The sequence below is a fragment of the Streptomyces sp. NPDC102274 genome (assembly GCF_044766385.1).
In the GTDB taxonomy this organism is placed as follows: domain Bacteria; phylum Actinomycetota; class Actinomycetes; order Streptomycetales; family Streptomycetaceae; genus Streptomyces.
This window is the reverse complement of sequence record NZ_JBIWLW010000004.1, coordinates 225,946-279,710: the sequence shown is the minus strand read 5'-3', so window position 1 is coordinate 279,710 and position 53,765 is coordinate 225,946. Positions and strand designations below refer to the sequence as shown.

Sequence of the window (53,765 nt, the reverse complement as noted above, 5' to 3'; positions counted from 1 at the left end):
CGGCGCCGCCGCCGAAGCCGACGAGCACGCCCGCCGCGCCCGTACGCATCAGATGCAGGGCCGCCGTGTACGTGGCGCAGCCGCCGACGATGACCGGCACATCCAGCTCGTAGATGAACTGCTTCAGGTTCAGCGGCTCCGCGGCCCCCGAGACATGCTCGGCGGAGACCGTCGTACCCCGGATGACGAAGATGTCGACTCCGGCGTCCACCACGGCCTTGGAGAACTGGGCGGTGCGCTGCGGCGAGAGCGCGGCCGCCGTGACCACGCCCGAGTCCCGCACCTCCCTGATGCGCTGCCCGATCAGCTCTTCCTTGATCGGCTCGGCGTAGATCTCCTGGAGCCTGCGGTTGGCGGTCGCCCCCTCAAGACCGGCGATCTCGTCGAGCAGCGGCTCCGGGTCCTCGTACCGGGTCCACAGACCCTCCAGATTGAGCACCCCCAGACCGCCCATCTCGCCGATCCGGATAGCGGTCCGCGGGGAGACGACGGAGTCCATGGGGGCGGCCAGGAACGGCAGCTCGAACCGGTAGGCGTCGATCTGCCATGCGATCGAGACCTCCTTCGGGTCCCGGGTGCGCCGGCTCGGAACGACGGCGATGTCGTCGAAGGCGTACGCCCTGCGGCCGCGCTTGCCGCGCCCGATCTCGATCTCAGTCACGATGTGTGGCCTTTCCCTCTACGTCTGCCCGTCCAGTATCCCCGACGCACCAGTGAGGGGCGGTCCCGGAATCCCGGGCCCGCCCCTCACGGAAGCACTCGCTCAGTTCGTGGTGTAGTTCGGTGCCTCGACCGTCATCTGGATGTCGTGCGGGTGGCTCTCCTTGAGGCCCGCGGACGTGATCCGTACGAACCGGCCCTTGCGCTCCATCTCGTCGATGGAGGCGGCGCCCACGTACCCCATCGTCTGGCGCAGCCCGCCGACCAGCTGGTGCAGTACGGCGGCGAGAGGACCGCGGAAGGGGACCTGGCCCTCGATGCCCTCGGGCACCAGCTTGTCGTCCGAGGACACCTCGGCCTGGAAGTAGCGGTCCTTGGAGAACGAACGCCCCTGGCCGCGCGACTGCATCGCGCCGAGCGACCCCATGCCCCGGTACGACTTGAACTGCTTGCCGTTGATGAACTGGAGCTCGCCCGGCGACTCCTCGCAGCCCGCGAGCAGGCTGCCCAGCATGACCGTGCTGGCTCCGGCGGCGAGCGCCTTGCCGATGTCGCCGGAGTACTGGAGGCCGCCGTCGCCGATGACCGGGATCCCGGCCGCCTGACAGGCCACCGCCGCCTCGTAGATCGCCGTGACCTGCGGGACCCCGATACCGGCGACCACACGGGTGGTACAGATCGAGCCGGGTCCTACACCGACCTTGACGCCGTCCACGCCCGCGTCGATCAGCGCCTGCGCGCCGTCACGGGTGGCGACATTGCCGCCGATGATGTCCACCGCGACACTCGACTTGATCTTGGACATCCAGCTGAGCGCGTTGCTGTTGTGGCCGTGCGAGGTGTCCACGACCAGGAAATCCACACCCGCCGCGACCAGCGCCTGGGCGCGCTCCATCGCTTCCGGGCTGGCCCCCACGGCGGCGCCGACCAGCAGCCGGCCCTCCGCGTCCTTGGCCGCGTTCGGGTACTTCTCCGCCTTGACGAAGTCCTTGACGGTGATCAGGCCCTTGAGGATGCCCGCGTCGTCGACCAGCGGCAGCTTCTCGATCTTGTGACGGCGCAGCAGTTCCATCGCGTCCACACCGGAGATGCCGACCTTGCCGGTGACCAGCGGCATCGGGGTCATGACCTCGCGCACCTGGCGCGAACGGTCCGCCTCGAAGGCCATGTCACGGTTGGTGACGATACCGAGCAGCTTGCCCGCGCGGTCGGTGACCGGGACGCCGCTGATCCGGAACTTGGCGCAGAGCTGGTCGGCCTCGGCGAGCGTCGCGTCGGGGTGCACCGTGATCGGGTCGGTGACCATGCCGGACTCGGAGCGCTTCACCAGATCGACCTGATTGGCCTGGTCGGTGATGGAGAGATTGCGGTGCAGCACACCGACGCCGCCCTGCCGCGCCATGGCGATCGCCATCCGGGCCTCGGTGACCTTGTCCATCGCCGCGGACAGCAGCGGGATGTTCACCTTGACGTTCCGCGAGACCAGAGAGGCCGTGTCCACCTGGTTCGGCAGCACTTCCGAGGCCCCCGGAAGCAGCAGCACGTCGTCGTATGTCAGCCCGAGCGTCGCGAATTTCTCGGGCACTCCGTCGACGTTTGCAGTCATGACACCTTCCCCAAATGGCCTTGATCGGTGCGGATGTCCATGCTAACGGGCTTCGCGGGCCACTCATTCCACGATCGAGATCACCGATCGGCTTCGTATGTTCATACGTTTGGATGCCTCCAGATGCCGCTCGCGGTGGCCACGGCGCGGCTTTAGGGCACCGACGGGACGCCCACAGCGGCACAGGCCGGACAAAGCGCCGGTACGACCGCCCGTTCGGGAGCCCGGACGACCGTCCCCGGTTCACGGACGACCGTCCCGGCTCACGGACGACCGTCCCGGCTCACTGCTCGGCCAGGGCCCGCAGCCTGCTGAGCGCGCGGTGCTGGGCGACCCGTACGGCGCCCGGCGACATCCCCAGCATCTGCCCGGTCTCCTCGGCGGTCAGCCCGACCGCGACCCGCAGCACCAGCAGCTCGCGCTGGTTCTCCGGCAGATTGGCCAGCAGTTTCTTGGCCCACTCCGCGTCGCTGCTGAGCAGCGCGCGCTCCTCGGGCCCCAGGGAGTCGTCCGGCCGCTCGGGCATCTCGTCGGACGGCACGGCCGTGGACCCCGGGTGCCGCATGGCGGCCCGCTGGAGATCGGCGACCTTGTGCCCGGCGATGGCGAAGACGAACGCCTCGAAGGGCCGGCCGGTGTCGCGGTAGCGCGGCAGCGCCATGAGGACCGCGACACAGACTTCCTGCGCGAGATCCTCCACGAAGTGCCGCGCGTCACCGGGCAGCCGGCTCAGTCGCGTACGGCAGTAACGCAGCGCGAGCGGATGGACCCGGGCCAGCAGATCGTGCGTGGCCTGTTCGTCGCCGTCGACGGCACGGTGAACGAGCGCACCAATCACCGTGGTCTCGTCATCGCGCATCGGTCCATGGTGCCTTGACGGCTGCTGATCGGTGGCACCGCGTCCATAGTTGTGCACCGAAGCGTTATGAGCGGGTGCGGCAGAACTCATTTCCTGCGCTCTCCCCTCGCGCTCGTCCGACTCGTCCCCGAGGAACTCCACATCTCAAGGATGCGGCATCGCGCGGGAAACGGGTGTGTACGGGCGTACGTTGCCCCGCCCGCCGGGTCCTGTCGTAACAGAACCCGGTGGCGGGCAGGGCACTGACACCTGTCAGCGGACGAGGCCCCAGCGGAAGCCGAGCGCCACCGCGTGCGCGCGGTCCGAGGCGCCGAGCTTCTTGAAGAGCCGCCGGGCGTGCGTCTTGACCGTGTCCTCGGAGAGGAACAGCTCACGGCCGATCTCCGCGTTGGACCGGCCGTGGCTCATGCCTTCGAGCACCTGGATCTCGCGCGCGGTGAGCGTGGGCGCGGCGCCCATCTCGGCCGAGCGGAGCCGGCGCGGCGCGAGCCGCCAGGTCGGATCGGCGAGCGCCTGGGTGACGGTCGCGCGCAGTTCGGCACGCGAGGCATCCTTGTGGAGATAGCCGCGGGCACCGGCGGCGACCGCGAGCGCGACTCCGTCCAGGTCCTCGGCGACCGTGAGCATGATGATCCGGGCGCCGGGGTCCGCCGAGAGCAGCCGGCGGACCGTCTCGACACCGCCCAGCCCCGGCATGCGTACATCCATCAGAATCAGGTCGGACCGGTCGGCACCCCAGCGGCGGAGGACTTCCTCGCCGTTGGCCGCGGTCGTCACGCGCTCGACGCCGGGCACGGTCGCGACCGCGCGGCGGAGCGCCTCTCGGGCAAGCGGGGAGTCGTCGCAGACGAGGACGGATGTCATGACCGTCCTCCGCAGCTGATGCGCGTCACCTTGAGCCTCCAGGCTGGGTACATATCGTCACCTGTGCGATTGACGCCCTCGGACATGCGCCCGAGCGCTCATTCTCTCAATCGCCTCGCACATTCAACGACGGTCACTCGAAAGAGTTACGGGTCGGACGACCCTCTTCGACACTCCCTGTGAGGGGTCGCACACAGAGCAGAGCGCCAGGGGTTGACCGGTACCCAATCGGAGGTATGCCCCATTTAGCGGCTTTTCTTCACTTTTACTGGTGTCTGTGGCTAGATTCGCAATGAGTCATATTTACATCTACTTACATAGTAGATGTACGGTCGTGAGCACCGGTGCGTGTACGCGCCGGGCTCGTACCCGGCGTCCAAGCGGCCCGTATCCGCCTCAGCACGGTTTCAAGGGGACATGAGCAATGGCAGATTTCTCCCGCCTTCCCGGACCGAACGCAGACCTGTGGGACTGGCAGCTCCTCGCGGCATGCCGGGGTGTCGACAGTTCACTCTTCTTCCACCCGGAAGGGGAAAGAGGCGCGGCACGAAGCGCGCGTGAGAACTCGGCGAAAGAGGTGTGCATGAGGTGCCCGGTACGCGCGGAGTGCGCGGCGCACGCCCTGGCGGTGCGGGAGCCGTACGGCGTGTGGGGCGGCCTGACGGAGGACGAACGCGAGGAACTGATGGGGCGGGCGCGGACCCGGCTCATCACGGCGTCGACCTCGGGGCACGGCAACGGCACCACCCACAGCCACCACCACGGGGGCCACGAGAACGGCTGAGTGGCCGCCACCGTATAAGCGAAGAAACGTTCCTGCAAGCAACGCCACACCGCATCTCCCGCGTCCCGCCCGTGTGACGCACCTTCCGCGCCCCGCCCGCGTGCCCTGTCAGCGCGCGCCGGCCAGGACCAGCTGATCCAGCGTCGCCGCCACCGCCGGGACCCGCGCCAGATCAGGCAGAGTCAGCGCGACGATCTCCCTGCGGACAGCCGGCTCGACCGCGAGCGTCCGGACCCCCTCCGTACGTACGGACTCCATCGCCAGCTCCGGCAGCACCGCCACCCCCAGCCCCGCCGCGACCAGGCCGATCACGGCCGGGTAGTCATCCGTCGCGAAGTCGATCCGGGGGGTGAATCCCGCTGCCTCGCAGGCGTCGACCAGCTGGGTACGGCAGCGCGGACAGCCCGCGATCCAGGATTCGGCGGCCAGCTCGGCGATCGCGACCGTACCGGCGTCGGCGAGCCGGTGGCCTTCGGGGACCAGACCCACGAGCCGGTCCACGAGCAGCGGACGTACGACGAGGTCGTCCCACTCCGCTCCGGAGCCGCCGTACCGGAACGCCAGCGCCACATCGCACTCACCGTCCCGCAGCATCACCGCCGAACTCGGCGGCTCGGCGTCGACCAGCGAGACCCGCGTGCCCGGATGGGCCGCGCGCAGGGCGGCCAGGGCGGTCGGTACCAGCGTCGAACTGCCGCTGGGGAAGGACACCAGCCTGACCCGGCCCGCCCGCAGCCCGGCGATGGCCGCGATCTCCTCCTCCGCCGCGGTGAGTCCGGCGAGGATGCCCGTCGCGTGCCGTACGAGTGCCTCGCCGGCCTGCGTCAGCCGCATCTCGCGGCCGGTACGGACGATCAGCGGGGTACCGGCGGACGATTCGAGCGCCTTCATCTGCTGGCTGACGGCCGGCTGCGTACAGCCCAGCTCACGCGCCGCCGCGGAGAAGGAGCCCGTGGCGGCCACGGTGCGCAGGACACGGAGATGACGGGCTTCGATCACTCTTGGAGTATAAGCGAGTCTTTGGGGTAATGCTCAATAACGGGTGGAACGTTTGAGAGTGCGAGGAATAGCGTGGCGCGTATGAAGCTTCTGACCGTAAATGTGGGGCGGCCGACGGCCGTGGAGTACACGGACGCCCCGGGCGGGGTCACCGGGATCGACAAGCGTCCGGCCGACGGTCCCGTAAGGGTGGCGGATCCCGGGGCCAAGGGCGAGGGCGGGAGCGGGGTCGCCGGTGACACGGTCTGCGATCTGCGCCATCACGGCGGCAGCGACCAGGCGGTGTACGCGTTCGCCCGGGAGGATCTGGACTTCTGGGAGCGGGAGCTCGGACGGCCGCTGGCCAACGGCGCCTTCGGGGAGAACCTCACCACCTCCGGCCTGGACGTCATGGGTGCCAGGATCGGCGAGCGCTGGCGGATCGGCCCCGAAGTGGTGCTGGAGGCGACGAGCGGGCGGATTCCATGCCGTACGTTCCAGGGCCGGCTCGGCGAGAAGGGCTGGATGCGGCGGTTCACCGGGCAGGCCGTGACCGGGGCGTATCTGCGGGTCATCACCCCCGGAGAGATCCGCGCGGGCGATCCGATCGAGATCGTCCACCGGCCGGATCATGAGGTGACGGTGGCCCTGGCCTTCCGCGCCGTCACCACCGAGCGGGAGCTGCTGCCGCGGCTCCTCGCCGCCGGTGACGCCCTGCACGCCGAGAAGTTGAGGGCGGCGCGGGAGTACGTCGAGAAATACGCCGCGGTGAACGCCGCGAAGTAACCCTTTCCCGGGCATCGCCGGGTCCGTCCGCGCAGGCACTAACGTGCCTGCCTATGACGACTGCTTTGATTACCGGCGCGACGGCGGGGATCGGCGCCGCCTTCGCTCGGCGGCTGGCCGCGGACGGGCACAATCTCGTCCTGGTGGCCCGCGACACCGAGCGTTTGCGGGTCCAGGCCACCGAACTGCACGACCGGCACGGCATCGAGGCCGAGGTGCTGACCGCCGACCTCTCCACCGACGACGGGATCGCCTCGGTGGAGAGACGGCTCTCGGACCGGAAGCAGCCGGTCGATCTGCTCGTCAACAACGCGGGGTTCGGCAACAAGGGACGGTTCCTCGATGTCTCGATGGCCGACGAACTGACCATGCTGAAGGTGCACTGCGAGGCGGTGCTGCGGCTGACCTCGGCGGCGGTCCCCGGGATGAAGGCGCGCGGCCGGGGCGGGGTCGTCAATGTGGCGTCGGTGGCGGCGTTCGTACCGCGCGGGACGTACGGCGCCTCGAAGGCCTGGGTCGTGCAGTTCACCCAGGGCGTGGCGCGGGATCTGGCCGGGACGGGGGTACGGCTGATGGCGCTGTGCCCCGGTTTCGTGCGGACCGAGTTCCATGAGCGGGCCGGGATGGGCACGGACAACATCCCGGGCTGGATGTGGCTGGACGCGGACAAACTGGTGGCCGTCGCGCTGGCGGACCTGGCGCGCGGGAAGGCCGTGTCCGTACCGGATCCGCGCTACAAGGCGCTGATGGGAGCGGTGAAGCTGGCTCCGCGCGGGCTGCTCGGCGGGATCACCTCGAAGACGGGCCGCAAGTACGGCCCGCGGTAGGCGCCGTCGGCCGACTCCGTCGAAGGCGCGGAACGCACCGAGGCCCGGCACCCCGCGGAGGGGTACCGGGCCTCGGTGCGTTCGTCCGGCGGACGCTCTACACCTCAGTGGCTGTGGCCGTGGCCGCCGTGACCCGCCTCGGCCTCTTCCTCGGCCGGCTTCTCGACGACCAGGGTCTCGGTCGTGAGCAGCAGCGACGCGATGGACGCGGCGTTCTCCAGGGCGGAGCGCGTGACCTTGACCGGGTCGATGACGCCGGCCTTCACCAGGTCGACGTACTCGCCGGTCGCGGCGTTGAAGCCGTGGCCCTTGTCCAGCTCCGACACCTTGGAGGTGATGACGTAGCCCTCAAGTCCGGCGTTCTCGGCGATCCAGCGCAGCGGCTCGACCACGGCGCGGCGGACGACCGCGACACCGGTGGCCTCGTCGCCCTCCTTGCCGAGGTTGCCGTCGAGCACCTTGGCGGCGTGCACCAGAGCGGAGCCACCACCGGAGACGATGCCCTCCTCGACCGCGGCGCGGGTCGCGGAGATGGCGTCCTCCAGACGGTGCTTCTTCTCCTTCAGCTCCACCTCGGTGGCGGCGCCGACCTTGATCACGCACACGCCGCCGGCCAGCTTCGCGAGGCGCTCCTGGAGCTTCTCGCGGTCCCAGTCGGAGTCCGTGGACTCGATCTCGGCCTTGATCTGGTTGATGCGCCCGGCGACATCGGCGGAGTTGCCGCCACCGTCGACGATGGTCGTGTCGTCCTTGGAGATGGTGACGCGGCGGGCGGAGCCCAGCACGTCCAGACCGGCCTGGTCGAGCTTGAGGCCGACCTCCTCGGCGATGACGGTCGCACCGGTGAGGGTGGCGATGTCGCCGAGCATGGCCTTGCGGCGGTCACCGAAGCCGGGGGCCTTCACCGCGACGGCGTTGAACGTGCCGCGGATCTTGTTGACGACGAGGGTGGAGAGCGCCTCGCCCTCGACATCCTCGGCGATGATCAGCAGCGGCTTGGAGCCACCCGCCTGGATGACCTTCTCCAGCAGCGGCAGCAGGTCCTGGATGCTGGCGATCTTGCCCTGGTGGACCAGGATGTACGGGTCGTCGAGGACGGCCTCCATACGCTCCTGGTCGGTCACCATGTACGGGGACAGGTAGCCCTTGTCGAAGGCCATGCCCTCGGTGAAGTCCAGCTCCAGACCGAAGGTGTTGGACTCCTCGACGGTGATGACACCGTCCTTGCCGACCTTGTCCATCGCCTCGGCGATCAGTTCGCCGACCTGCTCGTCCTGGGCGGAGAGCGCGGCGACGGCGGCGATGTCGGACTTGTCGTCGATCGGGCGGGCGGTCGCGAGGAGCTCCTCGGACACGGCCTTGACCGCGGCGTCGATGCCCTTCTTCAGGGCGGCCGGGGAAGCGCCCGCGGCGACGTTGCGCAGGCCCTCGCGGACCAGCGCCTGGGCCAGCACGGTGGCGGTGGTGGTGCCGTCACCCGCGATGTCGTTGGTCTTGGTCGCCACCTCCTTCACCAGCTGGGCGCCGAGGTTCTCGTACGGGTCGTCGATCTCGACCTCGCGGGCGATCGTGACACCGTCGTTGGTGATGGTGGGGGCGCCGAACTTCTTGTCGATGACGACATTGCGGCCCTTGGGGCCGATCGTCACCTTCACCGTGTCGGCAAGCTTGTTGACGCCGCGCTCAAGGGCGCGACGGGCGTCCTCGTCGAACTTCAGGATCTTCGCCATGGGAGCTTCTCTGTCCTCTCAATGAACTGCGCCCCTGTCCGCCCGGCAATCGCAGGGGGGCCAGGGGCGCAGTCCAAAAGCAATTAGGTGAATTACTTCTCGATGATCGCGAGTACGTCGCGAGCCGAGAGGACGAGGTATTCCTCGCCGCTGTACTTCACTTCGGTGCCGCCGTACTTGCTGTACAGAACGACGTCGCCGACGGAGACGTCGAGCGGAAGCCGCTCGCCGTTCTCGAATCGGCCCGGGCCCACGGCCAGGACGACGCCCTCCTGGGGCTTCTCCTTGGCGGTGTCCGGGATAACCAGGCCAGAGGCCGTGGTCTGCTCGGCGTCGAGCGGCTGGACCACAATGCGGTCCTCGAGCGGCTTGATGGCAACCTTGGTGCTGGCGGTCGTCACGATCCGACCTCCCCCTTCGGAGATCTCACGGGGTTAACTGTCTGAGGGTGGCGACCAGATAGATCCGTCGTCGCGGGTGCCGGACCTGTCAGTCGCGCTTTGGCACTCTCCAGTGGGGAGTGCCAGACCCGAGACTATGACCGCGATTAGCACTCGGTCAAGCGGAGTGCCAGTGAGCGCGTTCGTGGCGGATCTTTCATCACTACGGAAACGCAGCTCCGGGGGCCGGGGTTCCGTACGAGCCGGGCAGCACCGAGGGGCAGTGCCGGAGCGGTGGCGACGGCGGCGAGGGCGCGGACAGCAGCGGGGACGGCGGCGCGGACAGCGGCGGGGACGCGGACGGGGGCGCGGGCGACATCTCGTGCAGCCCGCAGACGGGGCGGTGGGGAACGCCCGGCGCGGACGGGTCCACGGACCCGTCCACCGATCCCGGTCCGGGCCCCGGCAGCGGCACGGGCACCCGGGGCGGGACCGAGGTGTGCGGGCCCACCCGCTGCGCCGCCTTGCGGCCGAGCCGTTCGATCGGATCCATCGGGTCCATCACGTCGGCCGACTGCGCGCAGCCGGCCGCGAGGAGCGCACCGGCTGCCAGCACCCCGGCCAGCAGCCGGTGCGCGGGTTTCATACGTAGTCCTCCAGCTTGCCGACGGCGTACCCCTTGTCCGTGACGACCTTCATGACATGGCGGATCATGTCGGGCATGGAGCCCTTCCACTCGTCCCGTCCGCGGAAGTGGGTCAGGATGATGTCGCCGGGGTGCATGTCCCGGTCCCACTCACGCCACTCCATGTGGTCCGGGAACGCCTCGGACGCCCAGATCGGCGCGGCCTTGATCCCGCACTCCTTCGCGGCGCGCAGCGTGTCGGCGTTGTAGTTGCCGTACGGCGGCCGGAAGAGCGTGGGCCGCTTCCCGTAGTTCTTCGCCAGCAGATCCTGCTGTCCGCAGATCTCCCGCTTCTGCTCCTCGTACGACAGGCCGGGCATGTACGGGTGGTTGAGGGTGTGGTTCTGGATGGCGACCCCGCGGTCCCGCATCTGCCTGAAGTAGCCGTAGTTGTCGTTGATGACGTAATCGCTGAGGAAGGCGGTGTAGGGGATCTTCAGTTCGCTCATCATCCGCAGCAGCTCGGGGTCCTTCTCCGAGCCGTCGTCCATCGTCAGGAAGACCACCTTCTTGCCGTCGACCGGCACGGTGGTGAACAGCGGCGGCAGGTCGTCGCCGCCCTCGACCTCGAAGCCCTCGCGGGTGGTGATCTCCGGCTTGACGGCGGGCGGCCGGGGCTCGGGCAGAGGGGTGCTCGCGAGCCCCCACTTCTTCGCGGCGACGGCGCGCGCGGCCTGGGCGCGGCGTACGTTCTCGGGCGAATAGAGCGCGTCCAGTTCGGCCGCCTTCTGTTCGTGCGGCGCCCCGGCGGCGACCTGGCCCGGCTTCCCGGCGGCGGACGCGCCGTGCGCGGACTTCGCCGGGTCGTCGGACCCGGTGGCACATCCCGCGGCGAGGGCGACGACCAGCAGCGCGATCAGGACCGTATGGCCGCGCCATCGTCCGCGTCCCGGTGCACGGTATGCGGCTTGTGTGAGCATCTCTTCTTTTTGTCGTACTAGCTGCATGGCGTCGCATCCTGTCAGCGCGCGGAGCCTCCGGGCGCCCGACACCGCCGCCCCGGCGCGTACCGTCCCCCGGCTGGCCCACAATGGACCGGGTGACCGACCGCGCCCCCTCCCCCGCCGCCTCGCCCCCTCCCGTACCGGCTCCTCCCACGCCGCTCCTCGCGCCCCTCCTCTCCGCCGAGGGACAGGCGCTGCTCGCCGAGTTGCGCGACCACGACCCGGCCCAGGAGCTCGCCCTCGCCACCCGGCTGCGCCGTGAGCACCCGGCCGAGCTGGTGTCGGCGGCGCTGGCGCAGGCGCGGCTGCGGCAGCGCGGAGTGGCGAAGTTCGGCGCGGAGGACGCGTACCGCATGTACTTCACGCCGAACGGCGTCGAGCAGGCCACGCGCGGCAGCGTCGCCGCCCACCGGGCCGCCCGGTTCCGCGCCCTCGCGCCGGACGCGCGGGTCACGGACCTCTGCTGCGGCATCGGCGGCGACGCGATCGAGCTGGCCCGCGCGGGCCTCGCCGTGACCGCGGTCGATCTCGACCCGCTGACCTGCGAGATCGCCCTCACCAATGTGCGCACCCTGGCGCCGGACGGCCCGCCCGTGACAGTGAGCCGGGCGGATGTCCTGGAGTACGACACGACCGGGGCCGACGCCCTCTTCATCGACCCCGCGCGGCGCGGCGGCCGGGGCAGGATCTTCGATCCGGAGGCGTACTCACCGCCGCTGTCCTGGGCGGTCGACGCGGTACGGCGGGCCGGCGCGGGCGCGGTCAAGATCGCGCCCGGCATCCCGCACGAACTGATCCCCGACGACTTCGAGGCCGAGTGGATCTCGGACGGCGGTGACGTGAAGGAAGCCGTGCTCTGGCACCGGCGCGAGAGCAGGCGCCGGGACGGCGGCCAGGAGGTCGTCGTCGCCGGAGCGCGCCGCGCCACCCTCCTGCCCTCCGGCGCCACCCTCACCGGCCGCGGTCTGCCCGATCCGCCCGTCCGGCCGGTCGGCCGTTTCCTGTACGAGCCGGACGGCGCCGTCATCCGCGCGCATCTGGTGGCCGAGGTCGCCGACGACCTGGACGGCGGGCTGATCGACGAGACGATCGCGTACGTCACGGCCGACGAACCGCGCCCGACCGCGTTCGCCACGCCCTACGAGATCACCGACCAACTCCCCTTCGGTCTCAAGAAGCTGAAGGCCCTGCTGCGCGAGCGCGAGGTCGGCGTGCTGACCGTGAAGAAGCGCGGATCGGCGGTGGAGCCCGAGGAGTTGCGCCGCCGCCTCAAACTCAAGGGACCCCACGCGACCACGGTCTTCCTCACCAGGGTCGCCGGCGCCCCGACGATGCTCATCGGCCACCCGGTGGACCGGACCCCCGGCGGGGGCTGCTAGGCAGTCAGGCCCGTCAGGTCGGTTCGGATCCGTCAATCCAGATCCGTCAACTCGTCCGCGTAGATCTGTGACAGCGGCTGCGGGCCGATGTACTGCTGGCAGTTGCACTGCCGGCGCTCGTACCGCAGGGGCTTCTTGTTCTCGTCCCACTCCATCGGCACCTCCACGTCCTCGTGGCACTTGCCCTGCCGGTCGTGCTTCGCCAGATGGTGCGAGCAGCCACAGACCGGCTCCGGGGGCTTGTTGGCCTGCTCAAGGGCCAGCCGTTCGTGCTCCTGGAGCTTGAGCCGCTCAATTCTTCGTTCGTGCCGGGTCCGCAGCGCTGTGCGACCCGTGTCGGCCATCCAGCCGAAGCCGCCCACGATGAAGAAGACGAAAATCCACCAAATCCATTCCATCCGCCGCCCCTTAACCCTGAATGGCGCATGCGTTCCCTCTTCAGGATAGGACGGACACGGTAAGACCGGCCTCAGCGATGCGCGCCTCCGCCGCCACGGATCAGCACCGGCCTCATCAACCCGCCTGACCAGTACTGATGCCTGACCGACGGAACCAGCCCGAGCAGACCGGTCACCAGGAGAGTGACGCCGAGCCCCAGCGCGTACGCCGTCTCACCCAGCGTGACCGATTCCCGGCCGACCGCGCCCCCGCTTCCGGCCTCGGCCAGGGCCCGGCCGGTCACCCATATCCCCACCAGGCACAGCAGCATCGAGGGCAGCAGCCACATCACGGACCGCCGGTGCGCGCCCAGACGTATGTCCGTCACGGGTTCCGGGGCGAACCGCGCCCAGGCGTCCAGCCGCTCCCGTATGACACGGCCCCGGCTCAGCCAGAAGCCGACCGCGACCGCCGCCGGGACCAGGAGAAACGCCGCGAGGCCCAGCGCGACCACTCCGGTCATCAGTCCGAGGCCGCCCCCCTCGAAGCTCTGGATCGCCGTTCCCACGGCCGCCCAGCCGAGCACGGCGAGCGCTCCCGTCAGCCAGAGCGCCACCAGCCGGCCGAGGGAGAGACCGCGTCTGCTCAGCTCCACCATCGTCCGGGCCCGCTCGGCGAGTTCCGCCGCGTGGTCGTCGGGCCAGGGGCTCTGCTCCTGGGGCGGCGGGGGCGGCGGCAGCGGAGCGCGGCTGATCATTCGGCAGAGGTTAGCGGTGTGGACGGGCGTCGACGGAGCGGGGTCCGATGCTGTGCCTGGCGAGGTCCGGGGCCATGCACAGCCGCCCTTGGCAGACCTCTTCGGCCAAACCCGTTCGGACAGACCTCTTCGGCCAAACCCGTTCGGACAGACCTCTTCGGCCAAACCCGTTCGGACAGACCTGCTCGGTCATACCTGTTCGGTCATACCCGTTGGGGCAGACCTCTTCGGTCAGACCTGTTCCGTCGGCCTGATCAGCATCTCGTTGACCGCCACCCGGCGAGGTCGGGTCACGATGTACTCGATCGCCTCCGCGATGTCCTCCGGCCGCAGGCTCTCCATCCCGCCGTACCAGGCCTCGATGTTGTCGCGGACCCCGTCCCGGAGGTGGTGAGTCAGCTCCGTGACCACCGCGCCCGGCTCCACCGCGCTCACCCGTACGTGCCGGCCCGCCAGCTCTTGGCGCAGCGCCTCGCTGACCGCCGTCACCCCGAACTTCGTCAGGTTGTAGACCGCCGCGTTGGCAGTGGCCGCCCGTCCCGCGACGGAGCTGATGTTCACGAGGTCGGCGACCCCGCGCGGCCCGTCGGCGGCGGCGGACACCAGGTGCGGCAGCGCGGCGTGCGTCACCCGGAGCAGCGCCGACAGGTTGAGGTCGACCATCCGCTGCCACTCCGCGACCGGGGTGTCCAGCGCGGGCCCGAGCAGCATCACGCCCGCGTTGTTCACGACGGTGTCCAGCCGGCCCAGCTCCTCGACGACCCGGGTGACGACCGCCGCGCCCTCGCCCGCCTCGGTGATGTCCGCGCCGAAGGCGTGCGCCGTGCCGCCCGCGTCCCGGATACGGGCCACGACATCGTCGAGCCGATCCCTGCGCCGGGCCACGACGGCGACCGACGCGCCCTCGGCCGCCAGTGACAGCGCCGTCGCCTCACCGATACCGCTGCTCGCGCCGGTGACCAGCGCGACCGTTCCGTCCAGGCGTCCGCTCATGTTCCACTCTCTTTCGCTCTTGGTCCGTGTGTCCGTCGAAACCGACGCGTCCATCGCGTTTTCCGTGCTCGTCATTCACGGGTGTCCGACACCCAGTTCGGGTCGTCGTTGTCCGAGCGGCGCCCCACCACACCCTCCGCCAGCCCGCTCAGCAGCCCCAGCTGTCCCGCGTCGAGGACGACGTCCAGCGCATCGATGTTCTCGTCGACCCGGGCGGCCCGCCGCGTACCCGGGATCGGCACCACCGGCAGCCCGAACCGCTCCCCCTGCGCACGGAGCCAGGCCAGCGCCACCTGCGCGGGGGTGGCGCCCAGCTCGTCCGCGAGGCCCTGGACCGCGCGTACGACGGCCTGGTTGCGGTCGAAGGCATCCCCCGAGAAGCGCGGCAGACCCGCCCGCCAGTCACCGGCCAGCGCGGCCCGGTCCGTGAGCGTGCCGGTGAGGAACCCGCGCCCCAGCGGCGAGTACGGCACGAACCCCACGCCCAGCTCGGCCGCCGTCGGCACCACCGCCCGCTCCACATCGCGGCTCCAGAGCGACCACTCGCTCTGCACGGCCGCGATCGGATGCGTGGCGTGTGCCCGCCGCAGTTCGTCGGCGGTCACCTCGGACAGCCCCAGATGCCGGACCTTGCCCTGCTCGACCAGCTCCGCCATGGCTCCGACCGTCTCCTCGACGGGGACGGAGACATCGCGGCGGTGCAGGTAGTACAGGTCGATGGTGTCGACACCCAGCCGCTCCAGGCTCGCGTCGGCGGCAGCCCGTACGTACGCGGCGTCACCGCGTGTCGTCATCCCGTCCGTACCCATGCCGGACTCGCCGAGGACGATGCCGAACTTGCTGGCCACGGTAACTTCCGCGCGCCGCTCGGCGAGGAACCGTCCGACGAGGCGCTCGTTCTGTCCGGCGCCGTACACGTCGGCCGTGTCGATGAGCGTCACGCCCCGGTCGAGCGCGTGGTGCAGGGTGGCCAGGGACTCCCGCTCCTCGGCGGGGCCGTAGACATCGGACAGGCCCATCGCTCCGTAGCCGAGCGCGCCGACCGCGAGCCCGTCGCCGAGAGTGGTGGTGGGGACGTGCCTCATCGCTGTGTTCCTTGGGGATCGAAGAGAATCGAAGAGAATCGAAGAGAGGGGTGGGGTGAAGGTGGGAAGAAGGTGGGGGTGGGGGTGGAATGCGGGGTGGTCGGTGCCGACCACCGCTCCTTCCACCACACAACCACCGCGCGCCACGTCCCGCACCACCTCGGCCACGCCCTGCCCGGACCCGGCCAGAGCCGACCTGGGCACTCCCCGACCAGGTCTGACAGACCCACCTTCGCCCGCCCGTACGCTCCCTTCGTGCGGCTACAGTCCTGCAAATGGAGCGCAACGCGGAACTGCGGGACTTTCTCCGCACCAGGCGCGCCCGGATCACCCCGGAGCAGGCCGGCGTACAACCCCATCCGGGCCCACGCCGGGTGCCCGGTCTGCGGCGCGAGGAAGTGGCCTACCTCGCGGGCGTCAGCGCCGACTACTACGGACGCCTGGAGCAGGGCCGTCATCTCAACATCTCCGACAGCGTCCTGGACGCCGTCGCGCGCGCCCTGCGGCTGAACGCCATCGAGCGCGACCATCTCATCGAGCTGGCCCGGCCGCCCCGGGGCAGCTCCCGCCGCAGATCACCCGCCACGCAGCGGATCCGGCCCGGACTGCTCGCTCTGCTGGCGGGCCTCGACCACGTACCGATGTTCCTGATCGGTTACCGGATGGACGTCCTCGCCTCCAACCAGCTGGCGCACGCGCTGCTCACCGATTTCGACGCGCAGCCCGCCGCTGAGCGGAACTTCGCCCGCTACATCTTCCTCGACCCCACCGCACGCGAGCGGTACGCGGAGTGGGAGGAGATGGCGGAGGACTGCGTCGCCAACCTGCGCCGTTACAGCGGCCGCTTCCCGCACGATCCCCGACTGGCCACGCTGATCGGTGAGTTGTCCGTCCAGGACGCGGACTTCCGCCGCTGGTGGGCCGATTACAACGTCCGGTACGCCACGCACCGCACCAAGCACGTACGGCACCCCGCGGTCGGTGAACTGGTCCTGCACTGCGAGACGCTGACCTTCCCCGACGAGCCCGACCAGCTGCTCAACCTCCTCAGCCCCGAACCGGATTCGGCCTCGGCCCAGTCCCTGCGGCTGCTCGGCTCCCTGAGCGCGCCTTCGGTTCCCGTGAACGCTCCCGCGAGTGTCAGACGGTCCGGGCAGGGCACCCCCGGGTAGTTTCGGGGCGATCGAGCCGAACGAGGTCCCCGCCCATGCCACCGCTGTCCTTCGTGTACCTGCTGAGACGGCTGCTGGGCAGTGAGCGCTGGCAGCGGCTGCATGTGAGAGCAGCCGCGTGGGCCACGCTGGCCGTCGTCGTGATCCTGCTGGTCGGCTCCTGGATCATCGTCCCGTTCGAGGTGTCGGCGCCGCACGCGACCATCACGTCCTTCCCCCTCGCTCTGTGGTGGTCGATCGAGACGGCGACCACCGTGGGGTACGGGGACCTGTACCCCGTCACCGCGCCGGGGCGCGTCATCGCCGGTGTGGTGATGCTCGCCGGGATCTCCGTGTTCAGCATCGTGACGGCGTCCATCGCCACCTGGTTCGTCGGCGGGGCAGCCCACCACGCGCGTCAGATGGCGCTGGCCGTCGAACACGCGGAGCGCGAGGGGAGGGCGGGGGTCTCGGAGGAGACACGCGCCCTCCACGAACGCTTCGACCGTCTGGAACGCCTGCTCATGGACTCCGGCGGCCCCGCGCCCCCGGAAAGTCCCCGCGCGAAGGATCCCTGACCGGTCGCTTCACCGGCTCGCTTCACCGGTCGGCTCCATCGGCCGGCTCCATCGGGTCACTTCACCGGCTCGCTCTCCGGATCACTTCGCGGCGGCGACCGGCCTGCCGAGGACCTCGGCCAGCCGTGAGTAGCTGTCGCTGCCGTGTCCGGCGTCGATGGCCCGCCGGGCGACGTCCCGCGCGGCGCTGAGCACCCCGGTTTCGAGGCCGCGGGCGCGCGCGGCGTCGATGATGTGGTCCATCCCCACCGCGGCCGAGAGGAGGGTGGACTGTTCGCCCGGGAAGCGGCCCTCCTCGATATGGCGCGCGAAGGCGTCCATGATGTCGGGCAGCAGATCGCTGATGCCCTTGGCGTACCGGGCGAAGTCCGTCGCCCTGATGTTCTCCCCCGCGGCCAGCGCGAAGGCGTGGACGACACCGCTCATGGCGGTCCAGAAAAGGTCGAGCAGAGCCACATCGTGCGCCGCCGCCCGGCCGGGATCCGTACCGAGATAGCCGGCGGTGCCGCCGAGGCTCGCCAGGGCGGGCCGGTGGGTCTCGTACACCTCCTCCGGTCCGCTGTAGAGGACGAGTGCGGCGGATTCCCCGATGGTCTGGGTCGGGGTCATGATCGATCCGTCGAGATAGCGGATGCCGTGTCCGGCGGCCCAGGCGGCCGTCTCACGGGCCCGGTCCGGTGAGTCGGTGGTCAGGTTCACCAGGGTGCGCCCCTTCAGCGCGGCCGTGGCGGGGGCGAGGAGCGCGTGTACGGCGTCGTAGTCCATGACACATACGAGCGTGAGGGGACTCGCCGCCACCGCGTCGGCGACCGTATCCCCGAGGACGGCGCCCCGGGCGACCAGGTCGCCGGCCTTGCCGGCCGAGCGGTTCCATACGGTCGTCGGGTGGCCGTTCTTCAGGAACGCGCCGGCCAGGGCGCGGCCCATCGGGCCCAGGCCGAGGACCGTGACGGGTATGCGGTTCGCGGTATTCGGTTCCGTCGTCGTCATGGCGGTTAAGCTAAACCTTCACGTCGGCGTGAGAGTCAACTCCTGCTGGTGGGGGGCCATATGCGTATCGGAGAACTGTCCCGGCGAGCCGGGGTCAGCCAGCGGGCGCTCCGCTACTACGAGGAGCAGGGACTCCTGCGCCCGGTGCGCCGGCCGAGCGGGTACCGCGAGTACGACGAGAGCGACGTGGCGAGTGTGCGGCGGATCCGCACACTGCTCGCGGCCGGTCTCGGCACGGCGGTGATCGCCGAGGTGCTGCCCTGCATGGTCGATGTCGAGGAAGAGGCCGTCCTGGCGCCCGGCTGCCCGGAGCTGGTCCCCGGGCTGTCCGTGGAACTCGACCGGATCAATGACGCCATCGCACAGCTCGACGCCGCCCGCCGGATCCTGACGGCCATCATCAACGCCCCCGTACCGGCCGCGGCCCCGCCCCCCGCCGGGACCGCGCGCGCGACCTGACCCCGTCCGCTCCGACGCCGGCTTACGGATTACGGCTTACGGCTTACGGCTCGGCGATCTCCCGTAGCTCGACGGTGATGTCGAACTCGTCACCGTGGATCTCCACGAAGCGCCGGGTCCACTCGATGGCCTGTTCCTTGTCCTTGGCCTGCACGATGGCGTACCCGCCGATGACCTCCTTGGCCTCGGTGAACGGCCCGTCGGTGACGCTGAGCCTCCCGCCGCTCCGCCGGAAGCGCACACCCTGGGCGGACGGCGTCAGCCCGGCGGTGTCGAGCAGCACACCGGCCTTGGTCATCTCCTCGATCAGCTCGCCCATGCGCCGCATCAGCTCGGGACTGGGCCCACCGGCGGGAGCGTTCTTCTCACTGCTGCTGACGGTCGACAGATAGCGCGGCATGGTGACTCCTCGGGGTGTACGGCGGGGCCGTTCCCCGCCCCTGTCACCCGTACGTCGAACGGGAACCCACCGGATCGACACGCACCGGAATTCCCACCGGTCGCGCTGAACGGGGCCGGGCCCACCGCCGGTTATTCCGCCGCGACCGACTCGAAGCGCCAGCGGTGCGGTGGCCGGGCGACGAGATCCGGGGGTGGGGGTGGGAGTTCCGGGAGATCCGCGTCGTAGGGGGCGTCCCACCAGGTGATGACCAGGACGCGGTCCTGGGGGGCGCGCAGGAGTTCGCGGCGGACGGGGGCGTACGGCAGCTCCCGCGTCCGCGCCCACACCAGCAGCTCCGCGCCCCGGCCGGGCGCCGCTTTCGCCTCCCACATCAGCGCGACCGTCATGAGTACAGGTTGTCCTTCGCCGCTTCGTGCACATGGTCGTGATCGTGCCGGTGGTCGTACGCCTGCCCCGGCACATGCGGTTCCGTCACCGGCAGCGACGAGTCCGCCGACAGCTCCCAGTCCGACGCCGGCCGGTTGCGCGCCACCATCTCCGCGCCCAGCGCCGCCACCATCGCGCCGTTGTCCGTGCACAGCCCGGGGCGCGGCACCCGCAGCCGTATGCCCGCCCGCTCGCAGCGCTCCCGCGCGAGCGCGCGCAGCCGGGAGTTGGCCGCGACGCCGCCGCCGATCATCAGATGGTCCACGCCCTCGTCCTTGCAGGCACGGACGGCCTTCCGGGTCAGTACGTCGACCACCGCCTCCTGGAACGAGGCCGCCACATCCCGTACGGGCACCTCCTCGCCCGCGTTCCGCTTCGCCTCGATCCAGCGGGCCACCGAGGTCTTCAGGCCCGAGAAGGAGAAGTCGTACGGCGCGTCGCGGGGCCCGGTCAGTCCGCGCGGGAACGCGATCGCGGAGGGGTCGCCCTCCCTCGCCAGGCGGTCGATCACCGGGCCGCCCGGGAACCCCAGCTGGAGCACCCGCGCGATCTTGTCGAACGCCTCGCCCGCCGCGTCGTCGATCGTCGCGCCCATCGGCCGCACATCGGCCGTGATGTCCGGCGCGAGCAGCAGCGACGAGTGGCCGCCGCTGACCAGCAGCGCCATGGTCGGCTCGGGCAGCCGGCCGTGTTCCAGCTGGTCGACGCAGATGTGGGAGGCCAGGTGGTTCACCCCGTACAGCGGCTTGCCCAGCGCGTACGCGTACGACTTCGCCGCCGAGACCCCCACCAGCAGCGCGCCCGCGAGACCGGGGCCCGCGGTCACCGCGATCCCGTCCAGATCGCGCGCGGAGACCCCCGCCTCCTTCAGCGCTCGCTCGATCGTCGGCACCATCGCCTCCAGATGCGCGCGGGAGGCGACCTCCGGCACCACACCGCCGAAACGCGCGTGCTCGTCGACGCTCGACGCGATGGCGTCGGCGAGCAGGGTCGTCCCCCGGACGATGCCGACGCCGGTCTCGTCGCAGGAGGTCTCGATACCGAGGACGAGGGGTTCGTCAGCCATGGGTCTCAGTTCCTTGATGGGTCTTCACGTGGTGGCGCATGACGAGCGCGTCGATATTGCCCGGCTGGTAGTAGCCGCGCCGGAACCCGATCGGCTCGAAGCCGAACCGCTCGTACAGCCGCTGTGCGCGGAGGTTGTCGACCCGCACTTCGAGCAGCACCTCCTCGCACTCGAAGGCGGTGGCGTGCTGGAGCAGGTCGGTGAGCAGCCGGGAGCCGAGACCGGTGCCCCACTGGTCGCGGACGGCGGCGATGGTCTGTACGTCGCCGAGTCCGCCCGCGGCGGCGAGTCCGGCGTAGCCGACGATCCGGACGCTGCCGGACTCCGCCGTCTCGGCCACCACATAGCGGCGGGTGGCCCGGGGGCCGCGCGCGTGGGCCAGTTCCGACCAGAACATGCCCGGCGACCAGGCGTCCTCGGGGAAGAGTTCGCGTTCGAGCGCGAGCACCGGCTCGATGTCCCACCAGCGCATCTCGCGCAAGGTGACGGCGGGAGCCGCCGCCCCGGCCGCCCCGGCCGCGTTCACGTCAGCCGCGTTCACGCCGGCCGCGGTCCCCTCTGCCGCGGTCCCGTCTGCCGCATCGGTCGCGTCCGTCACTTCGGCGTGACCACCTTGTAGTTCTTGGGCACCTGCGCGTCGGGCCGGCGCAGATAGAGCGGCAGCGCCGGCAGGAACTCACCGCCGGAGGCCAGTCTCTCCGCCGCCAATGAGGCGAGCGCCGCGGCCGACTGGTGCTCGGGGTCGCGAGCGTCCGGGAAGGTACCGGGGTAGAGCAGCGCCCCGGCGCCGACGGCGGGCAGCCCCGCGACCGCCTCCGCGATATCGGCGGGCCGGTCGACGGCCGGTTCGGTCAGCCGGGTACGGGCGTCCGCGTAGCGCGCCCAGTAGACCTCCTTGCGCCGTGCGTCCGTCGCGACGACGAAGGAGCCCTCGACCCCGGAGGCGTACGCGAGCCCGTCCAGCGTGCACAGCCCCCGCACCGGCACCCCGAGCGCCGAGCCGAGGGTCAGCGCCGTGACCAGGCCGACGCGCAGCCCTGTGTACGGTCCGGGGCCGACGCCGACGATCAGGTCCGTGACCGCGTCCAGTTTCAGCCCGGCCCCGGCGAGGACCCGGTCGACGGCGGGCAGCAGCAGCTCCCCATGGCGGCGAGCGTCGACCTGACTCTCCTCGGCCAGGACGGAGCTGCCGTCGTGGAGGGCGACGGTGACGGCGGGCGTGGCGGTATCAACGGCGAGCAGAAGCACGCAAACAGCCTACGGCTCCCGGCCCCAAGGCACGGCGCCCAGTCCCGTCAGCCGCCTGCTGCTAACGTCACCACGGAGTCATACGTACGAGAGGTGGATCAAGGTGTCCAGGAGCAGCTCGGGAATCGTGGCCGGGCTCACCGCGGCTGCCATCGCCGCGGTCGGTTTCCTCGCCTACCAGGCGTCGGCGCATGTCCCCGACACCCTCGCCAAGCCCAAGACACCCCGTACCGCCCCCTCCGGCGCCGCCGGGGCCCCCGCACAGAAGCCCAAGGACCCGCGTGTCCTTCCCGCGGAGTCGGGCAAGGGCCTACGGGTCGTCTATGCGCTGGCCAACCGGCGCGTGTGGCTGGTGGAGGAGAACGAGCGGGTGACGCGGACCTTCCCGGTCATGCCGAGCACCGTCAGCCCCGAACCCGGCTCGTATCAGGTGACCTCGCGGTCGGGATCGGTCACGGGCTCGGACGGCGTACGGATCGAGCATGTCGTGCGGTTCGCGCTTGTCGGCGATGTCGCGATCGGCTTCAGCGCGGCGGTGGACGGCACGCTGTCGAGCCCCGACCCGACGCTGAAGACGGGCGGGGTCAGGATGAAGGTCGCGGACGGAAACGCGATGTGGACGTTCGCGACGGTCGGTTCCAAGGTCGTGGTGGTCCCGTAGGCCGGAGGAGGCGAAGGCCGTTAGCCCCGAACTACCCGGCTACGCAGCCACTCGGCCCTCTTACGCGGCGTCGCGCTCCCGTGCGGCGTCGCGTCTCTGTTCCCGCTCGCGCAGCGGCTCAAGATCCCCGGTCTCGGCGTCCCTGGCCGCCGCCTCGGCGAGCGCCGCTTCGGCGACCGCCGCGGCCGACGGCTCGCACGGCGGCGTGGACACGGCCGCCGCCGACGCGCAGGACGCCAGCAGATCCTTCATGGGAACGGACGACGGCGAGAGCGATCGCGTCAGATACGGAGCGGAGCGCGGACGCGGCTCATGTGCTGGCGCCGGCATGGATGCCTCCTGGTGTTCGGGGGCAGGTGTAGTTAGGTAGACCTAACCACTTCTCCGTACCATGTCACCACGTACGGCACGGCACGCGCAACATTTTGCCGACGTCTTGTCGGAAAGTACGGAACGGCTGGCCGAATCGGTGGGGCGGCGGGGCGGTTCGGTGGGATGGCTCAGTGGGTCAGCGCGGCCAGATCCGCGTCCGACCAGCGGTTGCCGAAGCCGGTCAGCGTGACCGTGCGCCGTTCGTCAGCGCCGTCGGCCCCCGGGTCAGCTTCCGTATCCACGTTCGTATCCGCGCCCACGGTCCGGTGGATCACCACATGCAGCCGGTCGTCCGACAGCTCCTCGACCTTGCCGTCGCCCCACTCCACGACCACCACGGAGTCCGGCAGCGAGACATCCAGGTCGAGGTCCTCCATCTCGTCGAGACCCCCGCCCAGCCGGTACGCGTCGACATGGACCAGCGCCGGGCCGCCGACCAGGGACGGATGGACCCGGGCGATCACGAACGTGGGGGAGGTGACGGCGCCGCGGACACCGAGGCCCTCGCCGAGGCCGCGCGTGAGGGTGGTCTTGCCCGCGCCGAGTTCACCGGTCAGCATCACGAGATCGCCGGGGCGCAGGAGGGCCGCGAGTCCGCGGCCCAGCTCCCGCATCCGCTCCGGGGTCTCGACGGTGAGGCGGACGGCGGGACGGTCGGGGAAACGGGTGGGCGCGGCGTCAGCCGCCGGGCTGTGCGGTGCTTCCATGAGTGCCAACGTTAGCCGCTGCCGGCATCGCGCCCACGCGTGCCAGCAGGTCGGCGAGCCGGTCCGTGACGGCCTCCGGATGCTCCAGGATCACCAGATGCCCGGCGTCCGGTACGAGTACCAGCTCCGCGTCCGGCAGCAGATCGCCGATGGCCTCGCTGTGCGTGCTGGGGGTCACCAGATCGCTCTCGCCGGCCAGGACCAGCGCCGGGATCTCCAGGAAGATCGAGAGCGCCTGCACCTTGTCGTGATCGGTGAAGGCCGGATAGAACTCCGCGACCACATCGATCGGGGTCGACTCGATGAGCCGCTCGGCGAACCGTACGACCGCCGGGTCCACCTCCTTCGAGCTGAAGGAGTACCGCTTGATCAGGCCCGCGAAGAGATCCGCCGTGGCCCGCCGGCCGCGCTCGACCAGCTCGGCCTGGGAGCCGAGCGCCTTGAGCACGCCGGGCAGGACGCGGCGTACGGCGTTCACGCCCGCGACCGGCAGGCCGTAGTTGACCTCGCCGAGCCTGCCGCTCGACGTACCGATGAAGGCGACGCCGACGACCCTCTCCCGTACCAGCTCCGGATACTGGTCGGCGAGGGCCATGATCGTCATCCCGCCCATGGAGTGACCGACCAGCACGAGCGGGCCCTCGGGCGCCGCCGCGTCGATGACGGTCTTCAGATCGCGGCCGAGCTGGTCGATGGTGACCGGGACCGCGCCGGGGCCCTGCTGGGCGGCGCCGCGCGCGGAGCGGCCGTGGCTGCGCTGGTCCCAGTGGACGGTACGGACGAGCCCGTGCAGGGCGGCGCGCTGGAAGTGCCAGGCGTCCTGGCTCAGGCAGTAGCCATGGCTGAAAACGACCGTGACCGGCGCGGGGGTTTTCCGGCCGAAGAGCCTGCGGCGGCGCGGGGAGGCCGCCGCACCCGCGCCGGTCGCGCTCTCCGGGTCGACCTCGTCGGTCTCGTAGTACAGCTCCGTACCGTCGTCGGCGAGCGCCTTGCCCGGGGTGCCGCGCAGCGCGCCGTACGGTCCCGACGCGTCGAGCGCGAGCCGGGCCCTTCTGCGCATCCCGCGGCCGACGGTCAGTCTCTCGATCGCGACTCCGGCCGCCGCACCGGCCGCGATCACGCCTATCGCGGCTCCGGCGACGCCCGCCTTGCGCCAGTTGCCCGTGACCGACGCCACCACGGCTGCCGCCCTGGCCGCCGCGTCACCCGCCGCGCTGCTCTCGCTCACCGTGCGCTCCTCGTCGTTCCCGCCGGAATCTTCCCCGTCGTACTGAGCTTCACCCGGCTGCGGTCACACGGGCCGTTGCCCCTTCAACATACGCATGCGGGCAACGCGGCATTTCAGGCCACTCGTTCCGGCCGTCGCGCGGATCGTCAGGCGGATCGTCGAGCGAGCCGTCATTCGGGCCGCTCGTTGACGTAGACGCGAGGGACGCGTGAACCGATGCGTGTGACGATCTCGTAGGCGATGGTGTCCGCCGCCTCAGCCCAGTCCTCCGCGGTCGGCTCGCCGCGGTCGCCCGGCCCGAACAGGGTCGCGGTCGTGCCCGGCTCGGGGGTGTCGCCGCCGAGGTCGACGACGAACTGGTCCATCGCGACCCGTCCGGCCACCCGCCGCCGCACCCCGCCGACCAGGACGGGACCACGGCCGGAGGCATGGCGCGGGATCCCGTCGGCGTAACCGAGGGGTACGAGTCCGAGGGTCGTCTCCCGGGACGTGACGTAGTGGTGGCCGTAGCTGACGCCGTGTCCTTCCGGCACCCGCTTGACCAGCGCCACGGAGGCCGAGAGCGTCATCGCGGGCCGCAGACCGAAGTCCCGGGAGGTGCCCACCTCCGGGCTCGGGGAGATGCCGTACATCGCGATGCCGGCCCGTACGAGATCGAAGGACGCCTCGGGGAGCGTGAGCGTGGCCGCGGAGTTGGCGATATGCCGGACCTCGGGCTCGACGCCCTCCTTCTCGGCGTACGCGATCATCTCGTGGAAGGCGTCGAGCTGCCCGGCGATGGAGGGATGGCCCGGCTCGTCGGCGCACGCGAAGTGGGACCAGAGTCCGGTGACCCTGACCAGACCGGCGGCCTGGGCGTCGAGCGCGGCGGCCACGAGTTCCGGCCAGTCGGCGGGCTGGCAGCCGTTCCGGCCGAGGCCGGTGTCCGCCTTGAGCTGGATACGGGCGGGGCGCGCCGCCGCGCGCGCGGCGGCGGTCACCTCGCGCAGGGCCCACATCGCGCTGACCGACATGTCGAGATCGGCCTCGATGCCCTCCCGCCAGGGATCGCCGGGTGTCCAGAGCCAGCACATGATCCGGCTCTCGATGCCCGCCGCGCGCAGGGCGAGCGCCTCATGGGGGGTGGCCGTGCCCAGCCAGGTGGCGCCCGCGTCGAGGGCGGCCCGCGCCGTGGGCACCATGCCGTGCCCGTATCCGTCGGACTTCACGACACCCATCAGCGCGGCGCCGGGTCCCACACGCGAGCGCAGCGCGCGCACATTGCCCCGAAGGGCGGCGAGATCGACTTCGGCCCGCGCGCGGAGGCCGGCCGAAGTGTGCTTGTTTTCGGTCATCGTGCCCAGTCTCTCAGAGCGATGTACGGGGCCGGTGTCGTCGCACTGCCTGCTCGGCACGGCGCCACCACCCGGCACACCACCGCCCCGCACATCACCACGTGTCGCACCGCCACTCGGCGCACCGCCGCTCAGCCCACGACGTTCCGCCATGCCTCCGGCAGGTGCTCCGCCACGTCGTCCGCCGCCACCGGCGCGTTCCTCGACGCCAGCCGGGCCGAGAGGCCATGGAGATAGGCCGCCACCGACGCGGCGTCGCGGGCCGGCAGGCCGGTGGCCAGCAGGGAGCCGGACAGGCCCGAGAGGACGTCCCCGCTGCCCGCCGTGGCCAGCCAGGACGTGCCCGTCGGGTTGACCCGGACGGGGACGGCCGGGTCCGGGTCGGCGACCAGCGTCGTCGAGCCCTTCAGCAGCACCGTCGCGCCGTACCGCGCGGCCAACTCCCGTACCGCCGCGAGCCGGCCCGACTCCACCTCCGCTCGGGCCACGCCGAGCAGCGCCGCCGCCTCGCCCGCGTGCGGGGTGAGGAGGGTCGGGGCCGTACGTCCCCGTACGGTCTCCGCGTCCAGCAGCCGCAGCCCGTCCGCGTCCACCAGCACCGGGACGTCCGAGGCCAGGACGTCCGCCACGGCGGCCTCGGGGCCCGAGCCCTCGCCCAGGGCGTCCCCCAGCCCCGGGCCGACCGCCCACGCCTGGACCCGGCCCGCCTTGGACGGCGGCCCTTCGTGCACCAGCGTCTCCGGGAAGCGCGCGATCACCGCGTCGCCGCGCGGGCCGACATAGCGGACCGCGCCCGCGCCGCCCCGCAGCGCGCCCGCCACCGCGAGCACCGCCGCGCCCGGATACCGCGTGGATCCGGCCACGACACCGACCACACCGCGCCGGTACTTGTCGCTCTCGCCCGTCGGCACCGGCAGCAGCCGCGCCACGTCCTCGTGCTGGAGCGCCTCCAGGCCGGGCACGGACGGCAGATGCGGCGCGAGGCCGATGTCCACGAGCCGTACCGCGCCCGCGTGTTCCCTGGCCGGGTCGATCAGCAGGCCCGGCTTGTACGTACCGAACGTCACCGTCACGTCCGCGAGCAGCGCCTCCCCCGTCACCTCCCCGCTGTCCGCCTCGACCCCGCTCGGCAGATCGACGGCGACGATCAGCGCGCCGGAGCCGCGGGCCGCCCGTGCCACCGGTACCGCGTCGGCGCGCAGCCCGCCGTGTCCGCCGATGCCGGTGATGCCGTCCAGTACGAGATCGGCATCGGCCAGTACGGCGAAGGGCTCGTCGGCGACGCGTCCGCCCGCGCCGAGCAGCGCCGTCAGCCCGCCCTCGTGGGTCCGGCCGGGGGCCAGCTCCACGACGGTGACCGCGGCGCCACGGCGGGCCAGCCGGGCCCCGGCGTAGAGGGCGTCACCGCCGTTGTCCCCGCTGCCGGCGAGCAGGACGACCCGCGCCCCGTACACCCGCCCCAGCAGATCCCGCAGCAGGCCCGCGCAGGCCGCGGCGAGACCCGCGGCGGCGCGCTGCATGAGCGCGCCCTCCGGCAGCCGTGCCATCAGCTCGCGTTCGGCGTTCCGTACCGTCTCCACGCTGTACGCAGTACGCATTCGACCAGCCCTTCCGCCGTCGCCGGCCGTCGCCCACCATTGCCCGCCGTCACCCACCATTGCCTGCCGTTGCCCGCCCCCTACCCTCAACCCTCGGCGATCACCACGGCCGACGCCACCCCCGCATCGTGGCTGAGCGACACATGCCAGCTCCGTACGCCCAGCTCCGCGGCGCGCGCCGCGACCGTCCCCCGTACCCGCAGCCGCGGCTGCCCGCTGTCCTCCACGCACACCTCGGCGTCCGTCCAGCGCAGCCCGACCGGCGCGCCCAGGGCCTTGGCCACGGCCTCCTTGGCGGCGAACCGCGCCGCCAGGGAGGCCACTCCACGTCGCTCGCCGCTCGGCAGCAGCAGTTCCTCCTCCGAGAAGAGCCGGCCGGCCAACTGCGGCGTCCGCCGCAGGGACTCCGCGAACCGGTCGATCTCCGCGACGTCGATCCCCACCCCGATGATCAACTCACCCTCCTTGTCCGGCTGCTCGCCGTATCCACTCCATGGTCACCGCTCACTCCACGGTCACGGACTTCGCCAGGTTCCTCGGCTGGTCCACCTCATTGCCGCGCGCCGTCGCCAGCTCGCACGCGAACACCTGCAACGGCACCGTCGCGACCAGCGGCTGAAGCAGCGTCGGTGTCGCCGGGACACGGATCAGATGGTCCGCGTACGGCACCACCGCGTCGTCCCCCTCCTCCGCGATCACGATCGTGCGCGCGCCCCTGGCCCGGATCTCCTGAATGTTCGACACGATTTTGTCGTGCAGCACGGAGCGGCCACGCGGCGAGGGTACGACCACCACCACCGGCAGATCCTCCTCGATCAGCGCGATGGGCCCGTGCTTCAGCTCACCGGCCGCGAACCCCTCGGCGTGCATGTACGCCAGTTCCTTGAGCTTCAGCGCGCCCTCCAGGGCGACCGGATAGCCCACGTGCCGGCCCAGGAACAGCACCGTCCGCTTGTCCTTGAGCGAGCGCGCCAGGGCCCGTACCGGCTCCATCGTCTCCAGGACCCGCTCCACCTCGCAGGAGATCCGCGACAGGTCCCGGATGACGGCCCTGATCTCGTCGCCCCACTTCGTACCGCGCCGCTGCCCCAGATACAGCGCGACCAGATAGCAGGCCACGAGCTGGGTCAGGAACGCCTTGGTCGACGCGACGGCGACCTCGGGGCCCGCGTGCGTGTAGAGGACGGCGTCCGACTCCCTCGGGATGGTCGAACCGTTCGTATTGCAGATGGCCAGCACCCTCGCGCCCTGCTCCCGGGCGTGCCGCAGCGCCATCAGCGTGTCCATGGTCTCGCCGGACTGCGAGATCGCGATCACCAGCGTGCGCCGGTCCAGGATCGGGTCCCGGTAGCGGAACTCACTGGCCAGCTCCACCTCGCAGGGCATCCTCGTCCAGTGCTCGATGGCGTACTTCGCGATCAGCCCGGCGTGGAAGGCCGTCCCGCACGCCACGATGACGACCTTGTCCGCCTCGCGCAGCACGGACGCCGGGATACGTACCTCATCGAGCGTCAGCGAGCCCTCGGCGTCGATCCGTCCGAGGAGGGTGTCCGCGACCGCCTTGGGCTGCTCGGCGATCTCCTTCAGCATGAAGTAGTCGTAACCGCCCTTCTCGGCGGCAGACGCGTCCCAGTCCACGTGGTACGAACGGACCCCGGCCGGCGCGCCGTCGAAGTCCGTCACCACCACCGCGTCGCGGCGCAGTTCGACGACCTGGTCCTGGCCGAGTTCGAGCGCGGAGCGCGTATGGGAGATGAACGCGGCGACGTCCGAGGCGAGGAAGGACTCGCCGTCCCCGACGCCCACCACCAGCGGGGAGTTACGGCGCGCGCCGACCACCACGTCCGGCTCGTCCGCGTGTACGGCGACGAGCGTGAAGGCCCCCTCCAGCCGCCGGCACACCTGCCGCATCGACTCCGCGAGATCGCCGCACGACGAGAACGCCTCGGCGAGCAGATGCGCCACGGCCTCGGTGTCGGTCTCCGACTCCAGGTCGTGGCCGCGCCCGGCCAGCTCGGCGCGGAGCGCGGCGAAGTTCTCGATGATGCCGTTGTGTACGACGGCGACGCGTCCCGCGTTGTCCAGATGAGGGTGGGCGTTGACGTCGGTCGGGCCGCCGTGGGTGGCCCACCGGGTATGCCCGATACCGGTGGTGCCGCTCGGCAACGGCCGTTCCACCAGCGTCTTCTCCAGGTTGACGAGCTTGCCCGCCTTCTTCGCCGCGGCCAGCCCGCCGTCGGCGAGTACCGCGACTCCGGCGGAGTCGTACCCCCGGTACTCAAGCCGCTTGAGGCCCGCGATGACCACATCAAGCGCCGACTGTCCGCCGACGTAACCCACAATTCCGCACATGTCGGCAGCCTAGGTGCTGTCCGGTCGATCTTCGTGGAGCGGCGGGTGCGGGGCGCATGCGCCTCCTGCTCCCCCGCACGTGACCGAGCACACCACCCGCAGGGACCCCGCACCCCCGACAATGAAGGGTGATCACTTCGCCGCCAGCAAGCGCCCAACGACGGGGCGAGCACGGGCCGACCCCCTACGTCGACCTCAGCCGGGCCGAGTGGAGCGCGCTGCGCGACAAGACGCCGCTGCCCCTCTCCGCCGAGGAGGTCGAGCGGTTGCGCGGACTCGGCGATGTCATCGATCTCGACGAGGTACGGGACGTCTATCTGCCGCTCTCCCGGCTGCTCAATCTCTATGTCCAGGCCACGGCGGGGCTGCGCGGCGCGCTGAACACCTTCCTCGGGGACGCGGGCAACGGGCACGGCGCCCAGCGCGGTACGCCGTTCGTCATAGGGGTGGCGGGCAGTGTCGCCGTCGGGAAGTCCACCGTGGCCCGGCTGTTGCAGGCGCTGCTCGCGCGCTGGCCCGAGCACCCGCGGGTCGAACGCGTCACCACGGACGGCTTTTTGCTCCCGATGAAGGAGCTCCAGTCCCGCGGGCTGATGTCGCGCAAGGGCTTCCCGGAGTCGTACGACCGCCGGGCCCTGACCCGGTTCGTCGCGGACATCAAGGCGGGCAAGGACGAGGTCACGGCCCCGGTCTACTCACATCTGATCTACGACATCGTGCCCGGCGAACTGCTCACCGTACGGCGGCCCGACATCCTCATCGTCGAGGGCATCAATGTCCTCCAGCCCGCGCTGCCCGGCAAGGACGGCAGGACCAGAGTCGGTCTCGCCGACTACTTCGACTTCAGCGTGTATGTCGACGCCCGCGCCGAGGACATCGAGACCTGGTACCTCAACCGCTTCCGCAAGCTGCGCGAGACGGCTTTCCAGAACCCCGCCTCGTACTTCAGGAAGTACACCCAGGTCTCCGAGGAGGAGTCCCTCGACTACGCCAGGACGATGTGGCGGACCATCAACAAGCCTAATCTTCTGGAGAATGTCGCGCCCACGCGCAGCCGCGCCACACTGGTCCTGCGCAAGGGCCCCGACCACAAGGTCCAGCGGCTGTCACTGCGCAAACTCTGAAGAGCTGAGGGACTGTCAGCGTGCTGCATCTGCGTCTGCTCGTGCCGGCCGGCCGTACCGACGAGGTCGTACAGGCCGTGGAGCGAACCGTCGGCACCGCGCACCTCGTCGTCGTACCGGGGGCCTCCCGCGATCCACGGGGCGATCTGGTCATGTGCGACGTGGCGCGCGAGGCGGGCGACGAACTGATCGCGGATCTGCGTGCCCTCGGGATCGACGAGACCGGTTCGATCTCGGTGGAGAACATCGATCTGTCGCTCTCCAAGCGGGCGGACGAGGCGGAGGAGGCGGCGCCCGGCGAGGGCGTCGACGCCGTGCTGTGGGAGCAGTTGGAGGAGGTGACCCACGAGGAGTCCTCGCTCTCCCTCACCTATCTGGCGTTCCTCTCCCTCGCGACGATGATCGCGGCCTGCGGGGTGGTGCTGGACAACGCGATCCTGATCGTGGGCGCGATGGCGGTGGGCCCGGAGTTCGGCCCGCTGGCCGGGATCTGTACGGCGCTGGTGCAGCGCGCTCCGCTGCTGGCGTGGCGTTCGCTGATCGCGCTGATCGCCGGGTTCGCGGTGGCGATGGGGCTGACGACCGTGTTCAGTCTGGTGATGGACGGCTTCGGGCTCTTCACGGAAACCATGCTGGAGGCCGACCGGCCCAACACCTCGTTCATCTGGAACCCTGACCTGTTCTCACTGGTGGTCGCGGCGCTCGCGGGTGTGGCCGGGATGCTCTCCCTGACCTCCGCGAAGTCGGGCGCGCTGGTGGGGGTCGCCATCTCGGTGACAACGGTCCCCGCGGCGGCCAACGCGGCGGTCGCCCTCGGCTACGGCGACTTCAAGCAGGTTGCGGGCTCCAGCGGCCAGCTCCTGCTGAACCTGGCGGGCATCGTCGCCGCCGGTACGCTCACGCTGCTCGCCCAGAAGGCGCTGTGGACGAAGCAGCGCGGACGCATACGGCGTACGGGCGGCACCGGCGTACGGTCCTGACCCGAGCGGCCCACAACCAGGCGGCCCGAAACCGAGTGGCCCACACCGGGCGGTCCACAACCAGACGGCCCGGAAACCGAGCGGCCCGGACCCCGTCGTGGGGTCCGGGCCGCCGGCACATTTCACCGACTCGGCTCAACGCCTTCAGCCGAGCGCCGACTTCACCGCGTCCGCCAGCCGGCTCGCCACCGTCCGCGCCTGGTCGATGTCCGCCGCCTCGACCATCACCCGTACCAGCGGCTCCGTGCCCGAGGGGCGCAGCAGGACGCGGCCCGTGGAGCCCAGTTCGTGCTCGGCCTCGGCGACCGCCGACGCCAGTTCGGCGGAGGTCTTCACCCGTGACTTGTCGACGTCGGGCACATTGATGAGCACCTGCGGCAGCCGTCGCATGACGCCCGCGAGGTCGGCCAGCGTACGGCCCGTCGCGGCGACCCGGGCCGCGAGCATCAGGCCGGTGAGGGTGCCGTCGCCGGTGGTGGCGTGGTCGAGGACGATGACATGGCCCGACTGCTCGCCGCCGAGGGCGTAGCCGTGCTCCTTCATCGACTCCAGTACGTAGCGGTCACCGACCGCGGTCTCGACGAGATGGATGCCCTCGCGCTCCATCGCGATCTTGAACCCGAGGTTGGACATGACCGTCCCGACCACCGCGTCGCCGCGCAGCGTGCCCGCCTCGCGCATCGCGAGGGCCAGTACGGCGAGGATCTGGTCGCCGTCGACCTCCTCGCCCGCGCCGTCCACGGCCAGGCAGCGGTCCGCGTCGCCGTCGTGTGCGATGCCGAAGTCCGCGCCGTGCTCGACGACCGCGGCCTTGAGCTGGTCCAGATGGGTGGAGCCGCATCCGTCGTTGATATTCAGCCCGTCCGGCTCAGCGCCGATCGTGATGACCTCGGCGCCGGCGCGGGTGAACGCCTCCGGCGACACCCGGGCCGCCGCGCCGTGCGCCTCGTCCAGGACGACCTTCAACCCGTCGAGCCGGTTCGGCAGCACAGCGATCAGATGTGCCACGTACTGATCGAAACCTTCGTCGTACGAGCGGACCCGGCCGACTCCGCCACCGGTCGGCCGCTCCCAGGGGGCGCCGGTGCGGTGCACGGTGTTCTCGTAGTAGGCGGCCTCGATACGGTCCTCCAGTTCATCGGCGAGTTTGTGCCCGCCGCGCGCGAAGAACTTGATGCCGTTGTCGGGCATGGCGTTGTGGCTCGCGGAGAGCATCACGCCGAGGTCGGCGCCCAGCACCCCGGTCAGATACGCCACCGCGGGGGTGGGCAGCACACCGACACGCAGCACGTCCACACCCGCGCTCGCGAGTCCCGCCACGACGGCGGCCTCCAGGAATTCACCGGAGGCACGAGGATCACGTCCGACCACCGCCGTGGGCCGATGCCCCTCGAACGTCCCCACCTCGGCGAGCACATGCGCCGCCGCGACCGAAAGACCGAGCGCCAGCTCAGCCGTCAGATCGGCGTTGGCGACACCGCGCACGCCGTCCGTGCCGAAGAGTCGTCCCACAGCTCTCCCTCCGAGAACACCCGGAGCCGGCAATCACCGATATCGCCCCGAGCGAAAAGATTTCGAAAACGCAAACCCATGCAAAGTTTTGAGCGCCTGATGCTGTTATACGCCCGAGTAACCAATAAAACGAACGCCCCGGCAGCACGGAGTGCCGCCGGGGCGTTCGGATGCCGTAGAGGCCGGCCAAGAAGGCCGTCATGCCAGTACCGGCAAGCGAGCGATTTAGCGCTTGCTGTACTGCGGCGCCTTGCGGGCCTTCTTCAGACCGGCCTTCTTGCGCTCGACCGCGCGGTCGTCGCGGCTCAGGAAGCCGGCCTTCTTCAGCGGGGCGCGGTTGTTGTCCACGTCCGCCTCGTTCAGCGAGCGGGCCACACCGAGACGCAGGGCGCCGGCCTGGCCGGAGACGCCGCCACCCGAGATACGGGCGATGACGTCGTAGCGGTTGTCGAGCTCAAGCACCTTGAAGGGCTCGTTGACAGCCTGCTGGTGCACCTTGTTGGGGAAGTACTCCTCAAGGGTGCGACCGTTGATCTTCCACTTGCCGGTGCCCGGGACGATCCGGACGCGGGCGATGGCGTTCTTGCGACGGCCCAGGCCGGCCGCCGGCTGCGGGTCGCCGAAGCGGGACGCCAGCGACTCGGAGGTGTACTCACCCTCGACCGGGGTCTCCGACTCGAAGGTCGTCACCTCGGCGTACGTCTCTTCCGCCTCGGGGGCTTCGACGGGGGTCTCTGCAGTGGTCTCGGCCACGATGCTCCTCAGATTTCTTTTCGTCTTAGGGGGTGGCCGGAACTACTGCGCGACCTGGGTGATCTCGAACGGGACCGGCTGCTGCGCAGCGTGCGGGTGCTGGTCGCCCGAGTAGATCTTCAGCTTCGAGATCATCTGACGGCCCAGGGTGTTCTTGGGGATCATGCCCTTGATGGCCTTCTCGACGGCCTTCTCGGGGTTCTTGGCGAGCAGCTCGTCATAGCGGACGGAACGCAGACCACCCGGGTAACCGGAGTGGCGGTACGCCAGCTTCTGGGTCCGCTTGTTGCCGGAGAGGTGCACCTTGTCGGCGTTGATGATGATGACGAAGTCACCGGTGTCGACGTGGGGCGCGTAGATCGGCTTGTGCTTACCGCGCAGAAGGTTGGCGGCGGTGGTCGCCAGACGGCCCAGGACGATGTCCTGCGCGTCGATGATGTGCCACTGGCGCGTCACATCGCCGGGCTTGGGGCTGTACGTACGCACGGTCGTATGCCTTCGCTTCTTCAGTGATGGGGTCTCCCCCAGCCCCCCAGGGCTGAGGGGACGGGTCCTGTACAGGGGCCACCCGGACGATCACGACAGCCCTGGCGGTGCTTCGGGGACGCAACCCGCGCACCTACCGCTGTCCATCGGCCCGGTGGACCGGCGTAAGGGCCCCTCGCGTGAGAACGACCAAGCCAATACGCATAACGAACCAGAAGAATACCGTCGCTGCCCCGTACGGGTCAAAACGGGGGCCGCGCCCCCAGGGGACGGTTCCCCGCCCGGACCCGCCCGGACCCGCCCGGCACCCTTCCGGCCGACGCCTACCGCGCCCGCCCGGCCGACGCCTATCGCGCCCGCTCCACCCGTCGCTCGTCCCACACCGGCTCCGGCGTCTCCCGTACGACCCCGTCCGAGCCGAAGACCAGATACCGGTCGAAGGAGCGGGCGAACCAGCGGTCGTGGGTGACCGCGAGCACCGTCCCGTCGTATGCCTCAAGACCGTCCTGGAGGGCCTCCGCCGACTCCATGTCCAGGTTGTCCGTCGGCTCGTCCAGCAGCAGCGCGGTCGTACCGCACAGTTCGAGCAGCAGGATCTGGAAGCGCGCCTGCTGGCCGCCCGAGAGCTTCTCGAAGGGCTGGTCGCCCTGGCGCTCCAGCTCGTACCGGCGCAGCACGCTCATCGCGCCGCCCCGGTCCTTCGCGTGCTCCGTCCACAGGATGTCGACCAGCGTGCGGCCGAACAGCTCGGGGTGGGCGTGGGTCTGCGCGAAGTGGCCCGGTACGACGCGCGCGCCCAGCTTCCACCGGCCGGTGTGCCGTACGTCCTCGCCGGCCAGCAGCCGCAGGAAGTGGGACTTGCCGGAGCCGTTCGAACCGAGGACCGCGACCCGCTCGCCGTAGTAGATCTCCAGCGAGAACGGCTTCATCAGCCCGGTCAGCTCCAGGTTCTCGCAGGTCACGGCCCGTACGCCGGTACGGCCACCGCGCAGCCGCATGGTGATCTCCTGCTCGCGCGGCGGCTCCGGCGGCGGTCCCGCGTCCTCGAACTTCTTGAAGCGCGTCTGCATCGCCCGGTAGCGGGATGCCATGTCGTGGCTGATCGCCGCCTGCTGCCGCAGTCGGTGCACCAGCGCCTTCAGCCGGGCGTGCTCCTCGTCCCAGCGCCGCTTCAGCTCCTCGAAGCGCGCGAAACGCTCCTTGCGGGCCTCGTGGTACGTACCGAACCCGCCGCCGTGCACCCACACGTCGGAGCCGGCCGGGCTCGGCTCCACGCTCACGATCTTCTCGGCGGCCCTGGCCAGCAGCTCACGGTCGTGGGAGATGAAGAGAACCGTCTTCCGGGTCTCCTTCAGCCGCTCCTCCAGCCACCGTTTGCCCGGCACGTCCAGATAGTTGTCCGGCTCGTCGAGGAGCAGCACCTGATCGGGTCCGCGCAGCAGCGCCTCGAGCACCAGCCGTTTCTGCTCGCCGCCGCTCAGGGTGCGCAGCTCGCGCCACTGCGCCTTCTCGTACGGGACGCCGAGCGCCGCCGTCGTGCACATGTCCCAGACCGTCTCGGCCTCGTAGCCGCGCGCCTCCGCCCAGTCGCTGAGCGCTTGCGCGTACCGCATCTGCGCGGCCTCGTCGTCGACCGTCACGATGCCGTGCTCGGCCTCGTCCACGGCCGCCGCGGCTTCCCGCAGGCGCGGCTGCGCGACCGAGACCAGCAGGTCACGGACCGTGCGCTCGTCCCGTACCGACCCCACGAACTGCGACATCACACCGAGCCCGCCGCTGACCGTCACCGAGCCGCCGTGCGGCTGGATCTCCCCCGCGATCAGCCTCAGCAGCGTGGTCTTGCCGGCGCCGTTGGCCCCGACGAGAGCGACGACGGAGCCTTCCGCGACGCGGAACGAGGCGTCGCCGAGCAGCACCCGTCCGTCGGGGAGGTAGTACTCCAGGTGCGCGGCCTCAACGTGTCCCATGTCCCGCATTGTCGGTGCAGGCGGCGCCGGAACCCAATCCTTTTCCGGTTCCCGCGCGGTTTCCCGGTCGCCGGGCGGTCTAAACTCGGGCCATGAGCTTTGGGCAAGGGGGGCCCTCCTGGGGCGGCCCCGGTTCACCGGAACATGACCCGTACGGCACACAGACACCGGATTGGGCCGCTCTCGCGGACGCCTCCGCCGCGCGTACCCGGCGCAAACGCTGGCTGATGATAGGTGGTGGCGTGCTCGCGACCGGCGTGATAGCCGCGATCGTGGCGACCGCCGTCGTCTCCATGAACGGCGGGAACGACCGCGGCTCGGAGAACACCGCCAACGAACTGCCCACTCCCACCGATCTCCCGGACGAGAGTCCCGAGGTCGATCCCACCTTCTCCTCGGTCGAGCCGCCGCCCCCGCCGAACCCGAAGGACTACGTCTCCAGCGCCGGCAAGGACAAGGCGCCGCTGAACGCCGACACCCTCTTCCCCGGTGGCAAGCTCACGATGAGCGACCGCGCCTACGCGAAGGGTGCGACGGCCATCACCACCAACTGCGCGGCGGCGGCCCAGGGCGCACTCGGCTCCATCCTCGCCTCGAACAGCTGCGACCAGGTGATCCGCGCCACGTACAGCAAGGACGGGGTCGCCGTCACCGTCGGCGTCGCGGTCTTCGAGACGGAGGCGCTGGCGCTGAAGGCCAAGGAGCAGTCGGAGGACGGCATCGCCTCGCTCTCCGGCGCCGGTGTCCCGACCTTCTGCCGGGCGCCCTCGGTCTGCCGCAAGACCACCAACTCGTACGGCAGGTACGTCTACTTCACGGTCGGCGGCTTCACCTCCGGCAAGAACGCCACCACTTCGGACAAGGACGTCTTCACCGCCGGGGACGACGTAGCGGAGTTCACCTTCCGCCGGATCCTCGAACGGGGCAGGGCCCAGGCATCGGCCGCGGCCACCGCCCCCGTCGGCCAGTAACCCACGCCCCACGGATCCCGGCCCACGGATCCCGGCCCACCCGCGCCGCCGCGCTTCCCCGGCACGGCGCGGGCTCCGCGCTGTGTACAGTCTGCGCAACTTGTGTGGCGCGGGTGAATGCACAGAGGACGTGGGGTGGATGGCGGTCAAAGTCACCGTGGTGGTGCCGACGTACAACTCGGGAATCCACATCGAGCCGCTGGTCGGCTCGCTGCTGGGGCAGACCCTGCCCAGCGACGAGTTCGAGGTGCTCTTCGTCGACGACGGCTCGACCGACGGCACCCCGGAGCGGCTGGCGGCCCTGGCCGCCGAGCACCATCACTTCCGGATGGAGCGCATCCCCAACTCGGGCTGGCCGGGCAAGCCGCGCAACATCGGCGTGGAGCGGGCGAACGGCCACTATGTGCAGTTCGCCGACCACGACGACCGGCTGGCGCCCGAGGCGCTGGAGCGGCTGTACGCCATGGCCGCGCGCAACGACTCCGACATCGTCATCGGCAAGGTCGCCAGCAACTTCCGCAGCCGGGGCGTCCCGTACGGTCTGATGACCCGGACCCGGGAGAACTGCACCGTACGGAACGCGCCGCTGATCGACAGCCTCACCCCGCACAAGATGTTCCGCACCGCGTTCCTGCGCGAACACGGCATCGCGCACCCCGAGGGGCCCTGGATCCTGGAGGACCAGCTCTTCATGGTCCGCGCCTATCTCAAGGCGTCCGTGGTCTCCGTACTGGGCGACTACGTCTGCTACGCGTACTGGGCCCGTGAGGACGCCGAGAACGCCGGTACGGCCGCCATGGACCCGCGCCGGTACTACGGGAATCTCCGCGAGGTCATGGGGACCGTCGTCGCGGGCACCGAGCCGGGGCCCGAGCGCGACCGGCTGCTGCGCCGCTTCTACCGGGTGGAGATGCTGCACCGGCTGGGTGAGCCGCCCCGTGGCCTGCTGGTTGACCCGCCGTTCGGGGACGACCCGTTCGAGGTGGTGCGCGAGCTGGCCGAGGAGTTCATGACGGACGGCGTGCACACGGGGCTGGCCGCCGTACAGCGGACCCGATCCGCCCTGCTCCGGGAGAACAGACCGGCGGAACTGACCGAGTTCACCCGCAGACAGACGGATCTGAGCGCCCGGTGCGCGGTCGAGCGGGTGGGCTGGAGCCGCGACCGGTTCAAGGCGTCGTTCACCGCCCGTTTCGCGGGCGAACCCGGCCCCGACGGCGCCCACGACGGCGCGGGGCTGCTGCTCGCCCGGCGCGGTGACCGGTACTTCCTCGCGCCCTCCCTGACGGACGGGGTCCTGTCCGAACCCGTCGATGTGACCGACGAGTTGAAGTCCTTCAAGGCCGATGTGCTGCTGCGCCACGCGCAGACCGCGCATGTGTGGCTCCCCGAGCGCGAGACCTCGCTCGTCCTGGCGGAGGAACCCGCTCCGGACGGCCCCGACGGCGCCGCGCCCGAAGGCACCGTTCTCGTACGGCCCGTGGTCCGCGGCACCGTCGCCATCGACCCGCTGCGCGCCGCGGGCGGCGGGCCCCTCGCCGAAGGCGTGTGGGAGGTGCAGATCAGGCTCATGGGGGCGGGCTTCGACCGGTACACGCGCCTCGGCGGGAGCACGGCCCCCGGGGAAGTGGCCCTGCCCGCCCCCGAGATCCTCGGCGGGCACGAGATCACCGGCGCCCTCACCGGCCAAGGGATGACGCTGTCCGTACGGGCAACCGACGCGGTGCCCGGCCCCCGCCCGCCGAAGGTCAGCGTCGTCGTACCGACCGCCGGAGCGGCACCGGAGGCGGTGGAGGCCACCCTCGCCTCACTGGCCGCCCAGACCCTGCCTGCGGACGGCATCGAGGTGATCAGCGTGGCGGACACGGCGCCGGGCACCGATCCCCGTAACGCCGGGACCGACCGCGCCACCGGCGAGTACGTGCTCTACATGGAACCCGGCGACCGGCTCGGCACGGAAGCCCTGGAGCGGATGTACGCGTACGGCATCGAGCACGACGCCGACATCGTCGCCGGCAAGCTCGCGGGCAAGGGCCGGCCCGTCCCCCGCGAGCTGTTCGTACGGGACCGGCCGCGCGCCACCCTCGCCAAGGACCCGCTGGCCGACAGCCTCACCGCCGACAAGCTCTTCCACCGCGCGTTCCTCGACGGGCACGGGCTGCGCTTCCCCGCGGGCGGGCGGCAACTGGCCGAGCAGGCGTTCACCGCCGAGGCCACCCTCCGGGCGGGCCGGACCGCCGTCCTCGGCAGCTACGTCTGCTACCACTACGGTCCGGGCGGCGCGGGCCCCGCCGTACCGCCCGGGGAGTTCCACGCCGAGCTGCGCGCCCTGCTGAAGACCGTGGACGGCCTCGTCGGTCCCGGGGCGGCGCGCGACCGGCTGCACCGGCGCTGGCTGCGCGTGGAGATCCTGGACCGGCTGAGCGGAAAGCGACTGCTGGATCTGGACGAGGCCGCGCGGCGCGAGCTGTTCCGGGCGATCCGCGAGGTCGTCGTGGACGGGATCTCGGACACGTCGGTGGCCGGTCTGCCCGCCGCGCGCCGGGTGGCCGTCGGGCTGATCACCGACGACCGGCTCGACGATCTGGTGGCCCTGGCCGCGTGGGAGTCCTCGGTCGTCTGCCACGCCCGGCTGGACGCGCTGTCCTGGCTGAACGACGGCGCCTGTCTGCGGATCGCCTTCACCGGCGAGCTGCACGGCGCCGAGGGCCCGCTGGGCGTCACCGACACCGGCACGGACCAGGAGGCCCTCGCCCCGGCCGGTCTCTCACCCGGCCTGCGGGAGCGTCTCGCCCGGGAGCCGCTCACCGGCGGCGCCTCCCCCGCCAAGGCGTCCGTCGTGCTCGTCCTGCGCGAGCGCGCCAGCGGCGCCGAGTACCGGCTGCCCACCAAGACCACCGTCTTCCGCCCCGACGGCGTGCTGAGCGTCGCGGGAACGGCCCGGCTCGACCTCGCCACGGCGCTGGACGGCGCCCCGCTCGGCGACGGCGTCTGGGATCTGTCCGTACGCCTCACCGCGCTCGGCTGGACGAAGTCCGCGCGGCTCGGCTCCCGGCGCGGCCCCGAGGTCCCCGAGCGGCCCACGCCCGTGCCGCACCCCACCGCGCCGGACCGCCGCGTCACGCCGTACTGGACCAATCCGCAAAGCGATCTGTCCCTGCGCGTCGCGGTCCCCCGGCCGGAGCCCGCGCCCACGCCTGCCACGCGGACCCGTACACCGGGCCCGCTGCGCCGTCTGGCCCGCCGCCTGCGGAGCGGCTGACCTCAGCAGCAGCCCGCGTCCCCGTCCGCGTCACCGTTCAGGTTCGCGCCCAGCGTCCGCTTGTTGCGCGCCGCCCGGTTCCGCTCGCCCAGCAGCTCGTCGGCCGGATAGCCGACCTCCTCCAGGGTGAGCCCGTGCGGCCGTACGACATGCACCGCCGAGTCCCGCACCCCCGTCGCGAGCACCTTCGCCGGCCACTCCACGGGCCGGTGCCCGTCGCCCACGAACAGCAGCGCGCCCACCAGCGAGCGCACCATGTTGTGGCAGAAGGCATCGGCCCGCACGGTCGCGGTGATCACTCCGTGTGTGTCCCGCTCCCACTCCAGCCGCTGGAGCGTACGGATCGTCGTCGCGCCCTCGCGCCGCTTGCAGTACGCCGCGAAGTCGTGCTCGCCGAGCAGCCCGGCGGACGCCGCGTTCATCGCCGCCACGTCCAACGGCCAGTCGTGCCACAGCACATGACCGCGCAGCAGCGGATCCACACCCCCGGGATGATCGGTCACGCGGTACGCGTAGCGCCGCCAGATCGCCGAGAAGCGCGCGTTGAAGCCCCGGGGCGCCTCGGCGACCCTCCAGACCCGTACATCGTGGCTCAGCCGCCCCGCGAGCCGCCTCAGCAGCCGCTCGCGGTGCTCGGCCCACACCTCGTCCGGCAGATCGACATGCGCGACCTGACCGCGCGCGTGCACGCCCGCGTCCGTACGCCCGGCGACGGTCAGCTCGTACGTACGCGAGGACCGCGTCACCGTACGCAGCGCGTCCTCGATCTCGCCCTGGACGGTCCGCCGGGTCCGCTGCCGCGCCCAGCCGGAGAAGTCCTTGCCGTCGTACGACAGGTCCAGCCGTATCCGTACGTGTCCGGGCGCCGCGCCCTCGATGTCCTCGCTCACCTGACCCACCTGACCCACCTGTCCGTCCTCTCCACGCGGAACGGGCCCGCCCCCCTCAGGGAGCGGACCCGTCCGTCAGTCGTCAGAACGCTCAGGCGTCCTTGGACTCCGACTCGGCCTCGGCGGCCGGCTTGGCGTCCTCGACGGCCTCGGCCGGAGCCTCGTCCTTCTTGAGGGCGTCTTCCTTGACCGCGCGCTTCGTCGCCGCCTCGGCCTCACCGGTGGCCTGCTGCGCCACGGTCAGGGCCTCGACCAGCTCGATGACCGCCATCGGGGCGTTGTCGCCACGACGGTTGCCGATCTTGGTGATACGCGTGTAACCACCGGGGCGGTTCTCGTACCGCGGGGCGATCTCGGTGAAGAGCGTGTGGACGACGCTCTTGTCCGTGATCGACTGCAGCACCAGGCGACGGTTGTGGATGTCGCCCTTCTTCGCCTTGGTGATGAAACGCTCCGCGATCGGGCGCAGGCGGCGGGCCTTGGCCTCGGTCGTCGTGATGCGGCCGTGCTCGAAGAGCGACTTCGCGAGGTTCGCGAGGAGCAGCTTCTCGTGCGCGGCGCTGCCGCCCAGACGGGCACCCTTGGCGGGCTTCGGCATGGTGTATCTCCTTGTGTCTGCACCGGCCGTATCAGGTACCGGTGTCAGTTCCCGTGGGGCGGCCGCCCCGCGGAAGTGAAATCAAGCCCCGGGCTCGGGACCCTGGGCGGAACCCTCAGTACTGCTCGGTCTCCACGAACCCGGCGTCCGCGTCGTCGTCGGCGCCGAAGGCGTCCGCCGCGGCGGTCGGGTCGAATCCGGGCGGGCTGTCCTTGAGGGCCAGGCCCATGCCGGCCAGCTTCGCCTTGACCTCGTCGATCGACTTCGCACCGAAGTTACGGATGTCGAGCAGATCGGCCTCGGAGCGCGCCACCAGCTCACCCACGGAGTGGATGCCCTCGCGCTTGAGGCAGTTGTACGACCGAACGGTGAGCTCAAGCTCCTCGATCGGCAGGGCGAGATCGGCGGCGAGCGCCGCGTCCGTCGGCGACGGGCCCATGTCGATGCCCTCGGCGTCGATGTTGAGCTCGCGCGCCAGACCGAACAGCTCGACCAGCGTCTTACCGGCGGACGCCATGGCGTCGCGCGGCCGCATGGCCTGCTTGGTCTCGACGTCGACGATCAGCTTGTCGAAGTCGGTGCGCTGCTCGACACGGGTCGCCTCGACCTTGTACGTGACCTTGAGCACCGGCGAGTAGATGGAGTCGACCGGAATCCGGCCGATCTCCTGGCCCACCTGCTTGTTCTGGACGGCGGAGACATAGCCGCGACCGCGCTCGACGGTCAGCTCCATCTCCAGCTTGCCCTTGCCGTTCAGGGTCGCGAGCACGAGGTCCGGGTTGTGGACCTCGACACCGGCCGGCGGGGCGATGTCGGCCGCCGTGACCAGGCCGGGGCCCTGCTTGCGCAGGTACATCACGACCGGCTCGTCATGCTCCGAGGAGACGACCAGCTGCTTGATGTTCAGGATGAGGTCGGTGACGTCCTCCTTGACGCCCGGCACGGTGGTGAACTCGTGCAGGACACCGTCGATCCGGATCGACGTGACCGCCGCGCCGGGGATCGAGGAGAGGAGCGTACGCCGAAGGGAGTTGCCGAGCGTGTAGCCGAAGCCCGGCTCCAGCGGCTCGATCACGAACCGCGAGCGGTATTCGTCGACGACCTCTTCGGTCAGCGAGGGACGCTGAGCGATAAGCATGTTTCGGTCCTCCAGTCTTGGCACCCGCTATTTGATGCCAACAGAACAAGGGTACGGGCGGCACGGCACCGAAGCGCCGTACCGCCCGCGAGCCGTTCCCCCCGCCCGGGGGAAAGGGTTCAGACGCGGCGGCGCTTCGGGGGGCGGCAGCCGTTGTGCGGGGTGGGGGTGACGTCCTGGATCGAGCCCACCTCCAGGCCGGTGGCCTGGAGCGAGCGGATCGCGGTCTCACGGCCGGAGCCGGGACCCTTGACGAAGACGTCCACCTTGCGCATGCCGTGCTCCTGCGCGCGGCGGGCGGCCGACTCGGCGGCCATCTGCGCGGCGAAGGGGGTGGACTTGCGCGAGCCCTTGAAGCCGACGTGGCCGGCGGAGGCCCAGGAGATCACGTTGCCCGAGGGGTCGGTGATCGAGACGATCGTGTTGTTGAACGTGCTCTTGATGTGGGCGTGCCCGTGAGCGACGTTCTTCTTTTCCTTGCGGCGCACCTTCTTGGCAGCGCCCTGACGACCCTTGGGGGGCATCTATTTCTCCTACAGGGAGGTGGTCGGTCCTACAGCGAAGACCGCTGATGAGCGTCCGCTGAGGACTACTTCTTGCCCGGCTTCTTCTTACCGGCGATGGCGCGACGCGGGCCCTTGCGGGTACGAGCGTTCGTGCTGGTGCGCTGTCCGTGCACCGGCAGGCCACGGCGGTGACGCAGACCCTGGTAGCAGCCGATCTCGACCTTGCGGCGGATGTCGGCGGCGATCTCGCGACGGAGGTCACCCTCGGTCTTGAGGTTGCCGTCCACGTACTCGCGGATCTTGACGAGGTCTTCCTCGGCGAGGTCGCGGACGCGGATGTTCGGGTCGACGCCAACGGCGGCGAGAGTCTCCTTGGACCGGGTGCGCCCGATACCGAAGACGTAGGTGAGGGCGACCTCGACGCGCTTTTCGCGCGGGAGGTCAACGCCTGCGAGGCGTGCCATTCATGGCTCCTGATGATGTCGGAGGTCTTCCGCAGTGTCTCTCCCGGCTGCCGCCCCGTCCCCTGGTGGGATCGGTACGGTCCGGGTCCCCGGCCTCCGCCGGAGGTGTCGGTCCCACCGGGTGGGAGCCGGACACTGCGTTATTACGAGTTCGCTCGCGTCGCGCGAAGTACTGCGAGAGGCAGGTGGTCTTGCGTCAGCCCTGGCGCTGCTTGTGGCGCAGGTTGTCGCAGATGACCATGACCCGGCCGTGACGCCGGATCACCTTGCACTTGTCGCAGATCTTCTTGACGCTCGGCTTGACCTTCATGGGATTGAGGTTCTCCGGGTCAGTGCGGGCACCCCGCGAGGGATGTCTGCAAGATCTACTTGTATCGGTAGACGATCCGGCCACGCGTCAGGTCGTACGGAGACAGCTCCACCACAACCCGGTCATCGGGGAGGATTCGGATGTAGTGCATCCGCATCTTGCCGCTGATGTGCGCGAGGACCTTGTGACCGTTCTGCAGCTCCACCTTGAACATGGCGTTCGGGAGGGACTCGATCACGGTGCCCTCAATTTCGATGGCACCTTGCTTCTTGGCCACGCTTCGCCCTTCGAATCGGCTACCTTGATCGATTCTGGCAGCCGCATGAAGACACACGGGTACACCAGAGCCGACGCGTCAGTCTACGGGAGCGCACTCGAAAAGACGAATCCGTTCAGTTTGCCCACCGAAGGAGATGTTTAAGCCAACGGGTCCGGAGCCGCGACGATGCCCAGCTCGGCGAGTTTCGCCTTACCTCCGTCGGGGGCGGTCAGGACCAGCGGGCCCTCCTCGGTCAGCGCCACGGAGTGCTCCCAGTGCGAGGACCAGGTCGCGTCGGTCGTGATGACCGTCCACTCGTCCTCCAGCACCTCCGTACGCGGCGTACCGAGGGAGACCATCGGCTCGATCGCCAGGCAGAAACCCGGGACCAGCTTCGGGCCCTTGCCGCGCTTGCGCGAGACATAGTTCAGCAGGTGCGGGTCCATGTGCATCTCGGTGCCGATGCCGTGGCCGCCGTAGTCCTCGATGATCCCGTACTTGCCCCCGCCGGGGCGGGGCTGGCGGCGGATGTACGTCTCGATCGCCCGGGACACGTCCACCAGCCGGTTGCCGCCGCGCATGGCCGCGATCCCGGCCCACATCGACTCCTCGGTCACCCGCGAGAGCTCGACGAGCTCCGGAGCGTGACCGGTGCCGACGAACGCCGTGAAGGCCGCGTCGCCGTGCCAGCCGTCGATGATCGCGCCCGCGTCGATGGAGATGATGTCGCCGTCCTTGAGGACGGTCGTGTCGTCCGGGATGCCATGGACGACGACCTCGTTGACCGAGGTGCAGATGGTCGCGGGGAACCCGCCGTACCCGAGGAAGTTCGGCTTGGCGCCGTGCTCGGCCAGCACCTTGCGGGCGACCTGGTCCAGATCGCCGGTGGTGGCGCCGGGCACCGCCGCCGCGCCGGTGGCCGCGTGCACGGCGGCGACGACCAGTCCCGCCTCACGCATCTTCGCGATCTGCTCGGGGGTCTTGATCTGCACCATGCCTGCGCCTTCCACCTGACTGTGACTGATTCGATACGCTCTGCTCGCTACGTCCGCCGCACACGGACCGCTCAACAGTACGGCCGTGGTGTCCGAGGGACGCCACGGCCGTACTGGTACTGCTGCACTGCTGGGACTCAGGGCCTACGCGGCCCGACCCCGCTCAAGCGCCGCCATCGCACGCTCGGTCACTTCGGTGACCTTGCCGAGCGCGGAGATCGTGACCACCAGGCCCTGGGCCCGGTAGTGGTCGATGATCGGCTCGGTCTGCGTGTGGTAGACCTCGAGACGGGTCCGCACCGTCTCCTCGGAGTCGTCGTCCCGCTGGTACAGCTCGCCGCCGCAGATGTCACAGACACCCTCCTTCTTCGGCGGGCTGTAGGTGACGTGGAACACATGCGCGCTGTCATTGCGACAGACCCGGCGCCCCGCGATACGCGTGACGACCTCGTCCTCGGGGACCTCCAGGTCCAGCACCGCGTCCAGCTTCACGCCGTCCTGCGCGAGGGCCTCGTCCAGCGCCTTCGCCTGCGAGACATTGCGCGGGAAACCGTCCAGCAGAAAGCCGCCGACGGCGTCCGGCTGGGCCATCCGCTCCTGCGCCATCGCGATGGTCACCTCGTCGGGCACCAGGTTCCCGGCATCCATGTACGACTTCGCCAGCTTGCCGAGGGTGGTGCCCTGGCTGATGTTGGCCCGGAAGAGGTCGCCCGTGGAGATGTGCGGGACCTTCAGGTTCTTGGCGAGGTACGCGGCCTGCGTTCCCTTGCCGGCACCGGGCGGCCCGACGAGGACGATTCGCATCAGCGGAGGAACCCTTCGTAATTACGCTGCTGAAGCTGGCTCTCGATCTGCTTCACGGTTTCCAGACCCACACCCACGATGATCAGGATGCTTGTCCCGCCGAACGGGAAGTTCTGGTTCGCACCGCCGAAGCCTGCCAACGCCATCGTCGGGACGAGAGCAATCAGACCCAGGTACAGCGAGCCCGGCCAAGTGATCCTGTTGAGCACGTAGCTCAGATACTCGGCTGTAGGTCGACCTGCCCGGATACCCGGGATGAAGCCACCATACTTCTTCATGTTGTCGGCGACTTCTTCGGGGTTGAAGGAGATCGCCACATAGAAGAAGGCGAAGAACACGATCAGCAGGAAGTACGTGGCGATGTAATACGGGTGGTCACCCTTGACGAAGTGCGCCTCGATCCAGGTCTTCCACGCGGAGTTCCCACTGGAGAACTGTGCGACGAGTGCCGGAATGTAGAGCAGCGACGAGGCGAAGATGACGGGGATCACACCCGCCTGATTCACCTTCAGCGGGATGTACGTGGACGTACCGCCGTAGGACCTGCGGCCGATCATGCGCTTCGCGTACTGCACGGGGATCCGGCGCTGCGCCTGCTCGACGAAGACGACCAGGCCCACCATCACGAAGCCGATCAGAATGACCGTGCCGAACTCGATCCAGCCCTTGGCGAGCGTGCCGCTCTCCTTGATGGCCCACAGCGCGCCGGGGAAGCCGGCGGCGATCGAGATGAACATCAGGATGGACATGCCGTTGCCGATGCCTCGGTCGGTGATGAGCTCACCGAGCCACATGACCGCCGCGGTACCCGCGGTCATGGTGATCACCATGGTGACGGTGACGAAGATCGACTGATCGGGCACGATCTCCGAGGCGACCGGGCAGCCGCTGAAGAGCGCGCCACTGCGGGCGGTGGCGACCAGGCCGGTGCCCTGCAGCACGGCGAGGGCGACCGTCAGATAGCGGGTGTACTGCGTGATCTTGGCCTGACCGGACTGGCCCTCCTTCTTGAGGGCCTCCAGCCTGGGGATGACCACGGTCAGCAGCTGCAGAATGATGCTCGCTGTGATGTACGGCATGATGCCGAGCGCGAAGATCGTGATCTGCAGCAGCGCCCCGCCGCTGAACATGTTCACCAGACCGAACAGGCTGTTATTGCCCTTCTGGGCCGCGTCGACACACGTCTGGACATTCTCGTAACTGACGCCCGGTACCGGGACATGTGCCCCGAGCCGGTACAGCACGATGATGGCGAGTGTGAAGAGCAGCTTCTTGCGCAGGTCGGGCGTCTTGAACGCCCGGGCGAACGCGGTGAGCACGGTGCCTCCTGCGACCCCCGCGCTACTGCGTCAGAGGTGACGGTATTGAGGATCGACGGATACGGAACAAGCGGAACCGCGCGGGGCACCCCTGCGGACACTCCGCGCGGCGGGGGTCCGGGGGCGAGCCCCCGGCTTCAATACAGCAACAATGCACGCCACCTTACCGGCGACAGTGCCCCCCTTGGAACGACCAACCGGGGATGCCCCTTTTGAGAGGCATCCCCGGTCGGATGTTCAGGCCATCGAGTTGTCTCAGACGAGCTCGGTGACGGTGCCGCCGGCGGCGGCAATCTTCTCCTTGGCGGAGCCGGAGACGGCGTCAACCGAAACCTGCAGCGCCACGGAGATCTCGCCCTGGCCCAGGACCTTGACGAGGCTGTTCTTGCGCACCGCGCCCTTGGTGACCAGATCGGCCACCGTGACCTCGCCGCCCTCGGGGTAGAGAGCGGAGAGCTTGTCCAGGTTCACGACCTGGTACTCGGTGCGGAACGGGTTCTTGAAGCCCTTGAGCTTCGGGAGACGCATATGGAGGGGCATCTGCCCACCCTCGAAGCGCTCCGGAACCTGGTAACGGGCCTTGGTGCCCTTGGTACCACGACCTGCGGTCTTACCCTTGGACGCCTCACCACGACCCACACGGGTCTTGGCGGTCTTGGCGCCCGGGGCAGGACGGAGGTTGTGGACCTTCAGCGGGTTGTTCTCCGCCATGTCAGTCGACCTCCTCAACCGTCACGAGGTGGCGGACGGTGTTAGCCATGCCGCGGAACTCGGGGCGGTCCTCCTTGACAACCACGTCGTGCAGGCGCTTGAGCCCGAGCGAACGCAGGGTGTCACGGTGGTTCTGCTTGCTGCCGATGTACGACTTCGTCTGCGTGATCTTGAGACGGGCCATTACGCACCCGCTCCCGCACGCGCACGGAGCAGAGCCGCGGGGGCGACGTCCTCGAGGGGCAGACCGCGGCGGGCCGCGATCTCCTCGGGACGCTGCAGGCCCTGGAGGGCCGCCACGGTCGCGTGCACGATGTTGATCGCGTTGTCCGAGCCGAGCGACTTCGACAGGATGTCGTGCACGCCCGCGCACTCCAGCACGGCACGCACCGGGCCACCGGCGATCACGCCGGTACCGGGGGAAGCCGGCTTGAGCAGGACGACGCCCGCGGCCTTCTCGCCCTGGATCGGGTGCGGGATGGTGCCCTGGATACGGGGAACCTTGAAGAAGTGCTTCTTGGCCTCCTCAACGCCCTTGGCGATGGCGGCCGGCACCTCCTTGGCCTTGCCGTAACCGACACCCACGGTGCCGTCACCATCGCCCACCACGACCAGCGCGGTGAAGCTGAAGCGACGACCACCCTTCACAACCTTGGCAACGCGGTTGATCGCGACGACGCGCTCAACGTAAGCGGTCTTCTCGGCGGCAGCGCCACCGTCGCGACCCTTCCGGTCCCGCCGCTCGCCGCCACCGGCACCGCTTCCGCGGCGCTGGGGTCCAGCCATTGGATTTACCTCTCTCTGTTACGTCCGCTAGCTCCGGAACCGGGGCTTAGAACTTCAGCCCGGCTTCGCGGGCGGCGTCAGCCAGAGCGGCAATGCGCCCTGCGTACTGGTTACCACCGCGGTCGAACACGACGGCCTCGACGCCGGCGGCCTTGGCGCGCTCGGCGACCAGGGATCCGACCTGCTTGGCCTGGGCGCTCTTGTCGCCCTCGGCACCACGGATCGAGGTGTCCAGGGTCGACGCCGACGCGAGCGTGTGGCCCGCGATGTCGTCGATGACCTGAGCGACCATGTGGCGGTTGGAACGCGTCACGACCAGGCGCGGACGCTCCGGCGAACCGGAGATGCGCTTGCGAACGCGGATGTGACGGCGCTTGATGGCAGCGGCCTTGTAGGCCTTGCCCTTAGCAATCTTGACACCGTATGCCATGGCTTACTTACCCGCCTTTCCGACCTTGCGGCGGATGACCTCGCCCGCGTACTTGACGCCCTTGGCCTTGTACGGGTCGGGCTTCCGCAGCTTGCGGATGTTAGCGGCGACCTCGCCGACCTTCTGCTTGTCGATGCCCTCGACAGTGAACTTCGTGGGCGTCTCGACCTTGAAGGTGATGCCCTCGGGGGCCTCGATGAGGATCGGGTGGCTGTAACCCAGGGCGAACTCCAGGTTGGAGCCCTTCGCCTGGACGCGGTAGCCGACCCCGCTGATTTCGAGCGCCTTGACGTATCCCTGGGTCACGCCGGTGATCATGTTCGCCACCAGCGTGCGGGACAGGCCGTGCAGGGCCTTGTTCTGACGCTCGTCGTTCGGGCGCAGCACCTGAAGGATGCCGTCCTCGCCCTTGGTGACCTCGATCGGCGCGGCAACGGTGTGCGAGAGGGAACCCTTGGGGCCCTTCACGGCGACCGTACGGCCATCGATGGTGACGTCCACACCGGCGGGAACCTGGATGGGGAGCTTGCCGATTCGCGACATGAGCTTTTCCTCCGTTCCCGACTACCAGACGTAGGCGAGGACTTCCCCACCTACGCCCTTCTTGCTGGCCTGCTGGCCGGTCAGGAGACCGTGGGACGTGGAGATGATGGCCACGCCCAGGCCGCCGAGAACCTTCGGCAGATTGGTGGACTTCGCGTACACACGCAGACCCGGCTTGGAGATGCGCTTGATGCCGGCGATCGAACGCTCGCGGTTCGGGCCGAACTTCAGCTCCAGGACGAGGCTCTTGCCGACCTCGGCGTCCTCGACCTTCCAGCCGGTGATGAAGCCCTCCTGCTGGAGGATCTCCGCGATGTGCGACTTGATCTTGCTGTGCGGCATCACGACGTCGTCGTGGTACGCCGAGTTCGCGTTGCGCAGACGCGTGAGCATGTCTGCGATGGGATCAGTCATGGTCATGAATTGGCCTTCGGCCTCTCTCGCCGGGGTTTCCTGTATGCGCCATCCCTCTCCCCGATCAGAGCCGGGACGGGTGCGGTGCGGGGACCTACGGCGTAGTAAGTCTTAGGTGGACGGCGGGCGCCCAACCCCACAAGCCTACGGCATGTGAAGGAGGGCTCCCGCCAACCACATTGCTTACCGAGAGCTTCTGGTTGATTCCCTTTGGGGAATTACCAGGAACTCTTGGTCACGCCCGGCAGCTCACCGCGGTGGGCCATCTCACGAAGGCACACACGGCACAGGCCGAACTTGCGGTAGACGGAGTGGGGACGGCCGCAGCGCTGGCAGCGGGTGTAACCGCGCACACCGAACTTCGGCTTGCGGGCGGCCTTAGCGATCAGAGCCTTCTTCGCCACGGTCAGTTCTCCTTGAACGGGAAGCCGAGGTGACGAAGGAGGGCACGACCCTCGTCGTCATTGGTCGCCGTGGTGACCACGGTGATGTCCATGCCCCGGACCCGGTCGATCTTGTCCTGGTCGATCTCGTGGAACATGACCTGCTCCGTGAGACCGAAGGTGTAGTTGCCACGGCCGTCGAACTGCTTCGGGGACAGACCGCGGAAGTCACGGATACGCGGCAGCGCGAGCGACAGCGTACGGTCCAGGAACTCCCACATGCGGTCACCGCGGAGGGTGACGTGGCAGCCGATCGGCTGACCCTCGCGCAGCTTGAACTGCGCGATGGACTTCCGGGCCTTGGTGACGGACGGCTTCTGGCCGGTGATCGTGGTGAGGTCCTTGATGGCACCCTCGATCAGCTTGGAGTCGCGGGCGGCGTCGCCCACACCCATGTTGACCACGATCTTGACGAGACCGGGGATCTGCATGACGTTCTCGTACGAGAACTCCTCACGCAGCTTTCCGGCGATCTCCTCGCGGTAGCGCAGCTTCAGACGCGGCGCGGTAGTGGTCGCAGTCATCAGATGTCCTCACCGGTCCGCTTGGCAACGCGGATCTTGTTGCCCTCGTCGTCAAAGCGGTAGCCGACGCGGGTGACGACCTTCTTGCCGTCCTTCTCCACGACCAGCTGAACATTGCTGATGTGGATGGGGGCTTCGGTGGTCACGATGCCGCCGGTCTGCGAACCGCGAGCCGTCTGGCCGGCCTTGGTGTGCTTCTTGACCCGGTTGACACCCTCGACGAGAACACGGTCCTGCGTGGGGTAGGCCACGATGACCTTGCCCTGCTTGCCCTTGTCCTTACCGGTGATGACCTGAACCAGGTCGCCCTTCTTGATCTTCATGCTTACAGCACCTCCGGCGCGAGCGAGATGATCTTCATGAACTTCTTCTCGCGCAGCTCACGGCCCACCGGGCCGAAGATACGGGTGCCGCGAGGGTCGCCGTCGTTCTTCAGAATGACGGCGGCGTTCTCGTCGAAGCGGATGTACGAGCCGTCCGGACGGCGGCGCTCCTTGACGGTGCGAACGATGACCGCCTTGACGACGTCACCCTTCTTCACGTTGCCACCGGGGATCGCGTCCTTGACGGTGGCGACGATGACGTCACCGATGCCCGCGTAGCGGCGACCCGAGCCACCGAGAACACGGATGGTGAGAATTTCCTTCGCACCCGTGTTGTCGGCGACACGCAGTCGCGACTCCTGCTGGATCACGTCTATCTCCTGATCGTCTGCCGGTTCCCCGGGGGCCGATCACTCGGCCCCCGGAGCCTGGCGGAACTAGTCCGAGGGAAATGCCCTGCTGGCAAACCCCTCAGGGGTTACTTGGCCTTCTCGAGGATCTCGACGATGCGCCACCGCTTCGTGGCGGACAGCGGCCGGGTCTCCATCAGGAGGACGCGGTCGCCGATGCCGGCGGCGTTCTGCTCGTCGTGCGCCTTGAGCTTGTTCGTACGGCGGATGACCTTGCCGTACAGCGCGTGCTTGACGCGGTCCTCGACAGCGACGACGACGGTCTTGTCCATCTTGTCGCTGACGACCAGACCCTCACGGGTCTTGCGGAATCCGCGGTCGGCGCCCGCGGCGGAGCCGCTAGTGGTTGCAGTGGTCTCGGTCACGTTGCTCTCAGTCATCAGGCGCTCTCCACCGTCTCGATGCCCAGCTCGCGCTCACGCATCAGGGTGTAGATCCGCGCGATGTCCTTGCGCACGAGCTTCAGCCGCCCGTGGTTTTCGAGCTGACCCGTCGCCGCCTGGAAGCGGAGATTGAACAGCTCTTCCTTGGCCTCGCGAAGCTTGGCGAGAAGCTCCTCGTTGCCCAGTTCGCGC

Annotated in this window: 64 protein-coding genes (2 of these 64 only partly in view); 12 read left to right on the top strand and 52 right to left on the bottom strand. The window is 69.9% G+C overall.

Features of this window, described 5'->3' with window-relative positions:
* The 4 genes from ACIRQP_RS07915 to ACIRQP_RS07900 all read right to left on the bottom strand — a co-directional run.
* A protein-coding gene (locus ACIRQP_RS07915) for a GuaB3 family IMP dehydrogenase-related protein (RefSeq protein WP_403885033.1) crosses the window boundary here: on the bottom strand, positions 1 to 661 show its 5' portion. Its footprint begins 464 nt before the window's first position; only the first 661 of its 1,125 coding nucleotides appear in the window; the start codon lies at positions 659 to 661; the stop codon falls past the left edge of the window.
* A gap of 102 nt (positions 662 to 763) precedes the next feature.
* Positions 764 to 2,266, bottom strand: coding sequence for an IMP dehydrogenase (guaB, locus tag ACIRQP_RS07910; RefSeq protein ID WP_403885030.1), 1,503 nt, complete (start codon positions 2,264 to 2,266; stop codon positions 764 to 766).
* A gap of 283 nt (positions 2,267 to 2,549) precedes the next feature.
* Positions 2,550 to 3,125 carry a sigma-70 family RNA polymerase sigma factor gene (locus ACIRQP_RS07905; RefSeq protein WP_376380058.1) on the bottom strand — a complete coding sequence of 192 codons (576 nt, stop codon included), beginning with the start codon at positions 3,123 to 3,125 and terminating at the stop codon, positions 2,550 to 2,552.
* Positions 3,126 to 3,377: 252 nt separating this feature from the next.
* The gene (locus tag ACIRQP_RS07900; RefSeq protein ID WP_003948568.1) at positions 3,378 to 3,989 is read right to left on the bottom strand and encodes a response regulator transcription factor; all 612 of its coding nucleotides are present in this window, start codon (positions 3,987 to 3,989) and stop codon (positions 3,378 to 3,380) included.
* Positions 3,990 to 4,413: 424 nt separating this feature from the next.
* On the opposite strand from ACIRQP_RS07900, the gene ACIRQP_RS07895 reads away from it, so the two are divergent.
* Positions 4,414 to 4,773, top strand: a complete 360-nt coding sequence (locus ACIRQP_RS07895; RefSeq protein ID WP_403885027.1) for a WhiB family transcriptional regulator — start codon at positions 4,414 to 4,416, stop codon at positions 4,771 to 4,773.
* A 108-nt stretch (positions 4,774 to 4,881) separates the two neighbouring features.
* Here the strand turns inward: ACIRQP_RS07895 and ACIRQP_RS07890 are convergent, their stop codons facing one another.
* Positions 4,882 to 5,772 (bottom strand): LysR family transcriptional regulator, encoded by an 891-nt coding sequence (locus ACIRQP_RS07890; RefSeq protein WP_403885025.1) that lies wholly within the window; start codon positions 5,770 to 5,772, stop codon positions 4,882 to 4,884.
* A gap of 81 nt (positions 5,773 to 5,853) precedes the next feature.
* Here ACIRQP_RS07890 and ACIRQP_RS07885 point away from each other — a divergent pair, with 81 nt between their 5' ends.
* Entirely contained in the window at positions 5,854 to 6,537 is a 684-nt protein-coding gene (locus ACIRQP_RS07885; protein WP_403885022.1) for an MOSC domain-containing protein, read from the top strand.
* A gap of 53 nt (positions 6,538 to 6,590) precedes the next feature.
* Entirely contained in the window at positions 6,591 to 7,364 is a 774-nt protein-coding gene (locus ACIRQP_RS07880; protein WP_403885019.1) for an SDR family NAD(P)-dependent oxidoreductase, read from the top strand.
* Between the two features lie 104 nt (positions 7,365 to 7,468).
* Here the strand turns inward: ACIRQP_RS07880 and groL are convergent, their stop codons facing one another.
* The 4 genes from groL to ACIRQP_RS07860 form a co-directional block, all read right to left on the bottom strand.
* Positions 7,469 to 9,094, bottom strand: a complete 1,626-nt coding sequence (gene groL / locus ACIRQP_RS07875) for a chaperonin GroEL (RefSeq protein ID WP_403885016.1) — start codon at positions 9,092 to 9,094, stop codon at positions 7,469 to 7,471.
* A gap of 92 nt (positions 9,095 to 9,186) precedes the next feature.
* On the bottom strand, positions 9,187 to 9,495 hold the full coding sequence (gene groES / locus ACIRQP_RS07870; RefSeq protein WP_023539274.1) for a co-chaperone GroES: 309 nt from the start codon (positions 9,493 to 9,495) through the stop codon (positions 9,187 to 9,189).
* A gap of 202 nt (positions 9,496 to 9,697) precedes the next feature.
* Positions 9,698 to 10,120 (bottom strand): hypothetical protein, encoded by a 423-nt coding sequence (locus tag ACIRQP_RS07865; RefSeq protein ID WP_403885013.1) that lies wholly within the window; start codon positions 10,118 to 10,120, stop codon positions 9,698 to 9,700.
* A complete protein-coding gene (locus tag ACIRQP_RS07860; RefSeq protein ID WP_403885010.1) occupies positions 10,117 to 11,079 on the bottom strand; it encodes a polysaccharide deacetylase family protein in 963 nt (320 codons plus the stop codon). The genes ACIRQP_RS07865 and ACIRQP_RS07860 overlap by 4 nt, the downstream gene beginning before the upstream one ends.
* Before the next feature lie 110 nt (positions 11,080 to 11,189).
* On the opposite strand from ACIRQP_RS07860, the gene ACIRQP_RS07855 reads away from it, so the two are divergent.
* Positions 11,190 to 12,482 (top strand): SAM-dependent methyltransferase, encoded by a 1,293-nt coding sequence (locus tag ACIRQP_RS07855; RefSeq protein WP_403885007.1) that lies wholly within the window; start codon positions 11,190 to 11,192, stop codon positions 12,480 to 12,482.
* Positions 12,483 to 12,514: 32 nt separating this feature from the next.
* Here the strand turns inward: ACIRQP_RS07855 and ACIRQP_RS07850 are convergent, their stop codons facing one another.
* The 4 genes from ACIRQP_RS07850 to ACIRQP_RS07835 all read right to left on the bottom strand — a co-directional run bounded on the left by ACIRQP_RS07850 (position 12,515) and on the right by ACIRQP_RS07835 (position 15,695).
* A complete protein-coding gene (locus ACIRQP_RS07850) occupies positions 12,515 to 12,880 on the bottom strand; it encodes a hypothetical protein (protein ID WP_403885004.1) in 366 nt (121 codons plus the stop codon).
* Between the two features lie 71 nt (positions 12,881 to 12,951).
* The gene (locus ACIRQP_RS07845; RefSeq protein ID WP_403885001.1) at positions 12,952 to 13,617 is read right to left on the bottom strand and encodes a hypothetical protein; all 666 of its coding nucleotides are present in this window, start codon (positions 13,615 to 13,617) and stop codon (positions 12,952 to 12,954) included.
* Between the two features lie 231 nt (positions 13,618 to 13,848).
* The gene (locus ACIRQP_RS07840; RefSeq protein ID WP_403884998.1) at positions 13,849 to 14,610 is read right to left on the bottom strand and encodes an SDR family NAD(P)-dependent oxidoreductase; all 762 of its coding nucleotides are present in this window, start codon (positions 14,608 to 14,610) and stop codon (positions 13,849 to 13,851) included.
* 71 nt (positions 14,611 to 14,681) lie between these two features.
* A complete protein-coding gene (locus ACIRQP_RS07835) occupies positions 14,682 to 15,695 on the bottom strand; it encodes an aldo/keto reductase (protein WP_403884995.1) in 1,014 nt (337 codons plus the stop codon).
* Positions 15,696 to 15,970: 275 nt separating this feature from the next.
* On the opposite strand from ACIRQP_RS07835, the gene ACIRQP_RS07830 reads away from it, so the two are divergent.
* Positions 15,971 to 16,867: a helix-turn-helix transcriptional regulator gene (locus tag ACIRQP_RS07830; RefSeq protein WP_403884992.1), complete on the top strand. Its 897-nt coding sequence runs from the start codon at positions 15,971 to 15,973 to the stop codon at positions 16,865 to 16,867.
* Between the two features lie 35 nt (positions 16,868 to 16,902).
* A complete protein-coding gene (locus ACIRQP_RS07825; RefSeq protein ID WP_403884989.1) occupies positions 16,903 to 17,424 on the top strand; it encodes a potassium channel family protein in 522 nt (173 codons plus the stop codon).
* A gap of 81 nt (positions 17,425 to 17,505) precedes the next feature.
* Here the strand turns inward: ACIRQP_RS07825 and ACIRQP_RS07820 are convergent, their stop codons facing one another.
* Positions 17,506 to 18,414 carry an NAD(P)-dependent oxidoreductase gene (locus tag ACIRQP_RS07820; protein ID WP_403884986.1) on the bottom strand — a complete coding sequence of 303 codons (909 nt, stop codon included), beginning with the start codon at positions 18,412 to 18,414 and terminating at the stop codon, positions 17,506 to 17,508.
* Between the two features lie 60 nt (positions 18,415 to 18,474).
* Here ACIRQP_RS07820 and ACIRQP_RS07815 point away from each other — a divergent pair, with 60 nt between their 5' ends.
* A complete protein-coding gene (locus ACIRQP_RS07815; protein ID WP_403884983.1) occupies positions 18,475 to 18,873 on the top strand; it encodes a MerR family transcriptional regulator in 399 nt (132 codons plus the stop codon).
* A 43-nt stretch (positions 18,874 to 18,916) separates the two neighbouring features.
* On the opposite strand, the gene ACIRQP_RS07810 is transcribed toward ACIRQP_RS07815, so the two are convergent.
* The 5 genes from ACIRQP_RS07810 to tsaB all read right to left on the bottom strand — a co-directional run bounded on the left by ACIRQP_RS07810 (position 18,917) and on the right by tsaB (position 22,016).
* Positions 18,917 to 19,273 (bottom strand): YciI family protein, encoded by a 357-nt coding sequence (locus ACIRQP_RS07810; RefSeq protein ID WP_403884980.1) that lies wholly within the window; start codon positions 19,271 to 19,273, stop codon positions 18,917 to 18,919.
* Positions 19,274 to 19,404: 131 nt separating this feature from the next.
* A complete protein-coding gene (locus ACIRQP_RS07805) occupies positions 19,405 to 19,662 on the bottom strand; it encodes a hypothetical protein (RefSeq protein ID WP_403884977.1) in 258 nt (85 codons plus the stop codon).
* Positions 19,659 to 20,768, bottom strand: a complete 1,110-nt coding sequence (gene tsaD / locus ACIRQP_RS07800; protein ID WP_403884974.1) for a tRNA (adenosine(37)-N6)-threonylcarbamoyltransferase complex transferase subunit TsaD — start codon at positions 20,766 to 20,768, stop codon at positions 19,659 to 19,661. The genes ACIRQP_RS07805 and tsaD overlap by 4 nt, the downstream gene beginning before the upstream one ends.
* Positions 20,761 to 21,309, bottom strand: a complete 549-nt coding sequence (rimI, locus tag ACIRQP_RS07795; RefSeq protein WP_403884971.1) for a ribosomal protein S18-alanine N-acetyltransferase — start codon at positions 21,307 to 21,309, stop codon at positions 20,761 to 20,763. Before rimI ends, tsaD begins: the two co-directional genes overlap by 8 nt.
* 53 nt (positions 21,310 to 21,362) lie before the next feature.
* Positions 21,363 to 22,016, bottom strand: a complete 654-nt coding sequence (tsaB, locus tag ACIRQP_RS07790; protein ID WP_403884968.1) for a tRNA (adenosine(37)-N6)-threonylcarbamoyltransferase complex dimerization subunit type 1 TsaB — start codon at positions 22,014 to 22,016, stop codon at positions 21,363 to 21,365.
* Between the two features lie 103 nt (positions 22,017 to 22,119).
* On the opposite strand from tsaB, the gene ACIRQP_RS07785 reads away from it, so the two are divergent.
* Positions 22,120 to 22,677, top strand: a complete 558-nt coding sequence (locus tag ACIRQP_RS07785; RefSeq protein WP_403884966.1) for a L,D-transpeptidase — start codon at positions 22,120 to 22,122, stop codon at positions 22,675 to 22,677.
* A gap of 60 nt (positions 22,678 to 22,737) precedes the next feature.
* Here ACIRQP_RS07785 and ACIRQP_RS07780 read toward each other — a convergent pair whose 3' ends face one another.
* From ACIRQP_RS07780 to glmS, 7 genes are all read right to left on the bottom strand, one after another.
* The gene (locus ACIRQP_RS07780; RefSeq protein WP_403884963.1) at positions 22,738 to 23,007 is read right to left on the bottom strand and encodes a hypothetical protein; all 270 of its coding nucleotides are present in this window, start codon (positions 23,005 to 23,007) and stop codon (positions 22,738 to 22,740) included.
* Positions 23,008 to 23,177: 170 nt separating this feature from the next.
* Entirely contained in the window at positions 23,178 to 23,756 is a 579-nt protein-coding gene (gene tsaE / locus ACIRQP_RS07775; RefSeq protein ID WP_403884960.1) for a tRNA (adenosine(37)-N6)-threonylcarbamoyltransferase complex ATPase subunit type 1 TsaE, read from the bottom strand.
* Positions 23,728 to 24,984, bottom strand: a complete 1,257-nt coding sequence (locus tag ACIRQP_RS07770) for an alpha/beta fold hydrolase (RefSeq protein WP_403884956.1) — start codon at positions 24,982 to 24,984, stop codon at positions 23,728 to 23,730. The genes tsaE and ACIRQP_RS07770 overlap by 29 nt, the downstream gene beginning before the upstream one ends.
* Before the next feature lie 170 nt (positions 24,985 to 25,154).
* Complete coding sequence (alr, locus tag ACIRQP_RS07765; RefSeq protein ID WP_403884953.1) at positions 25,155 to 26,318, bottom strand: alanine racemase; 1,164 nt, start codon at positions 26,316 to 26,318, stop codon at positions 25,155 to 25,157.
* Positions 26,319 to 26,449: 131 nt separating this feature from the next.
* Positions 26,450 to 27,916 carry an NAD(P)H-hydrate dehydratase gene (locus ACIRQP_RS07760; RefSeq protein WP_403884950.1) on the bottom strand — a complete coding sequence of 489 codons (1,467 nt, stop codon included), beginning with the start codon at positions 27,914 to 27,916 and terminating at the stop codon, positions 26,450 to 26,452.
* An 86-nt stretch (positions 27,917 to 28,002) separates the two neighbouring features.
* A complete protein-coding gene (locus ACIRQP_RS07755) occupies positions 28,003 to 28,371 on the bottom strand; it encodes a holo-ACP synthase (protein WP_129770841.1) in 369 nt (122 codons plus the stop codon).
* A 49-nt stretch (positions 28,372 to 28,420) separates the two neighbouring features.
* Complete coding sequence (glmS, locus tag ACIRQP_RS07750) at positions 28,421 to 30,268, bottom strand: glutamine--fructose-6-phosphate transaminase (isomerizing) (protein WP_403884947.1); 1,848 nt, start codon at positions 30,266 to 30,268, stop codon at positions 28,421 to 28,423.
* A gap of 128 nt (positions 30,269 to 30,396) precedes the next feature.
* On the opposite strand from glmS, the gene coaA reads away from it, so the two are divergent.
* Complete coding sequence (gene coaA, locus ACIRQP_RS07745) at positions 30,397 to 31,392, top strand: type I pantothenate kinase (protein ID WP_403884944.1); 996 nt, start codon at positions 30,397 to 30,399, stop codon at positions 31,390 to 31,392.
* A gap of 20 nt (positions 31,393 to 31,412) precedes the next feature.
* Positions 31,413 to 32,372, top strand: a complete 960-nt coding sequence (locus tag ACIRQP_RS07740) for a DUF389 domain-containing protein (protein WP_403884941.1) — start codon at positions 31,413 to 31,415, stop codon at positions 32,370 to 32,372.
* A 144-nt stretch (positions 32,373 to 32,516) separates the two neighbouring features.
* Here ACIRQP_RS07740 and glmM read toward each other — a convergent pair whose 3' ends face one another.
* The 4 genes from glmM to ACIRQP_RS07720 all read right to left on the bottom strand — a co-directional run bounded on the left by glmM (position 32,517) and on the right by ACIRQP_RS07720 (position 37,090).
* Positions 32,517 to 33,884, bottom strand: a complete 1,368-nt coding sequence (gene glmM, locus ACIRQP_RS07735) for a phosphoglucosamine mutase (protein ID WP_403884938.1) — start codon at positions 33,882 to 33,884, stop codon at positions 32,517 to 32,519.
* Between the two features lie 225 nt (positions 33,885 to 34,109).
* Positions 34,110 to 34,637, bottom strand: coding sequence for a 30S ribosomal protein S9 (rpsI, locus tag ACIRQP_RS07730; RefSeq protein ID WP_030351459.1), 528 nt, complete (start codon positions 34,635 to 34,637; stop codon positions 34,110 to 34,112).
* Positions 34,638 to 34,679: 42 nt separating this feature from the next.
* Positions 34,680 to 35,123 carry a 50S ribosomal protein L13 gene (gene rplM, locus ACIRQP_RS07725; RefSeq protein WP_403884935.1) on the bottom strand — a complete coding sequence of 148 codons (444 nt, stop codon included), beginning with the start codon at positions 35,121 to 35,123 and terminating at the stop codon, positions 34,680 to 34,682.
* Positions 35,124 to 35,470: 347 nt separating this feature from the next.
* Positions 35,471 to 37,090: an ABC-F family ATP-binding cassette domain-containing protein gene (locus ACIRQP_RS07720; RefSeq protein WP_403884932.1), complete on the bottom strand. Its 1,620-nt coding sequence runs from the start codon at positions 37,088 to 37,090 to the stop codon at positions 35,471 to 35,473.
* Between the two features lie 92 nt (positions 37,091 to 37,182).
* Between ACIRQP_RS07720 and ACIRQP_RS07715 the strand changes: the two genes are divergently transcribed.
* Together ACIRQP_RS07715 and ACIRQP_RS07710 are read left to right on the top strand one after the other, a co-directional pair.
* Entirely contained in the window at positions 37,183 to 38,061 is an 879-nt protein-coding gene (locus ACIRQP_RS07715; RefSeq protein WP_403884929.1) for a hypothetical protein, read from the top strand.
* Positions 38,062 to 38,200: 139 nt separating this feature from the next.
* Complete coding sequence (locus ACIRQP_RS07710; RefSeq protein ID WP_403884925.1) at positions 38,201 to 41,323, top strand: glycosyltransferase family 2 protein; 3,123 nt, start codon at positions 38,201 to 38,203, stop codon at positions 41,321 to 41,323.
* Positions 41,324 to 41,325: 2 nt separating this feature from the next.
* Here ACIRQP_RS07710 and truA read toward each other — a convergent pair whose 3' ends face one another.
* The 22 genes from truA to rpmC all read right to left on the bottom strand — a co-directional run.
* A complete protein-coding gene (truA, locus tag ACIRQP_RS07705) occupies positions 41,326 to 42,213 on the bottom strand; it encodes a tRNA pseudouridine(38-40) synthase TruA (protein ID WP_403884922.1) in 888 nt (295 codons plus the stop codon).
* A 91-nt stretch (positions 42,214 to 42,304) separates the two neighbouring features.
* Positions 42,305 to 42,811: a 50S ribosomal protein L17 gene (gene rplQ, locus ACIRQP_RS07700; protein ID WP_030351453.1), complete on the bottom strand. Its 507-nt coding sequence runs from the start codon at positions 42,809 to 42,811 to the stop codon at positions 42,305 to 42,307.
* A gap of 115 nt (positions 42,812 to 42,926) precedes the next feature.
* Complete coding sequence (locus ACIRQP_RS07695) at positions 42,927 to 43,949, bottom strand: DNA-directed RNA polymerase subunit alpha (RefSeq protein ID WP_003956430.1); 1,023 nt, start codon at positions 43,947 to 43,949, stop codon at positions 42,927 to 42,929.
* Positions 43,950 to 44,068: 119 nt separating this feature from the next.
* A complete protein-coding gene (gene rpsK / locus ACIRQP_RS07690; protein ID WP_003956432.1) occupies positions 44,069 to 44,473 on the bottom strand; it encodes a 30S ribosomal protein S11 in 405 nt (134 codons plus the stop codon).
* A 65-nt stretch (positions 44,474 to 44,538) separates the two neighbouring features.
* A complete protein-coding gene (rpsM, locus tag ACIRQP_RS07685) occupies positions 44,539 to 44,919 on the bottom strand; it encodes a 30S ribosomal protein S13 (protein WP_403884918.1) in 381 nt (126 codons plus the stop codon).
* 196 nt (positions 44,920 to 45,115) lie between these two features.
* Positions 45,116 to 45,229, bottom strand: a complete 114-nt coding sequence (gene rpmJ / locus ACIRQP_RS07680) for a 50S ribosomal protein L36 (protein WP_003956441.1) — start codon at positions 45,227 to 45,229, stop codon at positions 45,116 to 45,118.
* A 55-nt stretch (positions 45,230 to 45,284) separates the two neighbouring features.
* Complete coding sequence (infA, locus tag ACIRQP_RS07675) at positions 45,285 to 45,506, bottom strand: translation initiation factor IF-1 (RefSeq protein WP_003956442.1); 222 nt, start codon at positions 45,504 to 45,506, stop codon at positions 45,285 to 45,287.
* 140 nt (positions 45,507 to 45,646) lie between these two features.
* The gene (map, locus tag ACIRQP_RS07670; RefSeq protein ID WP_403884915.1) at positions 45,647 to 46,483 is read right to left on the bottom strand and encodes a type I methionyl aminopeptidase; all 837 of its coding nucleotides are present in this window, start codon (positions 46,481 to 46,483) and stop codon (positions 45,647 to 45,649) included.
* 144 nt (positions 46,484 to 46,627) lie between these two features.
* Entirely contained in the window at positions 46,628 to 47,287 is a 660-nt protein-coding gene (locus ACIRQP_RS07665) for an adenylate kinase (RefSeq protein ID WP_403884912.1), read from the bottom strand.
* Positions 47,287 to 48,606, bottom strand: a complete 1,320-nt coding sequence (gene secY / locus ACIRQP_RS07660) for a preprotein translocase subunit SecY (RefSeq protein ID WP_030351449.1) — start codon at positions 48,604 to 48,606, stop codon at positions 47,287 to 47,289. The genes ACIRQP_RS07665 and secY overlap by 1 nt, the downstream gene beginning before the upstream one ends.
* 255 nt (positions 48,607 to 48,861) lie before the next feature.
* Complete coding sequence (gene rplO, locus ACIRQP_RS07655; RefSeq protein WP_030351448.1) at positions 48,862 to 49,317, bottom strand: 50S ribosomal protein L15; 456 nt, start codon at positions 49,315 to 49,317, stop codon at positions 48,862 to 48,864.
* 1 nt (position 49,318) lies between these two features.
* Entirely contained in the window at positions 49,319 to 49,501 is a 183-nt protein-coding gene (gene rpmD, locus ACIRQP_RS07650) for a 50S ribosomal protein L30 (RefSeq protein WP_024491595.1), read from the bottom strand.
* Positions 49,501 to 50,103: a 30S ribosomal protein S5 gene (rpsE, locus tag ACIRQP_RS07645; protein WP_030351447.1), complete on the bottom strand. Its 603-nt coding sequence runs from the start codon at positions 50,101 to 50,103 to the stop codon at positions 49,501 to 49,503. The genes rpmD and rpsE overlap by 1 nt, the downstream gene beginning before the upstream one ends.
* Positions 50,104 to 50,149: 46 nt before the next feature.
* Entirely contained in the window at positions 50,150 to 50,533 is a 384-nt protein-coding gene (gene rplR / locus ACIRQP_RS07640; RefSeq protein WP_030351446.1) for a 50S ribosomal protein L18, read from the bottom strand.
* 3 nt (positions 50,534 to 50,536) lie between these two features.
* Entirely contained in the window at positions 50,537 to 51,076 is a 540-nt protein-coding gene (rplF, locus tag ACIRQP_RS07635) for a 50S ribosomal protein L6 (protein ID WP_030351445.1), read from the bottom strand.
* A gap of 21 nt (positions 51,077 to 51,097) precedes the next feature.
* The gene (rpsH, locus tag ACIRQP_RS07630; RefSeq protein ID WP_382856419.1) at positions 51,098 to 51,496 is read right to left on the bottom strand and encodes a 30S ribosomal protein S8; all 399 of its coding nucleotides are present in this window, start codon (positions 51,494 to 51,496) and stop codon (positions 51,098 to 51,100) included.
* 212 nt (positions 51,497 to 51,708) lie between these two features.
* The gene (locus ACIRQP_RS07625; protein WP_003948630.1) at positions 51,709 to 51,894 is read right to left on the bottom strand and encodes a type Z 30S ribosomal protein S14; all 186 of its coding nucleotides are present in this window, start codon (positions 51,892 to 51,894) and stop codon (positions 51,709 to 51,711) included.
* A gap of 2 nt (positions 51,895 to 51,896) precedes the next feature.
* On the bottom strand, positions 51,897 to 52,457 hold the full coding sequence (rplE, locus tag ACIRQP_RS07620; RefSeq protein WP_030351443.1) for a 50S ribosomal protein L5: 561 nt from the start codon (positions 52,455 to 52,457) through the stop codon (positions 51,897 to 51,899).
* Positions 52,457 to 52,780, bottom strand: coding sequence for a 50S ribosomal protein L24 (gene rplX / locus ACIRQP_RS07615; RefSeq protein WP_030351442.1), 324 nt, complete (start codon positions 52,778 to 52,780; stop codon positions 52,457 to 52,459). The genes rplE and rplX overlap by 1 nt, the downstream gene beginning before the upstream one ends.
* Positions 52,781 to 52,782: 2 nt before the next feature.
* Complete coding sequence (gene rplN, locus ACIRQP_RS07610) at positions 52,783 to 53,151, bottom strand: 50S ribosomal protein L14 (RefSeq protein WP_003974257.1); 369 nt, start codon at positions 53,149 to 53,151, stop codon at positions 52,783 to 52,785.
* 107 nt (positions 53,152 to 53,258) lie between these two features.
* On the bottom strand, positions 53,259 to 53,570 hold the full coding sequence (gene rpsQ / locus ACIRQP_RS07605; RefSeq protein WP_382882960.1) for a 30S ribosomal protein S17: 312 nt from the start codon (positions 53,568 to 53,570) through the stop codon (positions 53,259 to 53,261).
* Positions 53,570 to 53,765, bottom strand: the 3' portion of a protein-coding gene (gene rpmC, locus ACIRQP_RS07600; protein WP_129770858.1) for a 50S ribosomal protein L29. Its footprint extends 29 nt past the window's final position; the window shows 196 of its 225 coding nt (coding positions 30-225); its start codon lies off the right edge, out of view — the gene reads right to left on this strand; it ends in the stop codon at positions 53,570 to 53,572. Before rpmC ends, rpsQ begins: the two co-directional genes overlap by 1 nt.

Excerpts from the sequence above, each read along its gene's own strand:
- guaB (WP_403885030.1), bottom strand. The coding sequence starts at position 2,266 with ATGACTGCAAACGTCGACGGAGTGCCCGAGAAATTCGCGACGCTCGGG.
- ACIRQP_RS07905 (WP_376380058.1), bottom strand. The coding sequence starts at position 3,125 with ATGCGCGATGACGAGACCACGGTGATTGGTGCGCTCGTTCACCGTGCC.
- ACIRQP_RS07900 (WP_003948568.1), bottom strand. The coding sequence starts at position 3,989 with ATGACATCCGTCCTCGTCTGCGACGACTCCCCGCTTGCCCGAGAGGCG.
- ACIRQP_RS07895 (WP_403885027.1), top strand. The coding sequence starts at position 4,414 with ATGGCAGATTTCTCCCGCCTTCCCGGACCGAACGCAGACCTGTGGGAC.
- ACIRQP_RS07885 (WP_403885022.1), top strand. The coding sequence starts at position 5,854 with ATGAAGCTTCTGACCGTAAATGTGGGGCGGCCGACGGCCGTGGAGTAC.
- ACIRQP_RS07880 (WP_403885019.1), top strand. The coding sequence starts at position 6,591 with ATGACGACTGCTTTGATTACCGGCGCGACGGCGGGGATCGGCGCCGCC.
- groL (WP_403885016.1), bottom strand. The coding sequence starts at position 9,094 with ATGGCGAAGATCCTGAAGTTCGACGAGGACGCCCGTCGCGCCCTTGAG.
- ACIRQP_RS07865 (WP_403885013.1), bottom strand. The coding sequence starts at position 10,120 with ATGAAACCCGCGCACCGGCTGCTGGCCGGGGTGCTGGCAGCCGGTGCG.
- ACIRQP_RS07860 (WP_403885010.1), bottom strand. The coding sequence starts at position 11,079 with ATGCTCACACAAGCCGCATACCGTGCACCGGGACGCGGACGATGGCGC.
- ACIRQP_RS07855 (WP_403885007.1), top strand. The coding sequence starts at position 11,190 with ATGGACCGGGTGACCGACCGCGCCCCCTCCCCCGCCGCCTCGCCCCCT.
- ACIRQP_RS07850 (WP_403885004.1), bottom strand. The coding sequence starts at position 12,880 with ATGGAATGGATTTGGTGGATTTTCGTCTTCTTCATCGTGGGCGGCTTC.
- ACIRQP_RS07845 (WP_403885001.1), bottom strand. The coding sequence starts at position 13,617 with ATGATCAGCCGCGCTCCGCTGCCGCCGCCCCCGCCGCCCCAGGAGCAG.
- ACIRQP_RS07840 (WP_403884998.1), bottom strand. The coding sequence starts at position 14,610 with ATGAGCGGACGCCTGGACGGAACGGTCGCGCTGGTCACCGGCGCGAGC.
- ACIRQP_RS07835 (WP_403884995.1), bottom strand. The coding sequence starts at position 15,695 with ATGAGGCACGTCCCCACCACCACTCTCGGCGACGGGCTCGCGGTCGGC.
- ACIRQP_RS07830 (WP_403884992.1), top strand. The coding sequence starts at position 15,971 with ATGGAGCGCAACGCGGAACTGCGGGACTTTCTCCGCACCAGGCGCGCC.
- ACIRQP_RS07825 (WP_403884989.1), top strand. The coding sequence starts at position 16,903 with ATGCCACCGCTGTCCTTCGTGTACCTGCTGAGACGGCTGCTGGGCAGT.
- ACIRQP_RS07820 (WP_403884986.1), bottom strand. The coding sequence starts at position 18,414 with ATGACGACGACGGAACCGAATACCGCGAACCGCATACCCGTCACGGTC.
- ACIRQP_RS07815 (WP_403884983.1), top strand. The coding sequence starts at position 18,475 with ATGCGTATCGGAGAACTGTCCCGGCGAGCCGGGGTCAGCCAGCGGGCG.
- ACIRQP_RS07810 (WP_403884980.1), bottom strand. The coding sequence starts at position 19,273 with ATGCCGCGCTATCTGTCGACCGTCAGCAGCAGTGAGAAGAACGCTCCC.
- ACIRQP_RS07805 (WP_403884977.1), bottom strand. The coding sequence starts at position 19,662 with ATGACGGTCGCGCTGATGTGGGAGGCGAAAGCGGCGCCCGGCCGGGGC.
- tsaD (WP_403884974.1), bottom strand. The coding sequence starts at position 20,768 with ATGGCTGACGAACCCCTCGTCCTCGGTATCGAGACCTCCTGCGACGAG.
- ACIRQP_RS07780 (WP_403884963.1), bottom strand. The coding sequence starts at position 23,007 with ATGCCGGCGCCAGCACATGAGCCGCGTCCGCGCTCCGCTCCGTATCTG.
- tsaE (WP_403884960.1), bottom strand. The coding sequence starts at position 23,756 with ATGGAAGCACCGCACAGCCCGGCGGCTGACGCCGCGCCCACCCGTTTC.
- alr (WP_403884953.1), bottom strand. The coding sequence starts at position 26,318 with ATGACCGAAAACAAGCACACTTCGGCCGGCCTCCGCGCGCGGGCCGAA.
- ACIRQP_RS07760 (WP_403884950.1), bottom strand. The coding sequence starts at position 27,916 with ATGCGTACTGCGTACAGCGTGGAGACGGTACGGAACGCCGAACGCGAG.
- glmS (WP_403884947.1), bottom strand. The coding sequence starts at position 30,268 with ATGTGCGGAATTGTGGGTTACGTCGGCGGACAGTCGGCGCTTGATGTG.
- ACIRQP_RS07720 (WP_403884932.1), bottom strand. The coding sequence starts at position 37,090 with ATGGGACACGTTGAGGCCGCGCACCTGGAGTACTACCTCCCCGACGGA.
- ACIRQP_RS07715 (WP_403884929.1), top strand. The coding sequence starts at position 37,183 with ATGAGCTTTGGGCAAGGGGGGCCCTCCTGGGGCGGCCCCGGTTCACCG.
- ACIRQP_RS07710 (WP_403884925.1), top strand. The coding sequence starts at position 38,201 with ATGGCGGTCAAAGTCACCGTGGTGGTGCCGACGTACAACTCGGGAATC.
- rplQ (WP_030351453.1), bottom strand. The coding sequence starts at position 42,811 with ATGCCGAAGCCCGCCAAGGGTGCCCGTCTGGGCGGCAGCGCCGCGCAC.
- ACIRQP_RS07695 (WP_003956430.1), bottom strand. The coding sequence starts at position 43,949 with ATGCTTATCGCTCAGCGTCCCTCGCTGACCGAAGAGGTCGTCGACGAA.
- rpsK (WP_003956432.1), bottom strand. The coding sequence starts at position 44,473 with ATGCCCCCCAAGGGTCGTCAGGGCGCTGCCAAGAAGGTGCGCCGCAAG.
- rpsM (WP_403884918.1), bottom strand. The coding sequence starts at position 44,919 with ATGGCACGCCTCGCAGGCGTTGACCTCCCGCGCGAAAAGCGCGTCGAG.
- rpmJ (WP_003956441.1), bottom strand. The coding sequence starts at position 45,229 with ATGAAGGTCAAGCCGAGCGTCAAGAAGATCTGCGACAAGTGCAAGGTG.
- map (WP_403884915.1), bottom strand. The coding sequence starts at position 46,483 with ATGGTGCAGATCAAGACCCCCGAGCAGATCGCGAAGATGCGTGAGGCG.
- ACIRQP_RS07665 (WP_403884912.1), bottom strand. The coding sequence starts at position 47,287 with ATGCGAATCGTCCTCGTCGGGCCGCCCGGTGCCGGCAAGGGAACGCAG.
- rplO (WP_030351448.1), bottom strand. The coding sequence starts at position 49,317 with ATGGCGGAGAACAACCCGCTGAAGGTCCACAACCTCCGTCCTGCCCCG.
- rpmD (WP_024491595.1), bottom strand. The coding sequence starts at position 49,501 with ATGGCCCGTCTCAAGATCACGCAGACGAAGTCGTACATCGGCAGCAAG.
- rpsE (WP_030351447.1), bottom strand. The coding sequence starts at position 50,103 with ATGGCTGGACCCCAGCGCCGCGGAAGCGGTGCCGGTGGCGGCGAGCGG.
- rplR (WP_030351446.1), bottom strand. The coding sequence starts at position 50,533 with ATGGCATACGGTGTCAAGATTGCTAAGGGCAAGGCCTACAAGGCCGCT.
- rplF (WP_030351445.1), bottom strand. The coding sequence starts at position 51,076 with ATGTCGCGAATCGGCAAGCTCCCCATCCAGGTTCCCGCCGGTGTGGAC.
- rpsH (WP_382856419.1), bottom strand. The coding sequence starts at position 51,496 with ATGACCATGACTGATCCCATCGCAGACATGCTCACGCGTCTGCGCAAC.
- rplE (WP_030351443.1), bottom strand. The coding sequence starts at position 52,457 with ATGACTGCGACCACTACCGCGCCGCGTCTGAAGCTGCGCTACCGCGAG.
- rplX (WP_030351442.1), bottom strand. The coding sequence starts at position 52,780 with ATGAAGATCAAGAAGGGCGACCTGGTTCAGGTCATCACCGGTAAGGAC.
- rpsQ (WP_382882960.1), bottom strand. The coding sequence starts at position 53,570 with ATGACTGAGAGCAACGTGACCGAGACCACTGCAACCACTAGCGGCTCC.